Source organism: Ureibacillus endophyticus (assembly GCF_024159215.1).
In the GTDB taxonomy this organism is placed as follows: Bacteria; Bacillota; Bacilli; order Bacillales_A; family Planococcaceae; genus Ureibacillus; species Ureibacillus endophyticus.
Genome location: NZ_JAMYWW010000001.1, coordinates 2,165,146 through 2,222,262 on the forward strand (window position 1 = coordinate 2,165,146; position 57,117 = coordinate 2,222,262).

Below are 57,117 nucleotides of genomic sequence, written 5' to 3' on the forward strand. Positions count from 1 at the left end.
ATTTTAACATTACTCAGTTCACCTTTAACATAAACTTCTCTTAGATGAGGATCTGCGTCAAATTTTCTTTTTATATATTTAGTTAGTGCTTTTACAGTTAAATATGAAGATGATGTCATAGGAACGACTCCTTCATCTTGAATTGCCGTGTTATAGAACACATTAAAAAATTTTATCCAATATAAAAGCTGTTTCTCTATAGAAAAACAGCTCTATCTTTATATATTACATGTTTTCTTGTTATTTGTCCTGTGACAATTGCTTTTCCGCTGATTGTACTGTGTTATAAAGTAACATCGTAATAGTCATTGGACCTACTCCACCTGGAACCGGAGTAATGTGTGAAGCAATTTGCTCAACCTCAGCAAAGTTAACATCACCAGTTAACTTGTTGTTCTCATCACGATTGATTCCTACATCGATAACTACGGCACCTGGTTTAACATGTTCTTTTGTGATAAAGTTTGGTCGACCAACTGCAGCTATTAAAATATCAGCTTGTTTCGTAATGGATGGTAAATCTGGTGTTTTTGAATGAGTATATGTAACAGTCGCATCTTTTTGAAGCAATAGTTGTCCCATTGGTTTACCTACAATATGGCTTCTTCCAACTACAACTGCATGTTTGCCTGCAATTTCAATTCCAGAGTACTCTAGTAATTTAATAACACCAAATGGAGTACATGGTAAGAATGTTTCTTGACCTAACATCATTTTTCCAACGCTTACAGGTGAGAATCCATCCACATCTTTTTCTGGAGAAATTGTTGCAATTACATTATCTTCATTAATATGTTTTGGTAAAGGTAATTGAACTAAAATACCGTGAATGTCATCACGATTGTTTAAGATGTTAATTTGTTCTAGTAGTTCCTCTTCAGTCACTTCAGCAGGTAATTTAATTAATTCAGAAAAAATTCCGATTGCTTCACATGATTTTTGTTTGTTACGTACATAAGTTTGAGAAGCAGGGTTATCACCAACTAATATAACCGCTAGACCAGGAGTTAAGCCTTGTTCTTTTAATTCCTTAACTCGATTTTCTACAGATTTTCTAATTTCCTGCCCAATTTCTTTCCCATTAATAATACTAGTCATTTTTGCTACGTCCTTTCATTCAACTATTGTTGTGTAAATTTAGATAGAACCCCGTTTACAAACTTGCTAGATTTTTCATCACCAAACGTTTTGCAAAGCTCAATTGCTTCATTTAATACAACGCGACTTGGTGCATCTTCCATATATAGTAATTCAAAGACCGCTAAACGCAGTACTGTTCTCTCAATTTTAGGTAGACGGTTTAAAGACCAATTCTCTAAGTTCTTTTCAAGTGCTTCGTCAATCTCTTGTAGATGTTCTGTCACACCGTGAACTAATTGTTCAAAGAATGTATCAGATTCTTCTTCATTTAAAATGTGTCCAATTGCTTCTTGTAAAGTAAGATCTGTGTTATCTAACTGAAACAAAACTTGCACCGCTTTTTCTCGCGCGTCATGTCGCTTCATTGTGTAAAACTCCTTCATTTTTAACATTAAGTTCTATTATACCTATTGTTAGCAAAAATTACATTAATAAATCAATTATTCCCTATTCTCGTTACGAAAACGATTATTACTCGATAAATTTGAGAAGTACTTGTGGTTTATGTAGTACGATAAGTCATTATATCTTCATCATACAATTGGTCCTCAAAATTAAGAAGGCTTCCCCACTTCCTGGTAGAAGCCATCTTGTTACTTAAAGACTTGAGCAGCACTCACTGCCTTTTTCCAACCTTCATATAATTTTTCTCGTTTTTGTTGTTCCATACTAGGTTCAAATTTTTGTTCAAGGTTCCACTGTTTAGAGATGGTTTCTTTATCTTTCCAAAATCCAACCGCTAACCCTGCTAAGTATGCGGCACCTAGAGCAGTTGTTTCATTGATGGCCGGACGCTCTACAGGAACATCTAAGAGATCTGCTTGAAATTGCATTAATAAATTATTTTTAACAACTCCCCCGTCCACTCGTAAACCTTTAAGGGTGATGTTTGAATCTGCTTCCATTGCACTAAGAACATCTTTTGTTTGATAAGCTAAAGATTCTAATGTAGCTCGAATAAAATGTTCTTTAGTTGTACCTCGCGTTAATCCAAAGACAGCACCACGCACGTCACTATCCCAATATGGCGTCCCTAGTCCTACAAAGGCAGGAACCACATAGACACCTTCAGAACTAGTTACTTTTGCTGCATAACGTTCACTTTCGGAAGAATTTCTAAACATTCGAAGTCCATCACGTAACCATTGAATGGCTGAACCTGCTACGAAAATACTTCCTTCCAAAGCATATTCAACTTTTCCATCAATCCCCCATGCAATCGTTGTTAAAAGACCTTGATTGGAATGAATTGCTTTCTCTCCTGTATTCATTAACATAAAGCAACCAGTGCCGTATGTATTTTTCACCATTCCTTCTTCAAAACATGCTTGGCCAAATAGTGCAGCTTGTTGGTCTCCAGCTATTCCCGAAATCGGCACTTCTACTCCAAAGAAATGTTTCTTTGATACATTTCCATAAACTTCTGATGAGGGTCGAACTTCTGGAAGCATTGATTTTGGGATATTTAAAATATTCAATAGTTCTTCATCCCATTTTAATTCGAAAATATTGTACATTAAAGTTCTCGACGCGTTTGAATAATCGGTTACATGCACCTTACCCTCCGTTAGCTTCCAAATAATCCATGTATCGATCGTACCGAATAACAACTCGCCTCGCTCAGCTTTTTCTCTTGCACCTTCAACATTATCAAGAATCCATTTTACTTTCGTTCCGGAAAAATATGCATCAATAATTAATCCCGTTTTTTCTTTAAATAAATCACTATGTCCTTCATCTATAAGTTGATTACAAATATCCGCAGTTTGTCTAGATTGCCATACGATGGCATTATATATTGGTTCACCTGTTGTTTTATCCCATACAACTGTTGTTTCCCGTTGATTTGTAATACCGATTCCTGCAATCTGTTCAGGATGGATATTTTTTTCCGTCAGCACAGTCGCAATCACTGATAAAATTGAACTCCAAATTTCATTGGCATTATGTTCAACCCAACCAGACCGAGGAAAATATTGTTTAAATTCTCTTTGCGATACATGTTCAATCGTTCCTTCTTTATTGAATAAAATCGCCCGTGAACTTGTCGTACCTTGATCTAAAGACAAAATATATTTTTCCATACCCTAACCCCCTCCTTCAAATCCGTATTGTCAAAACTTATATATATAAATCGCTAATAATCGTTGGTTTTATAGTCTTTTACGCAAAAAAACTTGCCACCCCCTGGATTTTGGTGTTAGTTGAGGTTACCACACACAAAACTACCCAAAAAGGAAGTGACAAGTTTGTACCCTCAATTATTAGCGTATTTAATTGAATTTATCAAGTACCAAGAAAAAATAATTAAAATATTAATGGTGATAATATTTGGTAAGGCTGTTGGAAGTGTGCGTCCTGAACAGCCAATTAATAAAGAATACCGCAAGTTACAAGTTGATAAGTTACCCATTCTGTATCAACCTGAAAAAGCATCCTTTCAGGATTTACTAATCGCCTACTTCCATGAACATGGCAAAGAATTAAAGCCTGTAAGACGACACGCCAAGTCCAAATCAAAAGTACCTGAAAACCTCTGTTGTCCTAAGTGTGGTGCACCTTCCTCGTATTTGTATGCGAATAATGGTGCAAAAGGACAATATCAATGTAAGGTATGTGATTGCTTATTTAATCAAAAAAGTCGCTATCAGAAAGAGGCTATTCTTCGTTGCCCCCACTGTATGAAGACCTTAGAGAAAATTAAAGAGCGAAAAGATTTTCACATTTGGAAGTGTAAAAGTAATCAGTGTTCCTATTATTTATCCAATATAGGTCGAATGAGTAAGGAAGAAAAGACCCGATTTAAACAAGATCCACAGGCGTTTAAAGTGCGTTATATTTATCGTGAATTTTTGTTTGATTATCAACCTTTATCTCCAGCATCACCAGTAAAACCACGTGTAGATTTATCACGGATTCATACGTCATCCCATACACTTGGATTGATTTTGACATACCATGTGAATTACGGTATTTCAGCACGGAAAACAGCAGCGATTATGCAAGACATACATAATGTTTCCATTTCACATCAAACGATATTAAATTACGTGAACAGTGTCTCCATCTTGATGAAGCCCTTCGTTGATGGTTATCCTTATGAACTGTCCGATCAATTTTGTGGCGACGAAACGTATATTCGGGTTAATGGGAAATGGCATTACTTATTCTTTTTCTTTGATGCGGCGAAAAAAGTTATTCTCTCTTACCGTGTTTCGCCTAATCGCGATACATTGTCTGCCATTAAAGCAATCGATGATGTTTTACAAAAGTTCAAGGAGATTCCCGAAAACCTGAATTTAATCGTGGATGGCAACCCCATTTACTTATTAGCACAACACTTTTTCGCACAACATGACATTTGGTTTGATGTGACACAAGTGATAGGCTTAACGAACGAAGATCCAGTGTCAGCCGAATATCGTTGGTTGAAACAAATTATCGAACGTCTAAACCGGACATTTAAAGGGCATTACCGTGCGACAACAGGCTTTGGTTCCGAAGCTGGCTCGGTATCGTTTGTGACGATGTTTGTGGCCTATTTTAATTTCCTTCGACCGCATGCAAAGCTGGAAAAGCGTGTGCCGGTCATGATTCCAGAGTTGGACCAGATGCCACATATGCCAGCACGTTGGACAAAACTGATTGAACTGGCCCAATTGGAGTTAACGAAATAACCGCAGCCTACTTTTTTTAGCAGAGCCCTCAAATAACTACATACGAATGACAATCGGCGTAGCGAACTCTTGACAAACCGAATGGAGAAAAGGTTAAAATTGGTATTTGGCGAGGGTTATTTGGTGTGCCTACTTTTTCCCCTTCGCCCTCAAAAATATGGGCGCAACCTTTTCGGAATGTTTGTCAAGAGCGATTGTCCCCTCGTTCGGAGAGTACTTATCGCCCAATACCTTGTGTTTTTCAATTTTTCATAGAAGTTTTGACACTACCTCAAATCTTTCCTTTTTATATTTTATGATGTTATGTATTTTATTAACAGTGTAAAGTGGCCGTCTAAAAAAAGAGAGTTACTTTTTGCGACGGGGATGGTGGGATATTGGTGCGACCACCGCAAGTAAAATTAATCCAGAATAAAAAAGTGCCCAAAAAGTTTAACTTTTTGGACACCTCATAAAAAAGAGAATAAACTCCTTTAGCATTCTCCTCGTTCGCGAGCAGCTGCTTCATCTTTAATTTCTTCACGTAAACCTCTAACAGCTTCTTTACGTCTTTTATTTTTCGCTTCTATTTTTGCTCTCTCTTCAGGTCCCGCAAAAGCGGCAGTTTCTTCTGCGGCTTCAATATTTTCTAATGTATTTTGAACCATACTTTGTAATTTTTCTACGTTATCTGAACGATCATCTGGTTTTGCATTTCTGCGACGAGCCATAATAACATCCTCCCCTAAAGATATAATTATTACGGTCTTTAGTGTGGATGGTACAACTAATAATATACTAAAAAAAGCCCTTCCATTAAAAGGTAGGGCTTTTTTACGAGGGTTATTCTTCTTCTTTAATTTGTTCAAATTGAATTGCTGTAATATGAACATTTACTTCGTTTGTATTAATGGACGTCATATTATAAATTGCTTGACGAATTGAACTTTGAATATCTTTTGCTACTTTCGGAATAGAAAAACCGTATTTTACAGAACAATAAACATCTATCGCAATTTGTCCATCTTCAGAAATTGTTGCTTTCACACCTTTTGAATGAACCTTTTTACCAAAGCGTTCAGCTACGCCAGATGCAAAATTTCCCCGTGTCGCCGCAACGCCATCTACTTCTGTTGTTGCGATACCTGCAATTACTTCAATTACTTCAGGGGCTACTTCTATTTGACCAAGTTCTTCTTTTCCAGAAGGAGTTGGTTGTACGAAAGCTTTTGTTACTTTCTCAGCCATCTTCTTCATCCTCTCCCACTTTGTAAAACTTTTAGTAGTGACACATTTTACAAAGACTTCTATTTGTTTTCATTATACCATTTTTCATATTATCGTTGTTATCAAAGCTATAATATTATTTACTTTTTTACTCTATTTCCAAACATCAGCCAACAATTGATATGAACGTCTTCTTTTTTCTTGATCATAAATTGCACTATTTATGATAATTTCATCTACTTCACGTTCACTTATTAACTGTTCAAGTTTTTTCTTAACCGTTTGCGGTGAGCCAAAGAAAGTATATTTTAATTGTTGAAGTACTGTTTGTTTTTCGTGTGTTGTCCAAAGACTTTCCATTTCACGAGGAGGTTTTGTTTTCCCTTTTTTTCCTTGAATCATTCCTAAAAATTGTTGGAAAAGTGTACTTGCTAAAAATTCACCTTCTTCATCTGTCTCCCCCACCATTGCATTGATGGCAATCATGACATAAGGTTTCTCTAATACATCAGATGGTACGAAATTTCGTTTATATGTATTTATCGCATCATCTAATAACTCTGGAGAAAAATGACTTGCATATGAATAAGGTAAGCCTAATTTCCCTGCTAATTGAGCACTATATAAACTAGAGCCTAACAACCATATAGGAATATTTAATCCTCTCCCAGGTACTGCAATAACTGGTCGATCAACATCTTCAAAATACTCCATAAGCTCTTCTACTAAACGATCAAATTCGTAGGCGCCACGTTCATCACGTCTTAAAGCTCTTGCAGTTAACATATCAGATCCTGGTGCTCTTCCTAGACCTAAATCAATTCGCCCAGGATACATTGACTCTAACGTACCGAATTGTTCGGCTATCACTAACGGAGAATGGTTAGGTAACATGATTCCACCTGCACCAACACGAATTGTTGATGTTGCTGCCGCTAAATATCCAATTAAAACAGAAGTCGCTGAGCTAGCAATCCCTTGCATATTATGATGTTCCGCTACCCAATAACGATGATAGCCGAGTTGTTCGACATGTTGAATTAAATCCCTACTATTTTGAAAAGATTGTTCAATTGTTTGTCCTTCTAAAACAGGAGCTAAATCTAATACTGATAATTTTGGTAACAAAGTTTGTCCACTCCCTTCTATTTTTAAGTATAAGACGATTTCTCATTTCATTCATTTATTTGCACTTATATATTCGAAAAATCGCATTTTGATAAAAAAAAGAGATTTTCTCAAAAGTATGAGAAAATCTCTTAAAAAGTTTTATTTTGTTACTGCTTCTTTTTTCACGTTTAAAATATCGTTTTCTTCAAGGAATTTCGTATTGAATTTACCTGATTGGAAAACTTCATTATTCATTAAAGCTTGGTGGAATGGAATTGTTGTGTTAATTCCAGGTCCTGAAACTTCGAATTCACTTAATGCACGGTTCATTCTTGCAATTGCTTCCTCACGAGTATCAGCGTGAACAATTAGTTTTGCAACCATTGAATCGTAGAATGGAGGAATTGTATAGCCAGCATATACTGCTGAGTCAATACGTACACCATAACCACCTGGAGTCACATAAGTGTCTACAGTACCAGCTGAAGGCATGAAGTTTTTGTATGCATTTTCTGCATTAATACGACATTCAATTGCCCAACCGTTAATTTTAATATCTTCTTGTGCGAATGGTAATTTCTCACCTGAAGCAATTTTTAATTGTTGTTGAACTAAGTCAACACCAGTAATCATTTCTGTAACTGGGTGTTCTACTTGGATACGAGTGTTCATTTCCATGAAGTAGAATTTGTCAGCTTGGTAGTCGTAAATAAACTCAATTGTACCTGCACCTTCGTAGTTACATGCTTGAGCAGCTTTAACTGCTGCAGCACCCATTTCAGCACGACGTTCAGGAGATAATGCTGGAGATGGAGCTTCTTCAACAAGTTTTTGCATACGACGCTGTACCGTACAATCACGTTCACCTAAATGAACTACATTGCCATGGCTATCTGCTAGTACTTGAATTTCACAGTGACGGAAGAATTCAATGAATTTTTCTAAATATACGCCTGGGTTACCAAATGCTGCAGCAGCCTCTTTTTGCGTAATTTCGATACCTTTCACTAACTCTTCTTCTGTACGAGCAACACGGATACCTTTACCGCCACCGCCTGCAGTAGCTTTAATAATTACTGGGTAACCAATTTCGCTTGCCCATTTTTTACCTGTTTCAATATCTGGAACAATGCCTGTCCCTGGAACAAGTGGTACACCAGCTTCTTCCATTGTAGAACGTGCAACGTCTTTAATCCCCATGATTTTAATTGAATCAGAAGAAGGACCGATAAATTTAATACCAGCATTTTCACAAGCTTCAGCGAAGTCTGCGTTTTCAGCTAAGAAACCGTAACCTGGGTGAATACCATCAACACCAGTTTTTTGTGCTACACCTAATACTGCTGGGAAACTTAAATAAGAATCCTTTGATAATTTTGGTCCGATGCAGTAAGCTTCATCTGCTAATTTTACATGAAGTGCTTCCGCGTCAGCTTCAGAATATACTGCTACAGTTTGGATACCTAGTTCTTTACATGCACGAATGATACGTACTGCAATTTCACCACGGTTTGCGATTAATACTTTTTTCATGATAGAAGCTCCCCTTACTCAGGTTTCACTAAGAATAGTGGTTGACCGTATTCTACTAGTTGACCGTCTTTCACTAGTACTTCTACAATTTCACCTTTAATTTCTGCTTCGATTTCGTTGAATAATTTCATTGCTTCTACGATACATACAATTGTTTCTTCTCCAACTTTATCTCCAACTTTTACATAAGCAGGAGCATCTGGTGATGGAGCTTGATAGAAAGTTCCTACCATTGGAGAAGTAATTTTATGTAAAGATGCATCATCAGCAACTGGTGCAGCAGCTTTAGGCTCTTCTACTTTTTCTTCAGCTTTTGGAGCTACTGGAGCTGGTGCTGGAGCCGCTGCCACTGTACCTTGTTGTACAACAGGAGCTGCTTCTTTCTTAGGAGCAACAACTTCAGTTACTACACCATTACTTTTTTTCAATTTAATTTTAGCACCATCGTTTTCATAAACGAATTCATCGATTGATGAGCCATCCACTAATTTGATAATTTCTCTTAATTCTTGTACTTTAAACATTTGTGTGTACACCCCTTAGGTTTTTAAATTAATTACAAAACCTATTTTATAATTTTTTTTGAACTTTTGAAACAAATAATTTTAATTTTATAAATTTTACGTAAAAAACAGTGCTTTCGTTGCGTAAACGAAAGCACTGCGTAATTTCTGTTATATAACATTATTATATCAATAAACTATTAATTGTAATAATTTGATGAAACACTTACTGATACATCACTTATATCTTCCAACTCAGAGCGTACGATAAAGATAATTTCATTCGCCTGTTGTTTTGAAATTTCATCTGATAATACAGTAACAGCTACTTTCTCATCTTCAACTCGTACTAACGCATCAGAATAACCAAGCGACTCAATTAACATTTCAAGCATTGCTTCAGACGATTCTTGTTCAATTAATGCATTCATTTCATTAAATGCTTCATTTTTCTCCTCAGGTGTGTACTGATCTGAAGCAATTTTTTGAGTAAGCTGCTCTCTTATTTTACTACGTTCGTTACTTTTTTCCATACGCATTTCATCAAATAAATAACTTTCTGAAGTCGTTGTTGTAATTTCTTTGTCATCTACACTTGTTAAAGTTGTTTCTTGTAATGTGTCATCTGTAAAGATTGTTAACAGATCCACATCACGATTAGGTTCAAATACATAGTAAACTGAAATCACAGCCGCTAAACTCAAAAGCGTTAATAACCATACTGTTCTTCTTTTTACTTTCATTGTTCATCTCCTTTACTCTCCATCGGTACAATCATAATTCTGTGAGTAGGCATTTGCATTACTCGACTGATAGTTTCTAAAAGTTTCTGTTGAATGCTTGGGTCAGACGCCCCTTCGGATACAACGAGCAATCCTGATACACTTGGCTTTTTACTTGTTGAACTAAAATCTAGTAAACTATCTCCAGATGTTTTTGTCGTATTTTCATCATAATGGAAGTAAACCTTAACTTGTCCAACACCTTGAATTTGGCTTAATGTTTGTTCAAGTTTTCCTTCAGCTGTTGATGTATCATACTGCTCTCCCTTTGGATCATTAAACGTTACAGAAATGTACGCAATGAACACTATTAATGCAATCGGAATAAAGATTAATTTTTGCTTTGTCCATTTCTTTTCCACCTCACCTCTAACGAGCGCCCCCCTTCCATTCAAGACGCCTAATCAATAGGCGTTTATATAATTAAATGTTTTGTTCAGTAAGTTAAGTAATACAGTCTGTATGGGGTTGCACTGAACAAAGTTTCATGTTTCAACACATTGTATGAAGCTAGTCCCAACAGTATGAATTAAAGTTTAAGAAAATCTAACATTGTTGTAATAAAAATTAGCAGTGTTGCTAGTTTTACATAGACAAGAACATCTTTTTCATCAGCTAAGAGCAATAAACATTTTCCTATTAGAATAATCGCAATTAGTTTGATCAAAAACTTTTCCCCACCCCTAGTTGCATAATGACCATTAGAATTAACCAGATAAATACAAAGGCAATGCCTAGAAGAATTGCAACTGCACAAAGTAGTAATAATGATTTTCCAACATCGTCTAATAGCCCGCTAATGGTTCCACCCGTAAACGGTTCAACAATTGCAGCTAAAAACTTAAAAGTCAATGCATGAATTAATAGTTTTCCTGCTGGGAAAAAAGCGGCAATCCAAAAAGCGGTCATAGCACTAAAGCCTGCTACAGTTGTCGCAGTGGATTGATATTTCTGAAAGATTGAAAATCCTTCAACAATCAGTGAACCAACAATTGGTATTGTTTGTTCAATTACTTTTTTCGCTGGACTTGCAATTGCTTGGTCAATTGTGAAGAAAGCTACACCAGTAAATGATAGAACCGTTACCATAGCAATTAATAAAGCCGTAATCATTGTCATGACGGAGCCGCGAATTAGATCCGATGCTTTCGAAAAACTAATATCTTGAATAAACCTTGTACAAAAATCAAGCACCAGCGCCACAGTGACAGCAGGGATTAAAATATTTTTACAAAGTAACATTAGCATTTCGAATATAAAGAGGATTACCGGACTCCATGCAATAAATGAAAACACCGAATTTAAAACTACTAATAAAGACGTTAATATTGGTGTAACTCCTAAAAAGAAATCTGAAGCAACGTTGACCAATTGTCCCATTAATGAAAATGAATCCATCACCGTTTGTCCGAGTGTTAGTATGAGTACAATAATAAATAACGTGTCAGCCCATTTTTTAAATTTGGGGATAAACGCTTCGAGTACTAAAAATAGTATGGTGTAAGTCATTACTAGAATGATAGATTGTCCAGCTAATTTTAGTGGATCGATAAAAACATTAAGTAGATCATTCATTGTCAAAGCCCCTTACTGAAGCTTTTCTAAAATTGACGAGAAATTCGAAAGTACTTTTGCAAATTCGCTAGTCCAATAAAATAGTAGTACAATTCGTACCGAAAACATCACGAGTTCACCAAATGTTTCGTATTCCTCTTCATCAAATAATGATTGAAAAAACAATCCTATCTGATAAAAAAGTGCAGAGTACACAAGCTGGGTTACATAGGGCACTGATGAAACATATGAAAGAAGCTGCTCTACGAATGGAATGGCGAGCACCGACAGTAAGAAATATAGTAGTACGAAAAAGAAAATGATAACAAATAGTCCGTGTAGTTTATGGATCGTTTCCTTAATGAATATTAGAAGTAAAATTAGGATTACGGCATACATTAAATAGTTCATAGGGTACCTAGCTTAAATTGAGCCATTGGAAGAATGTCAAGATATCGTCAAAGAAAAGCCGTAAAAATCTTATTAGTTCTGCAGTTATATATAGGTATGCAATAAAAAATAGAAAAAATGAAAATTCCTTTTTGCCGATTTGCTCAAAGAAAACATGAAGTAAAGCAATGATGAGCCCTACCCCAGCTACTCGCAAAACGTCCGATAACTCCATTACGACGCCTCCTTGTGTAAGGCAATATATGAGCTTGTTCAACTAAATAGACCTGTCCAAACTAAAAAAGCCATCTATTTTTTTAGATGACTGGTTAATAGTTAAATTCTAGAATACGAGCGCTTCATAGTTATTAACTTTTAAAATAATATTTTCTAAATACGCAAAAAATAAAAACAGTAATAAACAAAATTTGTTTATCACTGTTTTTAATAGTATTATGCACGAGATACGTATGATCCGTCAGTTGTATTGATAATAAGTTTATCCCCTTCATTAACGAAGAATGGAACTTGAACAACTAGTCCTGTTTCCATTGTAGCTGGTTTAGAACCACCTGAAGCAGTATCACCTTTAATACCAGGTTCAGTTTCTTTAACTTCAAGAACTACTGTATTTGGTAATTCTACACCTAGCATTTCACCTTGGAATGATTGAATATAAACTTCCATATTTTCAAGAAGATATTTTAATTCATCTTCAATTTGAGCACTTGCTAATTCTGTTTGTTCGTAAGATTCCATGTCCATGAACACGTGAGAATCACCTTGTGCATATAAATATTGCATTTTACGGTTATCAATTTGAGCCTTTTCTACTTTCTCACCAGCACGGAATGTTTTTTCTGTTACGTTACCGTTGCGTAAGTTACGTAATTTTGAGCGTACAAATGCCGCACCTTTACCTGGTTTAACGTGTTGGAAATCTAAAACACGATATAACTGGCCGTCAATCATAATTGTTAAACCAGTACGAAAATCGTTTACTGAAATCATGAGTTTTCCTCCATTACAAAATAATTAATTCCTTTTTCGAATGCGTTAATTTTTCATTACCTGTTTCTGTGATTAAAACATCGTCTTCAATACGTACTCCACCGATTCCTGGTAAATAAATGCCTGGTTCGATTGTCACAACCATATTTGGTTCTAAAACCGTTTCAGAACGCGATGAAAGTGCTGGTCCTTCATGTACTTCTAAACCGATACCGTGACCAGTAGAATGTCCAAATGCTTCGCCATAACCTTTGGAAGTTAGGTAATCACGAGCAATGGCATCCGCTTCGATTCCAGTCATACCAGGTCCAACTTTTTCTAAAGCAAGCAGTTGAGACTGTAATACAGTATTGTACATTTCAATCAATTGGTCAGACGGTTGCCCAACTGCAATTGTACGAGTTATATCAGAGACATAGCCATTGTATAATGCACCGAAATCAAGGGTTACAAAATCACCTTTTTCTATCGTCTTGTTTGTTGCAACACCATGTGGAAGAGCGCTACGCACACCACTTGCAACGATAGTGTCAAAAGATGACGCCTGTGCACCTTGTTTACGCATGAAAAATTCCAATTCATTCGACACTTCAAGCTCAGTTTTTCCTGGCTTAATAAACTCTAAAATGTGAGTAAATGCTTGATCTGCAATTTCACATGCAACCTTAATAATATTAATCTCTTGTTCGTTCTTTATCAAGCGAATTTTTTCAATTAACCCAGAAAGAGGTACTAAGTTAGCTTTTAATAAGGACTTATAATTTTCATAAACCCCGTATGTCATAGTATCTTTCTCAAAACCTAACGTTTTAATCCCCATTTTTTCAACTTGATTTGCTACTTCTTTAAACAGAATACCTTCGTGTTGGACAATTCGGTAATTTTGTACTTGTTTTTTTGCCTGCTCTGTATAGCGGAAATCTGTAATAAAAACTGCATCATTTTGAGAAACAATTGCTACTCCTGCTGTTCCTGTAAAACCTGTCATATAGCGGCGGTTATATTGATTTGTAATTAAAATCGCATCAACATTTTCGTCAATCAACGCTTTACGTAATTTTTCAAGTTTAATCATAAAAAACATCCCCTTTTTATTGTTGTAAAAACTTTCTTAGGGCTAATTCATACCCGAATGTCCCCAACCCTGTAATTTGACCAACACATTCTGCTGCAAGTTTCGATTCATGTCGAAATTCTTCACGTTTATGTATATTGGATATATGTACTTCTATAACTGGGACATTTATAGCAGCAATGGCATCACGTAAGGCGATACTAGTGTGAGTATAGGCACCGGGATTAAAAACGATGCCATCCACCCCACTATCCTCCGCTTCATGAAGCCAGTCGATCAACTCGCCTTCATGATTTGATTGTTTAAATTCTAGATTTGCGTTAAATTGTGCAGCTAGAGTAACACATTTATTTTTTACATCTTCTAACGTTTCACTGCCGTAAATTTCAGGCTCCCTTTTGCCTAATCTATTTAAATTTGGACCGTTTAATACTAATAGATTCATAGCGTGATTCTCCTTTTTTAACGAAAATTACCACCTTTTTTTATTTTATCACAGAGTCTTTATACGGCAACTTATTTCGTTCACCATGCGCTCTGTAATGATACGCAGCAGTTTCGAAAACAAATCGTGCTGTAATAACAACTACTACCATAAACGGAATCGATAATTTTTTAAATGATGATAGTTCTGCAGGTAAATCAAAAATTACCCATTCAACAATAAGAGCTAATACTGCACCGATTACGAGAGACGTGAAAAAATGCGGTACAAGGGCTACATATTGCATGATAAAATATAAAATGAGGGTAATAAGGAAAATCATAATGATTAAAAATAGCCATTTAATCGACCAATGATTGTGAACTAATATCCCCCATTCCTTTGTGTAACCGACAGGACTCCATTTAATAAAATGAAATAGTGATAAAAGTTTTAATGACAATGTCAGAAAAAGAGCAGCAAAAATACTCGTGGTTACTGCTAAGTAAATCATTTTACAACACCTCTTTTTCCATAAGTTTCGCCATTAACAAAATTCATTATACGCTTGGGTAGAGGTTTTGGAGAAAATTTAGTACAATAGTATAGTTACAAGTTTTATATTTTGAGAGAGTGGTGTACATAAATTGAGTAATCAAGCACCTGTTTATGGTGGACAAGCACTTTTAGAAGGTGTAATGTTCGGAGGAAAAGACCATACAGTTACAGCTGTACGTAGAAATGATCAATCGATCGAATATTATTATGCTAAAAAACCCAAAAAACCGATTTTTCAAAAGTTAAAGAAAATCCCATTCATTCGCGGTGTAGTTGCGTTAATCGAATCATCTGGTTTAGGTGCAAAACATTTACAATTTGCAAGTGAACGTTATGACATGGATCCCGGTGAAGAAGAGGAATCTGAAGGTGAAATGTCAAAACTTCAAATGATATTAGGTGTAGCAGTAGTTGGGGTTATTTCATTTTTATTTGGAAAATTCGTCTTTACATTGGTACCTGTATTTTTAGCTGAATTATTTTCTCCATGGGTAACAGGTAAATATCCACAAATATTTTTAGAAACTGGCTTCAAACTAATTTTACTACTTGTTTATTTATATATTATCTCCATGACACCACTAATAAAAAGGGTTTTTCAATATCATGGAGCTGAACATAAAGTTATTAATTGCTACGAAAACGGGCTGGAACTAACAGTCGAAAATGTTCAAAAACAATCTCGTTTACATTATCGTTGCGGATCAAGTTTTATTTTATTCACTGTAATCATTGGTATGTTTGTGTACTTCTTCTTTCCAACAGATCCATTATGGTTACGTTTAGTCATTCGAATATTATTAATTCCTGTTGTACTTGGTATTTCCTTTGAAGTACTTCAGATTACAAATGCATTTAGAGAAATTCCAGTATTAAAGTATCTTGGTTATCCAGGTTTATGGCTTCAATTATTAACTACAAAAGAACCAAAAGATGAAATGGTAGAAGTAGCTATTGCCTCATTCAACAAATTGCATGAAGTTGAAAAAAATCCAGAAGTGGCAATGGAATTACATCACGACTAAAAATAAAGTAACAGGGACTCATGAATGACGATGAGTTCCTGTTTTTTATTGATGCTAAATGCTAAGTTGATTTTGGCACGGTAAAACACTATTCCCTTATAAATCATAAAATACCTAACACTGAACAAATGCAATAAAAATGGGGTGATCCAAAAGTCAAAACTTTTTGGCCACCCCGTTTTTCCTTACTCAATATCTCTTATTTAGATAAATAAATTGCTTTTCCTATATAAATAAATTGCTAGATTTAGATCTAATTTATTTTTACTTTTAGTTAAATCCACGTTTAATAAATTTTCTATTTTCTTTAATCTATATATCAGCGTGTTTTTATGAATATGAAGGTCATTAGCAATTTCTTGTAATGAGCTATTACTATTTAGCCACTTTTCAAGATTTAATAGCAATTCTTCATCTTTTATTATTGGTTTAATTGTGCGCTCAATAAAAGTTTGAATTTTATATTCATCAATATCGGACAACAATAATTCAATCGTTAAGTCTTCTTCAAAGATTAGCTCTGCACCCTCTGAAATAGCAGTTGACAAGGCGATAAGTGATTTTTTATAGGACTCATGTAAATTATAAAAATCTTCGCAATTTCCAACACCAATATGAAGTTCTGTCTTATATCTTGTTTCTATATTTTTTATTAAGGTTAACAGCCCATTTTTCAATTGTTCTCTAGAAACTTTAGGAATGAGCATTATTAATTTATCAAAACTCCATTGCGCAATTCGTAGCTTTGGATGAATGGTTTGAACACTTAATAAATAATCTATTTCATGATATTCAAACCTACGATCAACCTTTACGATTACAATTCGGTTATAAACTTCAGGGTCAATACCCATAACTTCAATTCTCTGGGCCAATATGTCCTTTTCGACTCTACCATTCAATAAATCTAACAGTAAAAACTCAAACATTCTTGCATCGCGTTCTTTTTCTTGTCGGGCAAGAAAATCTTCAACGAACAATTCCGTGATTCTTTGAACAAGTTTCCCATATTTTTCAATTTCTGATGGTTCCCCAGTAACACCAATTACCCCGATTGGTGTGTCTTCAATGATTAAGGGCATTACCATTCCTTCTCGAACACCTTTTAGCGTTTTCGACAATTCATATGTCATGATTGTGACTTCTTTATTTTTCATTGCAAGAAGAGAACCTTCATGAAACTGATTAATTCGGGCAATTTCAGTACTAGCAATGATAAACCCATTATGATCAATTATTACGACATCCTGATCAATTAATTTCTTTAATTCTTCTACAATTTTTGTACCAATCTTCTGTAAATCAAACATCATTTTCCCCTTAAAAATAGTAGTAATCATCATTGCTAGTTCTTCTATTAGACAACCCTATGAACTTGTTCATAAATTAACTCTACTATGTGCAATGCTCTCATTTTACTAGATAAACCTTCTTTGGCAATGCCAGCTTTCATCTGCATTAAACACCCTGGGTTAGAAGTAACAAGTATGGATGGGTTCACTTCTTTGACGTAGCCCATCTTCGTATTTAAAATATTGCTTGCCATCTCAGGCTGTAATAGATTGTAAATACCTGCAGAACCACAACAACTATCTGCTTTTTTCATTTCTCTATATTGTATACCAGGTAAGTTTTCCAAAATCCTTCTTGGTTGCTCGAAAACTTTGTTCACATTTCGTAAGTGGCATGAATCTTGATACGTTGCAATCACTTTTGACTCTGATAAAGGTAGCGACTTTAAATAATCAATTATTCCCAAGTTAATTAGTAAGGAAGAAATATCAATTAGTTTGTTACTGAAACGTCTCGCTTTTTCAGCAAAGTCAGGATTGTCATGTAAATGTTTTTCATATTCTGACAAAAACGCACCACAACCACCAGCATTATTTACAATATAGTCAAATTCATCACTATCAAAGGCTTGTACATTAATCTTTACATTATTTAAACCTTTTTCTAGCTCTCCACTATGGCCATGTAAAGCACCACAACATTGTTGCTCTTTTGGAATCACTACTTCTGCCCCAAGTAATTTTAATAATTGAACGGTTTTATCATTAATTTCTTGAAAAAGTGATTCCATTAAACAACCAGTAAAAAATGCCACTTTTATTGTTGATGGCTTCACAGGAGTAAGTTCTTCTACTTTTCTCGGTACTTCCGGCAGTGCTTTTTCCATCTCATTTAAAAATGGTGGGAATAACTTGAGGAAGCCTATTTTTCTAGTAACCTTTTGTAAACCTGACTTTTGATAGAAGTGAACTAATTTTACTACCTTATTTAAATCTTTCTTTTCTGCAAATAAGTGATTAAAGGTAATATTTCGAACAGTTTTCTCTAATCGCTTTTGTGGTTTTACTTCTTGAATCGCTTCTTTTGTTTGCTCAATTAACGCACCATACTGTACTCCAGCAGGACATGCAGGTTCACACGCACGACACCCTAAACAAAGGTTGAAAGATTCTTCTATGGATGTATCCCATTCCACTTTCCCTTCTCTAATTGCCTTCATTAATGCAATTCTTCCCCGTGGTGATTGGGCTTCATCTTGTTCTGTATGAAGATACGTAGGGCAAGAAGATAAGCAAAAACCACATCTCATACAATCAAGTAATAACGCTTCATCTACATGTTGTTCAAATGATTCTTTCATAAGTAATTTAACGGACACTTTGTAACACCACTCTCTTTTTTGTTTCCTTTGCAAATACTTTACCTGGATTCATGATGTTGTTCGGATCAAAAGCTTTTTTAATTCCTTTCATAATATTTAATCCTGCTTCTCCAATCTTCCATTCGAGATATGGTGCTTTCATTTCCCCAACTCCATGCTCTCCAGTTATTGTGCCTCCAAGCAATAAAGCTTCTTCAAAGATTTCACTAAATGCTAACTCAACTCGATTTAATTCATCTTGGTCACGAACATCTGTTACACATGTAGGATGCAAATTCCCATCCCCCGCGTGACCAAAAGAAGCAATCGAAAGGTTATATTTTTTTGCGATTTCGTCAATTTTATTTACCATTTTTGCAATTTCAGATCGAGGTACAGTTGCATCCTCTAAAATCGTTGTTGGTCTCAATCTCGATAATGCAGATAAAGCGACACGACGAGCTGTTTTTAACTTATCCGCTTCCGCTTCGTCATTTGCTATCTTTGTGAAAATTGCTCCATTCTCATTAGCAATTCTTGTCATTTCATTTACGTCATGTTCTACTGCAGCAAGGTCTCCATCTTGCTCAAAAATGAGCATCGCCTCAACTTCAGTAGATAAACCTATCTTCATAAATTGCTCAACTGCTTCGATTGTTTTTTTATCAAGAAATTCTAGGGTAACAGGAATAATTTTATTGGCTATAATGCTTGATACTGTTTTGGCACTAGCCTCTAAAGAATTGAAATAGGCAATTCCAGTCATTTTCGTCTTTGGTAATGGTACAAGCTTTAAAATGATTTCTGTGATGACAGCTAGTGTACCTTCTGAACCTACTAATAAAGCAGTTAAATCATACCCTGCTACATCCTTTGCTAATTTTCCTCCCGTTTTTAGTATCTCTCCGTTCGGCAATACTGCTGTAAGCCCTTTCACATAATCCTTTGTGACACCATATTTGAGCCCGCGCAATCCCCCAGAATTCTCACAAATATTCCCACCAATCGTTGAAATTTTCATCGAACTAGGATCTGGCGGATAAAAAAGATTTTCTTTTTCCACAAAGCTACAAATATCAGCAGTAATGACACCAGGTTGAACGGTGATCGTTAGATTTTCTTTATCGAAATCTACTATTTTATTCATATGATTAAATAGCAGTACGACACCACCACTATTCGGAACAGTACCAGCTGCTAAATTCGAACCCGATCCTCTTGGAACAATCGGAATCTTATGCTCATTACAAATTTTCACAATTTCAGATACTTCCTCAGTGTTTCTAGGAGACAGAACACAGTCAGGTAAAGCTTGATAGTTTGCAGTTGCATCATATGAATACGCTAGTAACTGCGCAGTTGTCATTTTCACATTTTTCTCACCAACTATATTTATAAATTCTTGTATGATGTGTTGATCCATTACATTCACCTCAATTGAATATCATTTTAATAATTTTATAATTTAGAAAACTCAAATTATATGTACGGTTATGCTAAAAAATAAGAATTTAACATAAAATTTTTGTACTATATGCACAAAAAGGGACTCTTGATATTCTCACCCTTCTCTAACCCATGTTCTTCTTTAGACATTACATAAAAAAACACCCTTTTAGACGAATTTAATCTAAAAGGATGTTTTAAATGAGATTATTTTAAGTTTTCACTAATTTTTTATAAACCACATTTTAGTTGTGCTCCACAACCTGTACATGTGTTACAGCCACCTAATTCTTCAACAGTACCTTGTCGGCAAACCGGACAAGTATTCCCTACTTCTGAACCGATTGTCACATTCGTAGATGTTAGTGGCGCAATCGTATCAACCAATACAACTGGCTTTTCCTTCACTTTTTCTTCCAATACTTCTTCAAATGCTAATTGCTCATCATGTGAAGATTCAGCTTTTAATGTCAGTACTTGTGAATCACGACTTCCATCAACGTAAACCGTACCGCCCTTCGCACCACCTTTGTATAAGCGTTCATATACTTTTTGAACTTGCTCAACAGTATAACCCTTTGGAGCGTTCACAGTTTTAGAAATTGACGAGTCTACCCAACGTTGAATTACACATTGTACATCCGCATGAGCTTCAGGCGTTAATTCCATAGAAGAAATGAACCAGTGTGGTAAATTGTTTTCATCTGCATCTGGATGCGCTTTTAAGTATTCTTGTACAATTTCAGCTTTCACTTCAATAAACTTACCTAATCGACCTGAACGGTAATATACGAAGGAGAAATAAGGTTCTAAACCAGTAGCAACACCCACCATTGTACCAGTTGATCCAGTAGGTGCAACCGTTAATAAATGAGAGTTACGAATACCGTTTTCTAGTACTCCTTGGCGAACATGTTCAGGCATTTGTTGCATATATCCTGTATTCACAAAGGCTTGTCTTAAACGATTAGTTTCTTCCTCTGTTTCACCTTGTAAGAATGGGAAGCTTCCGCGTTCTTTTCCAAGTTCAATAGAAGATTCATACGCTGTGACAGCAATTGTTTCAAAGATTTTATCAACTAACTCATTACCTTCTTGTGAACCATATTCTTTTTCACAATAAATAAGCAAATCTGCTAAGCCCATAACGCCAAGACCAACACGACGTTCTCCTAAGGCTTGCTTACGATTTTCCTCTAAGAAATAAGGTGTTGCATTAATAACGTTATCTTGCATACGTACACCAATTCTTACAGTTTCTTTCAATGATTCGAAATCAACAGTTTTTGACTCTTTTTGAGCAAATTGAGCTAAGTTAACAGCTGCTAAATTACATACTGAAAACGGCGCAAGTGGCTGTTCTCCACATGGATTTGTTGCTACAACCTTTTGCCCGTAAGCACGTGCATTTGTCATGTCATTCGCATTATCAATGAAGAAAATACCAGGTTCTGCGGCATAAGTTGCACAAATATTAATTAAATTCCAAAGTTCTCGAGCTTTAATTTTACGATATGTGCGTACTCTGTAACCTAGAGCTTCCCATTCACGAACATCCCCTACTTCATGCCACTTTTCGTTATAAATGGCCATTTCTTCAGGAGTATAGTTTGCAACATCTGGGAAACGTAGTTCGTACTCCTCATCATTTTCGACTGCTGCCATAAATTCTTTTGTTAAAGTAACTGAAATATTTGCACCAGTTAAAAATTCTGGATTGTGAACACTATATGTTCCACCATCTCGAAGTTTCGATTCGGCATCCTTAATAATTGCTTCACTGAAACCACCAAGGCCAGGTATATTTTTATAATTTACAATACCTTGGTACATCGCTTCTTCTTGCTGTGTTAATGGCTTAAATTTCAGCTTTTCTTGAGCTAAGCGGGTAATAAGCTCATCTTCTGTATTTTCAATTAAATAGCGAAGAATACGTGGATTTTGCATTTTTGAAATAATAAATTCAACGATATCTGGGTGCCAATCTGCCAACATAATCATTTGTGCTCCACGTCTTGAACCACCTTGCTCTACAAGATGTGTTAACTTAGCAATATCGTCAAGCCATGATACTGAACCACTAGATTTTCCATTTACACCGCGTGCAAGTGTGTTACGAGGGCGTAATGTAGAACCATTTGTACCTACTCCGCCACCACGACTCATAATTTCCATAACTTGTTTACGATGATCACTTATCCCTTCACGGCTATCAGGGACAAAAGGCATAACATAACAGTTAAAGAATGTTACATCTGTTTGTGAACCAGCTCCGTACAACACTCGTCCAGCAGGGATAAATTTCAATGAAACAAGTTGCTCATAGAATTTATTAAACCATTTTTCTCTATTTTCATCTGTTTCTTCAACAGAAGCTAACCCTGTTGCATTACGTTTTGCGATTTGTTCATAAAAAACTTCTAGAGGCTTTTCAATAACGTCTAAGGACCTTACAATAATGCCTGTATTTTGTTCTTTAGAATCATCTAGTACGTGACGGTATTCTTCCTCGATTAAAATTTCAGCTTTCTTTGCTTCAAAATCAATTGAGCGAATAAACCCTAATCCACGTGCAGGAAATTTTGGATCTTCCTTAATAGTTAATACTACAAAATCTCCAGGCTTTAATGTCTTCTTTTCTGTATCCTTAAACGAATAGCGGTCAATCATCACCAATCTTGACACGCCTTTATGAGTTATATGCATGTCCTTTGTAATTGGATGAACTTGGGGGAAATTCTCGATGTCATTATTAAGTTGCTCTATGAGGATGGTTGTTTGTGTTTCATTTACCATTACCATCTGCCAGCCTCCTTGCTATTAATACATCTAGTATGATTTACACTCAATAACCACACAATATATTGTGCTTCTATCAAAATAATCACACTAGATGTTGTATTATTTATATTCACTAGAAAAGATTACCGCATAAAAATTATCAATGCAAGGGGTTGATTTTTTTAAATTTGTATAAAACGTTGAGAATACATGACTTTCAATGAAAAAATATTTTTTCAGCTTAAACAAAACGTATGTTCTATATACTATTTTCTATAATTCCACTCATCAGTCAAGTATTTTTTTTCTTCTAAATTTCTAACATACTCTAATTGCTCAGAAGTTAATTCATAAGGAACTAATTCAATATCAAGTGCCTTTTCAAAACCATCTCTGAAAGCATCAATACATTGTGAAATCGTAATTTTTTTAGATGTTAATTGATTAATTGCAACTGCTTTTTCAGGTAATTTTTTTCGCATTCTTTCCTTAACTTTGTCAGAAGAAAACTTAAATACAGATAATAGTTTTTCTTCATCTAGTTCTAATAAAATGGCACCGTGCTGTAAAATGACACCTTTTTGTCTTGTTTGCGCACTTCCAGCTACTTTTTTACCCTCAACAACAAGTTCATACCAACTTGGAGCATCAAAACAAACTGCGCTTTTTGGACTTTTTAAATCAGCACGTTTTTCTTCTGTATCTGGAACGCTAAAATAAGCTTCTAAGCCAAGGTTTTGGAAACCAACTAGTAAACCTTCACTTAACACTCGATAAGCTTCTGTAACGGTTGCAGGCATATTAGGATATTGTTCTGTGACGATTATGCTATAAGTTAATTCATGTTCATGTAAAACAGCCCGTCCACCAGTTGGTCGTCTAACAAAACCAAGATTTTGAGCTTTTACTGCATCTAAATCGATATCCTTTTCTGCACTTTGGAAATAGCCAATCGATAAAGTTGCTGGATTCCATTCATAAAATCTAATTACAGGTGGAATTTCCCCCTTACTATGGAAGTCTAGTAATGCTTCATCTAAAGCCATGTTATATGAAGGACGACATGGTCCAGAATTTATAAAATACCATTTTGCTTTCATCATTTCATCTCCTCACAATAAATATCATTTTATCAAACCCATTGGACTATCGCTACTTTCTCTTTTATAATGGTAAATGGAGAAAGAAAGGAGAAATTTAGTAGTGGAAGTACTTTATACAATCGCTATCATACTTGGTTTAATAATCGTGTATGTCTTAGTAAACATGTTAAGATTAAAAAAAGCAGTAACAAATCTAACTCAAGAAGAATTCATTCAAGGCTATCGCAAGGCGCAATTAATCGATGTACGAGAGACAAAAGAATTTGATGCTGGACATATTTTAGGTGCACGTAATGTTCCATCTACACAATTACGCCAACGATACAAAGAAATTAGACCAGATCTACCTGTTTATTTGTATTGTCAGAATTCAGGTCGAAGTGCACGTGCTGCATTATTCCTAAAGAAAAAAGGTTACAATCAGCTTTACCAACTTCAAGGTGGATTTAAAACTTGGACTGGTAAAGTGAAAACAAAAGCATAACTAATTTTTCACTAAACTGTAAAAATTTCAGTTACAATACTATCTTAAAATAATTGGGATGCCATTCTTTAGGGGCATCCCATTTTTAATATATTTTTAGACTTTTTCCCTATTATCTTTTAGAAAAAAATAGTTTCTTCCTATATAAATAGTCACTATTAAATTAAAATAATTTTTTGATTTCCACTAATATAATCATTTCAACCATCCACGCACACCATAAAAAACGTCTCACTATAGTGAGACGCTTCAAAATATTAAGCTTCTACTTTTGTATAACGAAGCACTGGTGTACGTGCAGCACGTGTTTCATCTAATCTGCTTACGACAGTTGTGTGAGGTGCTTCTTGTACAATTGCAGGGTTTTCTTCTGTTTCTTTTGCGATTTGAATCATAACATCACAAAATGCATCTAACGTTTCTTTTGACTCTGTTTCTGTAGGTTCAATCATCATTCCTTCTTCCACGTTTAATGGGAAGTAAATTGTAGGTGGATGATAACCGAAGTCAAGTAATCGTTTTGCAATATCTAATGTACGAACCCCTAATTTCTTTTGACGGCGTCCAGATAACACAAATTCATGTTTACAATGACGGTTATATGGAAGATCGAAATAAGGTTCTAAACGACGCATCATGTAGTTTGCGTTTAATACAGCATATTCTGTTACTGCTTTTAACCCTTCTGGACCCATTGTGCGAATATAAGTATAAGCACGAACGTTAATTCCAAAGTTACCGTAATAAGGTTTTACACGGCCAATTGATTGTGGACGATCGTAATCGAAATGGAATGTTCCATCTTCTTTTTTCACTAATACTGGTTTTGGTAAGAATGGAATTAAATCCGCTTTAACCCCTACAGGACCAGAACCAGGACCTCCACCACCGTGAGGACCAGTAAATGTTTTGTGTAAGTTTAAGTGAACACAATCGAAGCCCATGTCTCCAGGACGAGCCTTTGACATAACCGCATTTAAGTTTGCTCCATCATAGTATACTTTCCCACCTACACTATGAATAATTTCAGCCATTTCAAGAATGTTTTCTTCAAATAAACCTAATGTATTTGGGTTTGTTAACATTAATGCAGCAGTATCTTCTCCAACTACACGACGTAAATCCTCTAAGTCTACTAATCCGTCTTCATTTGACTTAACTGTAATTGTTTCAAAACCAGCTACAGCTGCAGAAGCAGGGTTTGTTCCGTGAGCAGAGTCTGGTACGATTACTTTGTTTCGATGTCCTTCACCATTTGCTTCATGGAACGCACGAATCATCATCAATGCTGTCCATTCACCATGAGCACCCGCTGCTGGTTGTAAAGTTACTTCATCCATACCTGTAATTTCAACTAAAGAGGTTTGTAACTCATATAGTAATTCCATAGCACCTTGTACAGTTGATTCATCTTGTAGTGGATGTATATTAGCAAATCCAGAAAGTCTAGCAACGTTTTCATTAATTTTTGGATTATATTTCATTGTACACGAACCAAGTGGATAGAAACCTGAATCTACACCATGGTTACGGCGTGAAAGTGCAGTATAGTGACGCATAATATCAAGCTCTGAAACTTCTGGAAGTTCGGCAGCTTCTTCACGAACATATCCTTCTGGTAAAAGTTCAGCAAGATCGAAATCAGGTACATCGATTTCAGGTAAACTATAACCTACACGTCCCTCTTTCGATAATTCAAAAATAAGAGATTGGTTTTCGTTAAGCATTGTAAGCCCCCATTTCTGCAACTAATGTTTCGATTTCCTCTTTTGTACGTAATTCTGTCACAGCAATTAACGCATGATTTTCTAATTCCGGATAAACGCGACCTAAATCGAAACCACCGATAATACCTTTTTCTAGTAATTTGTTATTAATTTCACTAACAGGTTTATTTGTTCTCACAACGATCTCGTTAAAGTGAGAACCTTGGAAAGGAACAACAAATCCAGCATTTTCAAAGGCATTTTTTGCAAATCTTGTTTTTACAATATTTTGCTTCGCCATTTCTTGTACGCCTTGTTTACCAAGAGCTGTCATAGCAACAGATGCTGCAAGTGCAAGTAATGCTTGGTTTGAACAAATATTAGAAGTAGCTTTCTCACGACGAATATGTTGCTCACGAGCTTGTAATGTTAATACATATCCACGGCGTCCTTCGTGGTCAACTGTTTCACCAACTAAGCGACCAGGCACTTTACGCATTAATTTTGAAGTTGTTGCAAAATATCCACAGTACGGACCTCCGAAACTTTCAGGAATACCAAACGGTTGTGCATCCCCAGTTACGATATCTGCGCCTAATTTGCCAGGTGGTGTTAATACGCCAAGAGCAAGAGGATTTGCCGAAACGATGAATAATCCTTTCACATCATGAGTTAATTCACCAATCGTCTTAATATCTTCAATTTGACCGAAGAAGTTAGGATATTGAACTAATACTGCTGCAGTCTGGTCGTCTAGTAGACCTTTCAACGCTTCGATATCCGTTACACCATCTTTTGATGGAACTGTAACGACTTCAATTGATTGACCATATGCATATGTAGCAACAACGTCTCTATATTCTGGGTGAATTGCATCAGATACTAAGAGTTTTTTACGGCGTGTATGACCAGCAGCAAGCATACCTGCTTCTGCTAAAGATGTACCACCATCGTACATAGAAGAGTTCGCTAAATCCATTCCAGTAAGCTCTGCAATCATAGTTTGGAATTCAAAGATAGCTTGTAGCTCACCTTGTGAAATTTCTGGTTGATATGGTGTATAAGCTGTATAAAATTCTGAACGAGAAATTACATGATCTACGATAATCGGTTTGTAATGGTTATAGATACCAGCACCTAAGAACGATACATGAGATTCTGTATCACTATTTTTTGATGCTAATTGCTTTAACTCTTTAAGAAGAGCAGATTCTGACTTTGCCTCTGGAATATTATATAACCCTTTAAAGCGAACACTTTCTGGAATATCCGAAAATAGTTCATCTACACTTTGTACACCAATTGTCTCTAACATTTCTTTTTGATCTGTTTCCGTCATTGGAAGATAACGATGTGCCATGGAATTACCCTCTTTTCCTATTTTTTTGAACGTTTATAAAAAGGTGTAGCAACCGTTTTAGCTTTTACCTTTTTATTACGAATTTCGATTTCTAACTCTGTATCTAATTCTGTGAATTTTGAGTCAATTAAAGCTAAACCGATATTGCGTTTCGTTAAAGGAGATTGAGTACCAGTTGTTACCTCTCCAATTTCTACGCCGTCTTTAAATACTTTATAACCATGTCGAGGAATACCTTTATCAATCATTTCAACCCCAACAATCTTGCGTTTTAATCCAGCTTCTTTTTGAGCAATAAGAGCTTCTTTCCCGATAAAGTCACTTTCTTTTTGTAGTTTCACAACGAAACCAATTCCTGCTTCAAGTGGTGAAATATCTTGAGATAACTCTTGACCATATAGTGGTAGACAAGCCTCAAATCGTAATGTATCTCGTGCACCTAACCCAGCTGGAACAACACCTTTATCTTTTCCAACTTCTAAGATTTTTGTCCAAAGTTTTACAATGGCAGCTGGTTCCCCATATAGTTCGAAACCATCTTCACCTGTGTAACCTGTGCGAGAAACTAAAACTTTCTGACCTGCTACATCAACATCATTAATAAATTTGAAAGATTTAATTTCAGATAAATTTGTTTCTGTTAATTGTTGTAATACTTCTTCAGCAAGTGGTCCTTGAAGTGCAATTTGAGCATATTCGTTGGATTTGTTTGTTACTGTTACATCACCTTCAATGTGACGCTTCATCCATTCAAAATCTTTTTCAATATTTGCTGCATTTACGCATAATAAATATTTATTTTCTTGCAAGTAATAAACAAGAAGGTCGTCAACTACACCACCATTTTCATAGCACATTGCATTGTACTGAGCTCCACCAAACGGTATTTTTGAAATATCATTGGATAATAATTTTTGTAAGTAAGTAGTAGCATCTTTACCTTCAACAAAAATTTCACCCATATGTGAAACATCAAATAATCCAGCACGGTTTCTTACAGCATCATGCTCTTCTTTAATAGATGAAAATTGTACAGGTAACTCCCATCCACCAAAATCAATCGTTTTACCGCCATATTTTGCATACTCTTCAAAAAGCGGAGTTCTTTTTAACTGGTTTGACATGCGATTTCCTCCTCATTACATTACATAAAAACAAGCAAATTCATTTATACAATACATTAACATTAAGATTCGGGATTTTCTGCAATAATTATAGGAATATAACTAAAAAAGGACAGAAGAATCCCTTTAATCTTTTAGGATTCCTCTGTCCTTGCACCTGAAAGTTACACCAGAACAATCGACTATAGATCATGTCTGATTATTCGGCTTTCCCCTTTGGTGGCTATTTTTACGCTACTCGATATTACGTACATTCCAAAAAAGTTTTAGCAACTTTTTAGACGAGTACACATTCAAAAAATGTATTTGATAAAATAGCACTCTCCAGAGATGCGTCCTGTACGAGTCTTTTTGCCTGAGAGATTCATAGTTAACACTACTTGCTCCTTCGGCGACGCTCTTCACGTTCTCTCCCCGTACAATCATCCGCGCAATATTCATAATTTAATGTACAATATACTGCTCTTAGCCATATCCTAACATTAAATTAAATAGAAAGGCAATCTTTTTTTAAAATAGTCATAAAAACGAACAATTTTATTATTTTTTTATCTATTATTCGCCTTTTAATCTTCTAACTTGGAAGCCAATATATTCAACAATTTGTCTTAATGTACGTCCTCCAGTTAAAACGCGGATATGACCTGCTTCACGGTAAAATTTTCTTCTGGAATAATATAATTGTTCTAACTCAGTTTTTGTAGAACGTTGTACAATAGGGCGATTTTTGTCATTTTTTATCCGTACATATATATCTTCGAAGGTTGCATCTAAAAAAAACACTAGACCACTTCGTCTCATCAGTCTACGGTTTTCTTCTTTCATCGCGACTCCACCACCAGTTGCGATAATACACGCCTCGTCCCGAAAATTTCGTAAAAATTCTGTCTCTAAATTTCTGAAATAAGCCTCCCCATATTTTTCAAATATTTCTGGAATTGTCATTCCTTGTTGCCGAACTATTTCGTGATCCATGTCGTAATATGGCATCTTTAAAAAATAGCTTAATCTTCTACCGATAGCACTTTTGCCACACCCCATGAAGCCAACCAAATATATTTTCCGCATGATATCACCTTCTTTACTACGCAAACTGTTACTACTTACTACCAATTTCCTCTAGTAGGTTTATCGTAGCACGAACATTGGCGAATTCCAATGAATTATATATTTTTATTTGTGATTCGTAAGAAAAAACAAAATATGTCGCAAAAAATGTCGTTAAAAGTAGTAATGATATTGCAAGTAAATAGCTTCCTCCTCTATTATTCATTACGTATTTGTACAAAAAATTCTCGCTCCTTTACTGCTCCACTTTGAAATTCAACATAAACGGTAATATAGTTGCCATTTAAACGAAAAGAAGAATTCTTTATCCCCATTAATAGAGGAATATAACCTAGATAATTTTTTTGCATTCGAATGATATCCTGATATTGATCAACTACAACTATTTCGTTGGAGTTAACATAACTAATTTGAATAGTCTTTGCACGCGTATTTGACTGTTCAATATGCTTAACGTTCGATAAATATTGTTCAAAGTCATTTACGAATAACTCCCATGCAACATGATCATTATTTGTTATTGAATCGTTCATCTGATTTAGCCAACTGTAAATGAAAATAAGAAGGTGAATAAACAATGCGAACACAATAAAACTAAATAATGCTTCAATCAAAGTAAACCCACTAGAATTTAATCGATTTCTCCAATTTCGTTGATACATTTCGTCCTTTCTCCATGTAAATTGGTAAAATGCACGCATATTTTAGAATCTTCATAATTCCATCGATAAACATTACTTTCTATATTCATTACTCCACTATTACTTCCTTCATTTAATATCTTCTTAGCTGCTTCGTATGCAGTGATAGATGCATGTAATTCCATTTTTTTATTAATTAGGGTGCTATACATCTGATAAGAAAGCGGTATTAGTGTACCTGTGATTATTAAAATAATAACGATTGTCAGAAGACTTTCGACAAGTGTTATCCCCTTACAGTTCAGCAAGCTTCATCCGCCCTTTATGAATATTTATAATGATTTGTTTTTCTCCTAAAGGCGTTATAAACTTTAATTTTCCAAAGTCATTTATCTCTCCATTGAAAATCCGAATCAATTTTACGGTACTAAAGGGAGAAAATTCGATATTTGCTGGATAAGGTCTATCTATAATACGCTGTCCACTTCTATCGTAATATGCATAATACGATTGTTTATCATTAAATTCGATTGTAATTACCCTGCCTTGTTCTATGGTAAGTGCTTGTATCGTTTGGATATCAAATTGTACTTGTTGAATAAAACTCTCTACTTTTTGCTTTTCTGCAAATTTATTTGAGAATTGCAGTACGATTGAACTAATAATCGTTAAAATAAATAAAACTAGTAACATTTCTAATAGCGTATATCCTCTGCTATCCAATGTTATCCTTTTCACGAGCCATCACTAACATTTGAAGCACTATTAACTACTACACTACCATCCTCTTGAATATTTACAGGATCACCATTAGGACATGTCGTTTCGTTTTCTTTTAAATATTTTTCATCTACAAGTTGTTCTATGGTTGTGGGAAATGTTTTATGGTCAATTTTGTAAGCTTCAACTTGGCCTTGTACCATGTTGACATAGGCATCACAACCCTTTTCATCGATGGTTGCAAAATGTTTTGTAACATTTGGTATGGTTACTAAAATTAGTACAGAAATAATCAGCAATACTATTAACATTTCGATGAGGGTAAAACCTTTTGAATTTTTCATCATGAATTGTCACCTCAATTAAAGTATTTCAATGATTTCATACATTGGTAGTAACACACTTAAATATGCTGCGATAATACAGATTGCAATGATGATAAATAACAATGGCTGTACAACAGCTATACCTGTTTTAATAATATTTTGAAGTTTCTCATCTAGTAAATCACAATAAATAAGCAATTCTCTTCCAAGATGTCCGTTTTTTTCTCCGTGTTTAATAAACTCCTCGAATTTCGGAAAAAACCAAGCAATAACGGAAACACAGTGAGAGAGAGAATCACCATAAATAATATGTTTCTCAATTTCCGATGAAACGTAAGCTAATAACTTATTAAATTGTTGCTGTTGTAATATATTTAATGCTTGTTGTAAAGAAAAACCGCTGACCAATAGACTTCCTAAACCTCTACATAATTCTCTAGTCAGAAGTAATTTATAAAAATAGTTTACAACTGGGATTTTTAAAAACAGTATTAATCTTTGTTGAACAGTTTGTCTTTTAAAATACAATGAACATATAAACAACCCAAAAGTTATTAAAAGTATAGATAAAAATAAAACATCAGGTAAACGAAGTAATATATTTGATAACCCAATATTTGATGTTTGTTCATCTGTTCTTGAGTGAATAATCCCCTGAATATTCGGTAGAAAGTACGTCCTAAATGAAATAAAAACACACGTTAAAACGACGAATAATAATAAGGGATAACTTAAAAGTTTTATTAACTTCTTTTGCATTTTCTCATTGAATTCCATTTGAATAGCGATATTCTTTAGTGCCCTCGCCATATCCCCATTTTCTTCTGCAATTTTTATTGCAATTAAATAGTATTGGGGAATTGAAAAACATCTTAAAATACTAGCTACGTCTTCCCCACTTCGTAGTCTTTCATGAATAGTAGTATTCCAGTAATCAATTTTCTCTGTATGAAATGGGAGTAGCATTGTAATAGAATCCGAAAATGTGTAACCTTCCTCTAAAAGAGTACTTAATCTTAATAAAAACGTAGGAATTTGTTTTATTTTCCCTTTGTTTTTCATAGACATATATCTATCTTTGATATCAAGATATTGTTGTAGGAACATGATTTTGATTCACCTCTAACTTAGAGAGTTGATAGCTTATAGTTTCATTTTTCGGTAGACGATATTCGTCCCCGCGCATGGTTGAATATATTGCCTCAACTAAGTTAAACTCACTTAATATCTCGTAAATTGCTTTTCTTTCATCGGTATCAACCTGAACTAAACATTGCGCAACGATTCCAATTATCGCTTGTCTCATTTCTTCAAGGGAAATATCTAAATCCATCAGACGATATAAACAATTCACCGTATCTTTAGAATGAACAGTTGATAACACAAGATGACCTGTAAGTGCGGCTTCAATTGCAACCTTTGCAGTTTCTTTATCGCGTATTTCACCAATCATAATGACATCAGGGGAATGACGAAGAATTGCTTTTAAACCAGAAGCATATGTTACCCCAGCTCTCTCATTTACTTGAATTTGTAATAATTGAGTTTGATTACTTTCAACAGGATCTTCTAAAGAAATAACCTGTCTAGCAAGTGTTTCACTACAATAATTAATTAGCGAGTAAAGTGATGTAGTTTTTCCAGATCCAGTAGCCCCGCAAAACAGAAGGAGTCCTTGTCTATTTGAAACAAGTTGAATGAGTTTATCAGCAGCATTTGGAAATAAACAAAGTGAAGTAATAGGATGACGAGAGTTTTGAAGCAAAAGACGTATAACAAGACTTTCTTTACGATAAACAGAGGGTAATGTCGATACTCGGAACGAATAAATATTTTCTTCTATATTTTTTTGGAAAGATCCACTTTGGGGTTTTCGCTTTTCACTAATATCGAGTGATGATAAAAATTTAAAAAATGATATCATTCGATCCCCAAGCTCAAACGGTATATTCCCTGCCGGAAATAGCTTTCCGTATTTTCTAAAATGGATTTTGTAATATTCAGTTGTGGGTAATATATGTAAATCAGAAGCTCCAAAATGGATTGCTCTTACCAATAACTGAATACTTTTGTTTTCTACTACCGATTCAATGTCCATCGTTAACACCTCTTCAAAGTAGAATTTTTATCGACCGCAAATTGTTAAAGACAGTATATAATGGCTAAAAATAATAGAAAAGGGATTTTCTCAACAAAAAAATTTGATAGTATTTTCAACTACCAAATGTAATTTTTCATTTAAATTTAATCCATTCTATTAATTAAATAAGGTAAAAGAATATTTTGAAAAATTTACAAGTATTGAAAAATAATTTCATTCCCTCTATCATTTCCACTATATAAAAGATAAAATTGTAATATAAATAAAAAATTTCGTAGAGAGGTGATTTGATGATTCATCCTTTAAAAGTAACGAGCACTTTAGCAGACGAAACTCGATATCAAATATATGAATACATGCTACAAGAGAAAAAGCCGTTTACAGTTCAGGATATCGCAGACCAATTTAAAATTCATCCAAACGTTGCTCGACTCCATTTAACAAAGTTATCTGAAATAAATGTTATTACAGCAGATTTTGTTAAATCAGGCAAAGGTGGACGTCCAGGAAGAGTTTATAAGGCAAATGAGGAAGGTATCGTCTTAAGCTTCCCAAAACGGGATGAAAGCCAATTATTAAAATGGTCTCTTCAATTAATCGATAAATTGGGTCCAAGTGCTTTAGAAACAGCCCAAGAAATTAGTTATCAAGATGGATTTGAGTATATTAGTAAAAAACTTCAAACGGAACAAAAAATAAAACAAATTATCGGTTTCGATGAAAAGGTAAATATACTAACTCAAGCTGCAGCTATGATTGGTTATGTGCCAGAAATAGTAGAAACAAGTACTGGAAAAATAATAAAATTCTCAGTTTATAATTGTCCGTTTAATAATCAATTATCTACAAATAATAATATTGTATGTAAACTACATGAATCCTATTTAAGAGGACAAGTAGATGCTTTATTCTCACAAAACGAATTTGTCCAATTTAAAAATATGGTTAGCGATTGTGATTTTTGCCAGTATTCAATAAATGTTCCTGATACGGTAAAAATATAATAATCCATCTGTTTGTCACAAACTAAATAGAAGTAGCGGTTTACATTAAGCTTTCTAATCATTTATAATAAGAAATGAGATTATTGTGTCGTATGGCAAAAGGAGGGATTCTTCATGAGTAATATGTATAAAGTGTTAGCTTTCTGGACAGGTATATTTGCCGTAATGTTCTATTTAGGTGATATGTACGAGGTTTCGCTATTATTCGTTGGTAATACGGTATTATTCTTATTATTAGGCTTTTTAAACCTAACAGAGCGCATGTACATGTACATTTTCGGAGCTTATTTAACAATTTTCTTCGCTGGATTCACGTACTATACTACATTTATCCACGTACCTGGTGCAGGTCATTAATAAATGACATCGGCTGATATTTTCAGTCGGTGTTTTTTTAATATATAAAAGAAAAAATGAGTACCAAAAACTAGGCACTCATTTTTAATCAGAATCCATTTAAAAAAGGATTCATATCCATTTCAGCTCCAGGAGTTGTATAAGATCCATGACCAGGGTAAATAATAAAATCCTCGGGTAATACAAGAAGCTTTTCATGAATCGATTTTAGTAAAACTTCTAAGGAACCACCAATTAGATCTGTTCTTCCAATACTACGTTCAAATAATGTATCGCCTACAATTGCAAAACCAGCATCTTCAAAAATGTATGAAACACTTCCCGGCGAATGACCTGGAGTAAAGACAGCTTTAAATGTAAAATCCTCAATTGTAAAGGTTTGTTCTTTTTTGATAATATGCTCTTCATTTGGTGGAGCAACAATATAATTCGGTAATTCAGCATATTTGCCAGAGCCATTTTTCATAGGATCTGCAAGCCAACTTACCTCATTCGCATGTATATATAGAGGAAGATCATAGGCTTCTCTTAGCGCATCTACTGCTCCAATATGGTCAAAATGTGCATGTGTTAGAAATATTGCTTTTGGTTTTAATTGGTTGGACCGGATTGTTTTAATAATTTTTGAAGCTTCTTCACCCGGATCAAAAATCAAACAATCTTTCTGTTTATTACTAACTATATAGCAGTTTGTTTGTACAGGGCCTAAACTAAAAACTTTTACATTCAACATTGTTTTCACCTCTTCAATATTATACATGTGTAAGAAGAAAATTACATTGTTTGTTCATATTTATCTTGGATTAGTTCTCGACAAAATAGAGCCTGTGATTTACAATAAAGAAGGAATATTGTTTATCGACATTCATTTTCTAATGTCGAAAGGAGTGTCTTATTAATGAACTTATTAATGGTTATTTTCGCTTTAGTAGCAATCTTTGCAGTAGTAAATATATTCCAAGGTATTAAAGAGAAAAATGTATTGGCTATCATTTTCAGCCTAGCTACTGCAGCAATTTTTGGTTGGTTTGTAATCATGACTGTTTTAAATCAAGGTTATCCACCAAAATTACACTAATACTTATGAAAAAACGAGATATCATCATGATATCTCGTTTTTTCAATTTATTAAATCAAAAAACTGGTGTAGCGATAGTTGCTACACCGTTTTTATTAATTGACAACATCTTGTTTTAAATTACCTGTCTCCGAATCATAGAAGCGAAGTAAATCGCCATTTATAATCGCATCCGAATATTCTAATTCTGTCGTTGCGCGATCGATATATGGTTGACATGCTTCAATACCAATATCAGTTCCCGTATTACGATCGTAACAAACTTCACCAGCATATACTAACTCATTTGTAACAAAACGTCCGTCACGGAAAATAACAAAGTCTTCATGTTCTTCTGAGAAAATATCAGCACCTAACTGCATGTCATTTGAAGTTTCAATACCTAACAAGTGTAAAATTGTAGGTCTTAAATCAATTTGACCGGCTGTTTTATTAATCTCGCCCCCATCTCCAGAGCCTGGAATATGGATATATAGTGGCACCGACTGAAGTAAGGCGCTATCATATGCTGTAATTTCTTCTTTATCTAAGTACATTGCCATTGCTTTGTTATGATTTTCTGAAATACCATAATGGTCTCCATACATTACAATAATTGAGTTTTCATATAGACCTTTTTCTTTTAGTTCTTCAAAGAAAACTTTAACAGCTTCATCTAAATAGCGTACTGTTTGGAAATAACGATTTAAAGTGCCTGAATTAGAATCATATTCAGGAATCATTATATCTTCTGGATCTAAATAGAACGGATAGTGGTTCGTTAATGTAATTAAACGAGAATAAAATGGCTGTTGCATCTGAGTCATTAGTTCTGTCGATTGTTCAAAGAATGGAATATCTTTTAATCCCCAGTTTACAGAATTTTCATCCGTTACCTCATAGGAGTTGATATCATAAAATTTATCAATATTTAATGATTTATAAATCATATCACGATTCCAGAACGATGAATTATTTGAGTGCATTACATTAGTAAAGTAGCCATTTTCACCCAATTTTTCTGCCATTGAGTTATACGTATTTCCGCCGTGTGTAAAGAATACTGCACCGCGACCTAGACCGAATAAAGAATTCTCAACGATAAATTCCGAATCCGATGTCTTACCTAATCCAGTTTGATGATAAAAATCATTGAAATAATAAGTATCTTTATCATTTGTTAAAGAATTTAAAAACGGTGTTACCACTTCACCATTCATTTCATTATTAATAACAAAACTTTGTAATGATTCTAGCGAAACAAGAATTAAGTTTCGACCAGCATACTTGCCAAACATTTCATCATTAACAGCAGCTTGGTTTGCTTGCACATAGTTATCCACTTCAACAAGTTCACTACCGTCTGCTAATGCGCGTTGGGCACTCGACTTTGATTGTACATAAATATCGTATAAATGGTAGTTATACGTACCGATGTTTTTCACAAGTAATTCACGGTCAAAAGCACGTGTTAATAATTGTGGACGTTCTGTTTCAGCTAATCCTAAATTTAAGAATAATACTGCCATTGCTAGCACAAAATAAGCACGTCGGAATTCTTTACGAATTGTTAATTGACCTTGTAATTTCGGAACAAACTTAATAGCTATAATTAAAATAATAACATCGATGAAATAAAGTATATCCAGCCAATTTATAATCGCGCCAACTGATGTACCTAGTTCACCGAAATTGCTAGTTTGGAACAGTACAGGTAGTGTTATAAAATCGTTATAGAATCGATAAAATCCTACGTTTGTATATAAAACGATGGATAAAATGATACTCATCGCTATAATATAACGATTCCGCGCTTTCGTTGATTTTAAAAATAAGGATAATCCATAAATAAATAATAAGAAGCTTAATGGGTTAATAAACAGGATAAACTCTTGCATTAAGTTTTCAATGTCCATTTCAAAACTTGTATGGTATACAATTACAGTTTTTATCCAAGTCGCAAGTACCGCAATAGCTAAAATCGAATGTTTAGGCCATTTTATTGACTTCATCCCTAACATCCTTTCTACATAATTGATATAGTAAAGAACTAAATTTTTCAACATACACATTAGATTTTAAGAAACAAAGTTTATCTTAATGTTTTTACCAACAAGAAGCAATAAAAATTGTCGGCTTAAAAAATATGCAGAAAAATTAATATAACAATTACTATACATTTTTAAATCGTATCTCATAATATTTACGATTTAGTTACAAAAAGGTTCCAAAATTAAAACAGAGGATAATTATTCCACTGTAATATCCTCTGTAAGTTCTGATAAAGATTTTAAATTAAAAGGAAAATTTTTTCAACGTATAATAAACATTTTTCTTTTTTCTACAAATTCTCCTAATATCCATCAATTAATTATCTAATTCTCGTTCTAATTTTGATATTTCACTTCGAATAATTAACATTGCTGATTGAAAATCTTTCGGATCTAATACACGTGCTTTGTATAATTCTCGTACCTCATCTTCCATTAAAATTAAATCACCAATACGATCTCTTGTATAAATATATATTCCGTATTGCTTTAGTAAATCATAAATGTCTTTCATTGTCTTCATACTATACTTCCTACCTCTTTCGATAAATGTTGCAATCAATTCTGTCTTGATCAGTAATAATTACATTAACTGGAATATCATGCGAATCTTTCGGTACTGATTCAACCACTTGAAAATGAAAAGCAAGGGAAATAAGTTGCCCTTCAAATCTTTCTAAATAACGGTCATAATATCCTCCACCATATCCGATTCTGTATCCACTTTTGTCAAAGACGATTCCTGGCACGATCATACAATTTATTTGTTCCGCAGAGACAAGCTCCGTTAAATCCGGGATTGGCTCTCGCAAATCCATATATACGATTTCAAGTTGATTAAAATTCTCGATTTTATAAAATTGCATCGTTCTATTTTTTGAATTACATTTAGGAACCACTACGTTTTTATCTGCTTTCCATAGAGATTCAATGATACCAATCGTATCAACCTCTCTATTATTTGAGATCGTAATAGCAATCGTATTTCCTTCTATTATAGATGGCTCTTTTAATAATTTTTCTCTAATTACTAAAGAGGACCGCATATACAAATCATTCGACATGTTTTCGAGTTTTTCTTTTATTTTTCGACGCCATTCACTTTTATTCAAGGTTATTCACCATTCCCTCTTTAATAAGTAAAAAGCCAAAACCACGAGTGGTTTTGGCAAAAATGCTTATTACTTTGTTTCACGGTGAAGAGTGTATTTCTTCTCGCGAGAGCAATATTTTTTAAGTTCTAAACGCTCAGGATTGTTACGTTTGTTCTTTTTAGAAATGTAGTTACGTTCGCCACAATCTGTGCAAGCTAATGTAATGTTTACGCGCATTATTAACCCTCCCACTCTATATCTGTACTTTTATTCTTGAGCATGATTTATACGACTAAATCATTATAACATATATCGAAAAAAAATCTAGCATGATTTATTAATAACTTTCCATATGTTAAAATAAGTTAAAATGTTTATTTTAGAAAGGACCGACAAAGTGGAACTATCAACTATTATCATGATAATCGGAATAATATGTATTGTTCTCTCCTTTTTCCTAAAAGATTCTTCAAAAAAAGTGGAACAGGAACTAGAAGAGCTTTCTATTAGCATATACCAAGAAACAAACTCCTTAAAGAAACGACTAAAAATAGTAGAAGAAGAATTGCTATTAGAACCTAATTTTAACGTAAAATCCCCTGTTTCGACAAAAAAACAGATGGACGCCTATAAACAACAACAGGTCTCTAATAAATCATTTAATCCTACACCCAAAAAACAAACTCAAATAAATGAAATACTTGTTGCCCAAGTAATTTCACTTAATAAACAAGGCTATCCGATTGATGAAATTAGTAAAATGTCAACATTATCAAAAGAACAAATTAAAAGCATTTTAAACAATGGAGGCGCCCGATGAAAAGATCTTCCGTTCGAGCATTCGGTGTAGCCTGTTTTTTAATAGGTGCTATTTTAACAATTGCAAATCAATACAATATTCCTATTATCACTTCAAAAGAAGAAAATGTTCAACAATATAAAGAGCAAATTGCTGAACTTGAACTTCAATTAAAAAAGGCGAATGAAAAATTAGAACAGACTGAACAAACAAAACAAAATTCAAAAGCTGTTCAATCAAAAGAAACAACACAAGAGACCCAAGAAGTGGAATCATCACAAGAGAATACAATTCCTGATAAAAGCGACAAAATCGTATCAGGCACCCTATATATATACTCAGGTCTTACATCTGCTGAAGTTGCTCAAAAGTTAAAAGATTTAGGCGTTATTAAAAACAGTGTAGAAATGGAACTTTTTTTAGCTCAACCTGAATATGCGAAATCCATTCAAAAGGGGCAATTCGAATTAGATTCCTCAATGTCAGTAGAGGAAATTGCAAATATCATTACAGGGAAACCCCAAGAGTAATAATTTTTCGCGCAAGAATGTTTTTCTCAAGCATTCTTGCGTTTTTATTTATTTCTAAAATAATCCCTAATGAACATTGCAAACTGCCTAGTAGCTGAACTTTTAAAACCATTTTTCTTATACGCTAAACCAATTTCTCTTTTACAATTTTCCAAATCTACCTTGATTATTTGAAGATTATACTGCTCAAGCCCTTTAATATGTGGGATTAATGACACGCCTAATCCACTTTCAACTAATCCAGCAACTGTATGTATTTCTTCCCCTTCAAACGCAATATTTAATTGAAAGCCTTCCCTCCTAAATAGCTCATCAACGGTTCTACGCAAGGAATTTCCTTTTTTAATTGAAATAAAAGGATCATGGGCAAAGTCTTTAATTTTCACGTGTTTTTTTACAGCTAACGGGTGGTTTCTAGCAACAATTAAAAATAACTCCTCATCCCATAATTTTTCCCAAACAACTTCACTATTCCTATCAATAGAAGATATTAAACATAAGTCTAATTCACCTGTTTCGAGTTTTTCCATTATGACGCTAGAATTGCTTTGAGTGAGTTGAAATTTCATGTTTGGATAAAGATTTTTCACATCCATCAATAACGAAGGAATCACTTCGAGCCCTAACGTATGCATAAAACCTAGAGAAACTTCACCTTGACCAGGAGAAACAATATTCGCTAAATCTTCTTTTGCCCTTTCATATTCCTTTATAATACGCTCTGCTCTTTCAAGAAAAAATTTCCCATAGCGATTTAACTTTATTGAACGTCCATTACGATCAAATAATTCTACCCCGACACTACTTTCTAAAACAGCAATCGATTTACTCAACGCGGGTTGAGAAATATGTAATTCCTCTGCTGCCCGGGACATATTTTCATACTTTGCAACTTTAATAAAGTAGTACAGCGAATTAAACTCCATACCCAATCCCCTTATCCCTTATAACTTTTTTTTATAAGATACATAAAAACAATGAATTTCTATTATATAACACCTTTCATTATAATGAATTTACAGTTTTAGTTCAAAAAAATGTCACAACTATAAAGAGGCGGCTACTATGAGTTATTTACAAAAAGGAACGAAACAATTTACGTTGGCTAATTTAGCACTATTTGCTGCAGGATTTATTACTTTTGCAAATTTATATTTAACACAACCTCTGCTTCCACAGTTTTCAGAGGAATATCATGTTTCACCAGCAGTCGCTAGTTTATCCTTATCAGTATCTACAGCAGTCTTATCTGTTAGTTTAATTTTATTTGGTTCTTTTTCAGAGGCATGGGGACGAAAAAAATTGATGACGTTTTCAATTTTTGCTGCAGCGATATTAACAATTGCTCTTACCTTCTCTCCTAATTTCGAAATACTTTTGTTATTACGAATACTTCAAGGTTTTGTCTTTGCAGGTGTTCCCGCAATTGCAATGGCCTATTTAGGAGAAGAAGTGGATCCATCTAGCTTAGGAACTGCGATGGGGCTTTACATTAGTGGGAATTCTGTTGGGGGTCTTGCTGGTCGTGTCATTATGGGGACAATGACACATTATTTTAACTGGCAAATAGGGATGATTTTTATAGGACTTTTAAGTTTAATAGTCAGCGCTTATTTCGTTTGGGCATTACCTACTTCAAAGCACTTCACACCAAGACCATTACAATTTAAAGCCTTAACGAAATCATTATTCACTCATCTAAAAGATCCAGGATTAATTTGTTTGTTTGGAATTGCTTTTACCTTAATGGGCGGATTCGTCACATTATATAATTACATTGGCTATAAATTAATCGGCCCTCCCTATAATTTAAGTGCAGGTATTGTTGGTTCAATTTTCATTGTCTATTTAGTTGGGACGTTTAGTTCAGCATGGTTTGGAAGTTTATCCGATAAATTTGGAAGACAAAAAGTTCTTATGATTGGAATACTCATCATGTTTTCTGGTGCCATTCTTACACTACCCGGAAGTTTATATGTAAAAATTATTGGGATTGTTTTATTTACTTTTGGTTTTTTTGGTGCCCATTCGATTGCTAGTGGATGGGTTAGTTTCCGAGCGAAAAAAGATAAAGCACAAGCGTCATCACTCTACTTATTTGGTTACTATTTTGGTTCTAGTATTGGTGGTACAACAGGGGGAATTTTTTGGGTAAGCTGGGGCTGGAATGGTGTTATCGCATTTATCAGTGCTTTTTTAATTACTTCTTTCACATTGTCGATTATACTTTTAGTACTAGGAAGAAAAACAAAAACCCTAAATGATCAACTTCAATACTAAAAGTAAAGAGGTGTATACATGAATATTTACGAATTTAAAGTAAAAACAGAAAAAGGCGAACCCTATTCTTTAGAACAATACAAAGGCAAAGTGTTATTAATTGTAAATACGGCAACAAAATGCGGTTTAACAGGTCAATTTGAAGAGTTAGAAGTACTATATAAAAAATATAAAGATCAAGGATTTGAAATACTCGGCTTCCCATCAAATCAATTTAAACAAGAGCTCCCAAATGCCACAGATGCAGCAGAAGCATGTCGTTTAAGCTATGGTGTCACATTCCCTATGCACGAACTTGTAAAAGTTAATGGAGAAGATGCACACCCTCTTTTCAAATACTTAACAGAGCAAACAAAAGGTTTATTAGGTAAAAATGTAAAATGGAACTTTACAAAGTTTTTAATCGATCGCGAAGGTAATGTTGTAAAACGCTTTGCTCCAACAGATAAACCTTCAAAATTTGAAAATGAAATTGTTAAATACTTATAAAATAGGGCTAACCCAAATAACGATTAATTTGGGTTAGCCTTTCTTTACCATAATGGTTCATCATCTTTCGAAAAGGACATTGTAAATTTACTAATATATAAATTGAAAACTAAACCGTTTAAAAGAAATGACATCAAAATAAATGGGAACGGAAATTGAAAGAAGCCCAAAATAAAATAAGTTAAAAACAGAACAGGGAACATAGATGAGTTTTTCTTTTTACTAGATGTACTATGAAAAATTCTTTCATTACATTTATCACATTTCGTCTGATAAGCATTCCAAGACATTGAGAAGATTTTTCTACTTGAAAATTGGCATCCGCAGTGAGGACAAGCCGCCTGTTCGCTATTTCGAATACACCATAATAAGTAAATACAATTTAATGCAGAAACAATTAAGACCAACCATAATTGTAAAAATAAAATTTGAAGAATGTTCACAACTAGAAAAATAGGTATGGCTAGTAGAAGATAAAAGAATATTAACAAAGGTACATATTTTCTTTCTGCATATATTTTAATATATTGAATCCATTTTTTATTTTCCCAACGAGTAGTTTTTATAATCGTAAAAATAAGAGCTGTAATTGTAAAAACAGTTAAAATATAAATCATTAAAAACCAGTAGAAATTTGAAGTAAATTCAATTTCATCTAGGTGTCTGGATCCTAAAGTCATTGTATTTAAAGTAAATGAACGATCACTTAACGTAATCATTATAAAAAATAGCCCAAGAATTGTAAAACCGGCTAATACAGTATTATAAGCCCAGTTCCCCTTATGTATTTTATTATTTTGACTTGATACAATTTTATTTATTATTTGAGTCTTCTCTTGTTGTGTAAATTGAAGATTTGTATCGAGTTCCTTTTTCCATTTTTCTTTAAAATCATTCATTTCCATTTATCAACACCTCCAAATCACTTTGTTGTAATATCTCTTTCAACATGTTCCTCGCCCTTTGAATTCGTGACTTTATTGTTGAATTTGGTGTATGTAATAATTGCGCAATTTCTTCTATTGAATAGTCACCAAAATAGTACAGCAGAATTACTTCTCGATACTTTATTTTTAATTGTAGAACCGCTTTTGTTAATTCCATTTTTTCTTCCGATTCCATTAGCAACCTTTCCGAGTCTTTTGAATTCCCTTTAAACCCAACTCGTTCAAAAAGTAATTCTTTTTTACTTTTCCAGCTACGTAAATAATCATAACTACGATTGACAGTCATTTTTGTTAAATATGTCTTTAAACTTGATTGTTCTCGAAACTGGTCTTGTTTTTTATAAAAATTAATAAAGACATCTTGTACAATTTCTTCAGCATAACGTTTATCCTTCACATAGATATAAGCAATTCGAAGTAAGTAATCACTATATCCTTCAACGATTTGTTCTATTGATAATCTCACAGTAAACCTCCTTTCAATCCATTTCATTCTATAGACGGATACTTTTCAATTTAGGACGCAAAAAAAGGAACATCTTAAAAAAATTTTTTAAGACGCTCCCCTTATACTTATACTATACTCTTTCTAAAAAGGCTTCTACCATTTTTGTTCCAGTTTCAGTACCGATCGATTCTGGATGAAACTGCAATCCAAATACTGGGTATTGCTTATGTTGAATCGCCATAATTTCCCCATCATCTGCTGAAGTCGCAACAATTTCAAAATCTCCATGGATTGTTGAAGGTTCGATGACTAATGAATGGTAACGCATTACTTCTATCTCACCGTTTAATTGTTCAAATAACCCTTTTTGCTCATAGTTTAGAGTTGAAAGTTTGCCATGCATGATGTTTTCTGCACGAATAATTGTTCCTCCAAAGGCTTCACCAATGGATTGATGACCTAAACAAATTCCTAGAATCGGATATTCATTATATAATTCTTTAACAACATCAACTGTGATTCCCGCTTCCCTAGGAGTCCCTGGTCCTGGTGATAACACAATCGCTTCCGGATGTAGATTGCGAATATCTTCTATTGATAAAGCATCATTTCTAACGACTTTTACTTCTTTTCCTAATGCAGCGATTTGTTGATATAAGTTATACGTAAATGAATCATAATTATCGATTAGTAAAATCATCTTTGTACCTCCAATAGAGCTTTTGCTTTGTTTAATGTTTCTTCGTATTCTGATTGTGGAATGGAATCATATACTACTCCTGCTCCTGCCTGCACATAAGCATGTTGATCCTTTACAATCATCGTACGAATCGCTAGGGCCAAGTCCATATTTCCATTACTCGAAATATATCCAATTGCACCTGCATAAACACCACGTTTTGTTTGTTCCAAATTATTAATGATTTGCATAGCTCTTATTTTGGGAGCACCAGATACCGTTCCTGCAGGTAAGCATGATGTTAAAACATCTAATACATGAACATCATCATGAAGCTCACCAGTAACTTCTGAAACAATATGCATCACGTGTTTATAACGTTCGATCGTCATATATTTACTCACTTGTACAGATCCAATTTTACTCACTCGACCGATATCATTACGTCCTAAGTCTACTAACATTCGATGTTCTGCAATTTCTTTTTCATCATTTAATAGGAGTTGTTCGATTTGATTATCTTCTTCTTTTGTTTTTCCACGAGGTTTTGTACCTGCTATTGGATTTGTCGTAACGATACGATTTTGAACCTTCACTAAGCTTTCCGGTGAAGTTCCTAAAATTGTATATTCATCAAACTCTACATAAAACATATAAGGTGATGGATTGGACGTTCTCAATTTACGATATAAGCTAAATGGATTTCCTTCAAATGGAGCTTTAAATCGTTGAGATAACACAACTTGGAAAATGTCACCTTTTTCAATATGCTCCTTTGCTGTTTCTACCATTTCAATAAATTGTTGCTTTTCAATTGTTGGTTGAAATTTTACTGCAACTGCTTCTTCATCAGTAAAAGGAATACTTTGTGTAATCTCTTTTTCAATCTGTTTCACGATATTTTGCATCTCTTCTTCAGAGCGCCCATTATTAAATAAATCAATTGCTACAATTGTTACTTTTTGTAGTAAGTGATCAAACACAATAAAGTTATCATAGAAGAATACATGAACTTCCGGCATATTTAAATCATCTTTTAATGATTCACCAATCTTTTCATTATAAAAAGCTGTATCATAGCCAAAATACCCAATTGCACCACCAAAGAAAGAAAATGGATAATCTCCATTTTGAATTGGCATCATTTCCTTCAACTTTAGTAAAACTGATCCTTTTTCTTTTTGTGGTTCTTCGTTAACATATTGAGCTGTGTACTCTTCATTGTTCCCTTTTAATTCTGCAATAGGATTTACAGCAATAAATGAATATCTACCGCTTTCTTCATGTTTCGCTGAGGATTCAAATAACACCTTATGTTTGCCTTTTAAGCTACTAAAAATAGAAATTGGTGTCATCATATCCCCTTGTACTTCGTGAATGACATATTGCTTTACTTCAACAACCATCTCATCTCTCTCCTTCTCTACTCTACTCATCTATGCACTTGCTGATGTTTGAAATCAACAAAAAAGGCCCTTCCATCACAAAAAGGACGGAAAGAGCCGTGGTGCCACCTTTATTGACTATCCATGAAAAAATCGATAGTCCACTCAACTGTTGTAACGCAAGTCATGCGCTAGTACCTACTAAAAGTTCAGTACTAGAAGCTAGAAAGCCCATTCATATTATTTCCTGCACTAGCTTTCACCCACCGCTAGCTCTCTAAAGCAGTCCATAATACTACTATTTTTCATCATCGCTCATTATTATACTACAAATAGTTTATTATAAATTTTCCGATTATTCAAATATAATTATGAAAAATTTTAATTGTTTAAATCAATATGTTGCCCCTTTTTCAAATATAAAAGATGTTCTGCAATATTTGTTGCATGGTCAGCACAACGTTCAATATAACGGCAAATAAAAGATAAATACGTAATTTGTGAAATGTTTTCAGGTGTTACTGCACTTAATTTCATTAAATGTTGTATCATATTACCGTACATCTCATCAATTTGGTCATCTAATTCCGCCACTTCTTTTGCTTTTGTAATATTTTCTTCAACAAATGCATCAACTATTTGACGTAACATTAATGTTGTTTTGAAGTACATGTCTTCAAGTAATTCAACGGATGTAATAAAGCGACTATTCCCAATATGCAAAGTTTCTTTTGCAATATTCACTGCATAATCGCCAATCCGTTCCATATCATTAGCAGCTTTTAATAATACAATTAATCGTCGTAAATCAGTGGCTACCGGTTGTTGCCTAGTTATCAGTTTAATAACTCGATCATTAATTGCTTCTTCTAATTGATTAATATCTACATCTTTATCTATTATCTCTTGTGCTTTTATTAAATCTTTTTCAATAAATGCAGTAAAAGAAGCTTCAAAAGATAAAATACTTCGATTACATAAAACTAATAAATCTTGTTGCACTTCATTTATTTCGTTATCATATCGTCCACGAACACTACTCATTCCTATAACATCTCCTTATTATCCGAAGCGGCCTGAAATATAATCTTCTGTACGTCCGTCTCGAGGCGTTGAGAAAATTTTATCTGTGTAATCAAACTCTACAACTTCCCCATTTAAGAAAAATGCCGTTTTATCAGAAATACGAGCAGCTTGTTGCATGTTATGAGTTACGATGACAATAGAATAGTTATCTTTTAATTCTTGTACTAGCTCTTCTACTTTTAATGTAGAGATTGGGTCAAGGGCAGAAGTTGGTTCATCCATTAAAATAACATCCGGCTCAATAGCAAGGCATCGGGCGATACAAATACGTTGCTGCTGACCACCTGATAATCCATATGCATTTTGATTTAAACGGTCTTTTACTTCATCCCAAATCGCTGCTCCACGTAGAGATTTTTCAACTATTTCATCAAGAATTTTTTTATTTTTTATTCCGTGAATTCGTGGACCATACGCGATATTATCATAGATTGATTTTGGAAATGGATTTGGTTTTTGAAAAACCATGCCTACTTTTGTGCGCAGTTCTTCAACTTCATAAGAAGAATCAAAAATATTCCTTCCACGGTAGTTAATTTCTCCTGATGTTTTTACAATCGGTATTAGTTCTACCATACGATTTAACGCTTTGATATATGTTGATTTACCACATCCAGAAGGACCGATAATTGCTGTTACATCATTCTCTTTAATATCTAGTTGAATATCCTTTAATGCATGGTGCTCACCATACCAAAGATTAAAATTTTTTGTACCAAAAACCGTATTTTTTTCAACTCTATTTATCATTGGACTAACTGCTTGCTTTTGAGATTTCATATTTATCTGATCACTATTTTTTATCATAAGTTCTACCATTTATCACTCATCCTTAATATCGTTTTTGGAACTTATTGCGAATAAATATCGCAATCGAGTTCATTACTACAAGCAGCCCCATTAAAACAATGATTCCTGCAGCTGCAACAAACTGAAATTCCTCTTGAGGACGTTTTGCCCAATCATAAATTTGAAGTGGTAATGTAGTAAATTCACTTAATAGGCTGTCAGGTAAAAATTGCAAAATCACTGGAATCCCTAAAACTACGAGGGGAGCAGTTTCACCTACTGCACGAGATAAAGCTAAAATACTCCCTGTTAAAATTCCTGGAATTGCTGCAGGTAATACAACTCGAGTAATCGTTTGCCATTTCGTTGCTCCCATGCCATAAGAAGCTTCCCTCTGCTCTTTTGGAACAGCTCGAATCGCTTCTTGGGCAGCTACGATAATGACAGGTAAAATTAATAAACTCATCGTTAAACCTGCAGCTAAAATACTTTTTCCTAAAAATAACATTCGAGCAAAAATTGTTAACCCCAACAATCCAAATACAATAGAAGGTACACCTGCTAAGTTTGAAATATTCATTTGAATAAAATCTGTAAACTTATTTCTCTTTGCATATTCTTCTAAATAAATAGCTGTTCCAACACCTAAAATCATTGATACAGGTGCGATGACCAGCATTAAATAAATCGATCCGATTAATGCAGCCTTAATTCCAGCTTTTTCTGCAAATCGAGAACCAAAGTTATTGAAAAAATCCCAGTTTAAATAACTCATCCCTTGTGACAAAATTCGGATTAATAGAATGACTAAAGCAAATAAAGCTAAGCTTGTCGCGATAAAAAAGATTGCTTTCCAAAACTTATTCACCTTTAATCGAGACTTCATACGCTTCATTACTACAGTATCATCGATATATCTCATATTTTTAATACTCCTCCCTGAAGCGTTTTGAAATGTATTGGGCTAGTAAATTCATTAATAGAGTAAAGATAAATAGTGTAAAACCAACTGCATAGATTGAGTAGTAAATAGTTGTACCATAACCAGCATCTCCGGATGAAACTTGTACAATATACGCAGTCATCGTTTGAATTGAACCCGTAACATTGAACTCAAAATTTGGAGTTGCTCCACCAGCAAGGGAAACAATCATCGTCTCCCCTATTGCACGAGATACAGCTAAAACGACAGATGAAATAATTCCTGACAATGCAGCTGGTAATACAACTTTTAATGCAACTTCAAGCTTCGTAGCACCTATTGCTAATGCACCTTCACGAATAGAATTTGGAACAGAACTCATAGCGTCCTCGGATAATGATGCAATCATCGGTAAAATCATGATTCCAACGACAATACCTGGACTTAATGCATTGAATATTTTCAGCGACGGTATCAATTGTTGTAATAATGGCGTTACAAATGTTAAAGCAAAGAAACCATAGACAATGGTTGGCACACCAGCTAGAACCTCTAATATTGGCTTAATGATGCGACGTGTTTTATCTGATGCGTATTCACTTAAGTAAACAGCAGCCGCAATTCCAAGGGGTACAGCTACACATGCTGCAATGACAGATACTTTTAAAGTCCCTAATATTAATGGTAATACACCATATAAAGGCTCACTACCTGAGAAGGGTAACCATTCAGTACCGAATAAGTAGTCGGTAATTGATACTCTCTGAAAAAATTCAAAGGTTTCAAAAATAAGGGTAAAAATGATTCCGATTGTTGTTAAAACAGAAATAAATGCTGTGATTATTAAAATAAGGGGCATTAATTTTTCAATTATCTTTTTGCCTTTTTTATTTCGAGATTGAGCGATTAACTCTTGAACACTCTGCTTTTTCTCGATACCTTGAGAAGACATAATGTAAACTCCCTTCACCTATGTAAAGAACTAATCTCAAACTTTTATATAGAGATTAGTAAATGTTTGAGGTATCCTACTATAACCGTAGTGGATACCCCACACTTAAGAAATTATTTTAAACTTTCTAAAGTAGATAAGCCTTCATCGTATTTTTCATCTGGTAATTTTACATAACCAACTGCCTCTGCCATTTCACCAGCATGTTCTAATGTAAATTTCATAAAATCATAAAATGCTTCATTTTCTTTTAATGCACTATTCTTTGCATATACGAATAGTGGACGTGACAGTGGAGTATATTCTCCAGATTCAATTGTTTCGTTTGTTGGTGCAACACCGTTAACAGATACTGCAGTTAATTTATCTTGGTTTTCTAAGTAGTAAGCAAATCCGAAGAATCCAATTGCATTTTTATCAGAAGCAACACCTTGTACTAATACGTTGTCATCTTCAGATAAAGTGGCAGATTTTACTAAATCAGAACCATCTAAAATTACTTCATCAAAGTAATCATAAGTACCTGAGTCAGTACCTGGTGAATAGAAGACGATTTCTTCATCCGGCCAAGATGGATCGATATCTGACCATTTTTTCGTTGAGCCATTTTCAATCCAAAGTTGTTTTAACTGATCTACTGTTAATTCAGTAGCCCAATCATTTTCTGGGTTAACAACTACTGTTAAACCGTCGAATGCAACTTGAAATTCTGTATAGTCAATTCCCGCTTTTTCTAATTCAGCTTTTTCTTCATCTTTTATTGGACGTGATGCATTTGAGAAGTCAGTTTCCCCAGCGATGAATTTTTCAAAACCACCACCCGTACCCGATACACCTACAGATACTTTGACATCTGGTTGTACTGCGCCATATTCTTCAACAAGACCTTCAGTAATTGGTGCAACAGTTGACGAGCCGTCGCCTGAAACTGAACCCGTTAATTGTGCATCGCCAGAATCTGCAGTTTCTACTGTATCATTACCAGTTGTTGTATCTTCCGTTTCTGTATCAGAACCACATGCTCCTAATAGTAATGCTGATCCTAGTACGGCAGTCACCGTTAAGTACTTCCACTTTTTCATCTCTTATTTCCTCCATCAGTTCATAGTAAGTTTGTCTTACAGGTAAAACTATAATGGTAGATTGTTGATTTCATATAAATCAATGGTAAAGAGATTGTAAATAGATGGTGAACTTTGTAAATCTTTTTAGCATAAAAAAAGGAGGTGTCCAAAAAGTAATAATTTTTTGGACACCTCTATTCTTTCTTGATAAATATCTCTTATGAATTATTGCTCCTGCGGTAGTCGAAATAAATTCCCACTATCCTCGTCGCAAAGGAGTTGTCTCAAAATGACTTTTCAGACAACTCCTTCTTACGATTAGTCAAGTATATTTAAGTTATTTCTTTTATTTTAATGAATTAGTTTTAGAAGGGAGGGGTACCCCTCCCTTCTAAAACTAATTTTTTCATGCCGAAAAAACCTAACGATTTTTATTTTTTTCGAAAGGTCTATATGATATAGTTGTATTACGTTTTATTACGATTTCTGAGCTGGTAGTGCGGACTCATAATCGTATAGGATTCCTCGTGTTAATAACTGAAAGGTCACTTTCAAAAATTTATTAACACAAGCTATCATCGCAACCTTATGAGGCTTTCTCTGAGGTTGCTTTTTTAATTTATAATAGTAATCCGCAAAATGATTGGGTTTTTCTTTTAACATAAGCATCCCTTGTATCATGAAATATAAAATTTTTCGCAAATGTTTATTCCCACGCTTATTGATTCGGTCCCGATATTGTGTGTTGCCAGATTGATAACGCATAATATCAATTCCTGCGTATGCATTTAATTGTTTCGCATTTTTAAAACGGCGAATATCACCGATTTCACCTATCAGACGACAAGCGGTTGAATCGCCCACACCAGGAATAGAACGTAATACAAGATATTCTTGACGTTCTTTTGATAACGTCTTCATCTGTTGGACAAGCGCTTCTTTTTTATCTTTCAATTCTGCAATCCGTATGGCGTAATCCTTTACTTGATCACATCGAACATCTGTCGGTTTAATGGCTGGATAACTATTTTGCGCTGCTTCGATTAGCTCAATTGCTTTTTTCTCTGCACGAGTAAGTGAAAGGTTCTTTTTTGTATTTGCCTTTAAATGATTTTTAATTACTGTTTTTGAATGGGCTAATACAAGTGCTGGATGTGGATACAGCTGCACGATATTTAAGAATAAAGCAGAACTTGGTGTAATGAGTTTTTCAAGCTCTGGGAAGCTCATATGCAAAATCGCATGCATCCGACTTTTAAGTAAAATTATTTCTTCATCCACTTCATCGTAATAACGTGTGAGAGCTCGCATCTGTTCATAATAATCCTCTTGAACGTATGTCGTTTCACGCTCCATTTTAAAGTGTGTTTTCGCTAATTCGTGTGCATCACTTACATCCGTCTTATGACGTCGCATTTTTGCCATTTGTAGGTTCGCTTCAAGCGGGTTCATCCGACTATATGTATAACCATGATTTTTTAAAAATGCTTCTACCGATTTCGAATAGACACCAGTTGCTTCAAAGACAATTTCAGGTGCTTGTCCATCAAACTTCGTTATTTCTTCAATACGATTATGTAATCGTTCAAAATCAACTCGGGTATGATTTAGTTCACCTTCATATTCACATTGTCGATATTGATTATACATAACTACCGAACTTTTCCCTTTACTCACATCTAACGCAATGACATGATTCATCATTCTATTCTCCTTTTTAGCCAATCATAGAAGTCCTCACATTGCCTTATCGATTCCACTTTCTTATACACGATCTCTTGGACCCAACATACTAAACTGATTCATATAAGGATGTGAAGTTAGCCGGTTTTTTTTACGGACTCTCATACGTCCCTGGAGCTGTTCGACTTTCCTTCACTTCTACTATAAAAAAATAGTAGCACAAACCATGGCCTTGGTTTGTACTACTAATGTTAGTATGTTTTTTTACTTTATTCATTTACTTTTTGTTCTTCTGTATCTTCATCAATTTTATCATCTGTTGTTGGTGGTAAAATTTGTTGTTTTACAGAACTTGATGTAATTCCATCTTTTTCATATTTTTGTTTAAGATTAAAATATACATCTAATATTTCTCGAGCGATTTGGTTACCTTGACCTAAGTGAACATTGAAGTTCGTTGTCGCCCATGGAATTAATACCGCATAAGCAACTTCAGGATTCTCCATCGGTGCAAAACCAACATGGGCAAGGTTTACAGTAAATGTTCCATAATCTTCACGTAATGGTCCATAGTAAACAACTTCCGCTGTTCCGGTTTTCCCTGCTGCAGTATAAGGAGTATCGTGAAATGCTGCATAGGAAGAACCTTGTGGACCTACATAAACTTGTCGAAGTCCTTTTTTTACATGGTCAATTTCATCCGTACTATTTGAAATACGATTTAAGATTTTCGGAGTCACTTCTTCTACAACAGGACCTAAAGTTTCCCCATCTTCAGAAGGATTGCGAATTTCCTTTAACAACCTTGGTTGAATACGATATCCACCATTGGCAATTGTTGAAATATACTGTGCCAATTGCATTGGTGTATACGTATCAAACTGACCAATTGCCAAGTTTAAAATTTTCCCGGTATCCGTTAATTCACCTTTTACCCCCGATGTTTCATTTGGTAAGTCAATCCCTGTATTAACACCTAGTCCAAACTGTGCATAGCCATTACGCATTGTTTGAAGTGTATCATCTTTTATTCTAAATACCATGTTCGGCGTGTAATTTGTTCCTGCAATACGCATGGCTGTTTGGAACATATAAGAGTTGGATGATCGTTCTAAAGCTTTTAGATCATTCATTGCAATTGCACCGTTACGGTTAAAGATAGAACTTTTTGGTTTCGTTCCGTACAATCGGATTGGTTGGTCAATTAATACAGTACCCGGCTCAATAGCATTTTGTGAGTAACCCATTAATACTGTAGCAGCTTTTACAGTTGAACCTACCTCGTATGCTGTTGTAAACGTTCCATAAGAATAATCCACAACATAAGATTTGCCCGTTTCCGGATCTTTTTCTATTTTCTTCCCAACCATTGAGAGGATTTCACCAGTATTCGGATTCATCATTATAAAGAAGGCACGATCCAGTAATTTTGATTGGCCCAAAGATTTTAATTCTAGTAACTTCTTCTCAACGATTTTTTCGGCTTCAGTTTGAAGTTCGATATCGAGAGTTGAAACTAAATCTTTGCCTGGCTCACCTGGGAATGTCGTTACCGTATTAATAACTTCACCTTTGTTATTCGTTATATTTTTTACAACAGATTTTTGTCCTTGTAGTAACTCTTCATATTGTGCTTCAAAATAACTTTCTCCAACTCGGTCATTCCGAGAATAGTCTCTTGCTAAATAATAATTTAATTTTGCTTTCGGAATCCCTTTACTTGGAACCGTAGTTCTTCCAAGTATAGCAACGGATGAAAGTTTTACTCGCTTCCAATCTGTAGTAGTGTTCACTCCAGGTAAATCAGGGAGTCTTTCTGAAACACGAGCGAATTCTGCATCTGTAACATTTTCATTTTTAATAATTTGAGGAGAAAGATAATAACCAGATGCCATTTCTCGGTAAATTGCTAATACTTCTAATTCAAACGGTGTGAATTCATTTAACTCTTCCTCAGTAATTCTTTCACGTACTAATCGATCAATTTCTTGTTGGACCTGTTTGTCATCTAATTCCTCATTAGCACGTAATTTTAACTCTTCTTCCTTGGATACTTTTGCATAAGCAACATCTTTATTTTTTAATATCCAAAAATCTTGTCGGTCTCGTAATGTAATACGATCAGTTGGTTGTTCAATTAACATTGCTAATTGTTCTGCAATATCAATCATTTCTTCTGTCGTAGTAGTTTGCATTTTCGTATATGTAATTGCATTTTCAGGGTCATTATCCACTAATATTCTTCCATAACGATCATAAATACGCCCACGAGGTACACTCGTATTTACTGCAATTTCTTCAGTTCTTTCAATCGCACGAACATAATCTTCACCTTTTACAATTTGCAGATAACCTAGGCGGAAAATAAGTGCAGAAAATAATAGAAAGATTGAAAAGAAAAGGATATTCATACGAAACGAAAGACTAGCTCGATATTTTGCTTTTACACTTGAAGCACGATTATTTTTAGGCTTTTTCCGCATCTATTATTCCCCTTTCTTAAAGTTTAGCATTCTTCATTTTACAAAATACATACATTCTAGTATAACATTTTAACACGTTACAAAAAAGCATCTTTCTGGAGGAAATCTATCACATCTTGTGACGAAAAAATGGAAAAAGAGTTGCTCAATTTTAAAAAAATTTATTAAGCGTTTTGAGAAAATTATTTCCTAAGAAATCACACAATAGTATAATAGAATCCCCCCAAAAAGAATATCCCGTAACACTATTTAACTAATATTTCAATTTCATTTGTATCTAAAGATAATCGTTCACGCAGTTCTTCGGAAATTTTTAATGATATTTTTGAGCCACTTTGCATGTTTGTAAATTTATATCCTTGAGCAGTAACATTTGCTCCATCTGCATAAATGACTTCCCCATTATCTGGTTCAACTTTTTCAATATGAGAGAAATAATCTCCACTAATCATCCCTTTTTGATACCATTCATCGGATAAAACGTTGTAATGTGGTGTCATCCAAAATGTTAACATTACATCAACTTCTCCAGGCTCTACTTCCATTTTCCCATTTGAGGTGAGGGGAGTTTGATTAACAGAAAGTTCATATCTGAAATGACTCTTTGCAAGATTTAACATTTCTTCATCAGATAAACTTGGTAATATTTGTGCAATCACTTCATGATAATATTCCCTTTCATCTTCAAAAGTACTTACCTGAAATTCTAACTCTGCAATTTTATCATTTTCACTACTAATCCCTTCTAGATTGTCATTCGTAGGAAGTTCTTCTTCAGTGTTGGCTAAATTTTGATTTTGCGATGAATTAGATAGTATAGTTGAAATCCAAACTCCTGTACCTAATAATAAGCATATTGTTACTACTATCGGCATCAATGATGTTCTTCTTTTCTTCTGAGGAGGGTTTGTAATTTTACTTAAAATTCTCTTTTTTGTTCCTTGATCATACACTTGGTTCTCTGTAAAAATATATTGGATACTTTTCTTAATCTGATTTTCACTCATCTAGTTTCCCTCCTAATCGCTCTTTTAATATATTTCTTGCACGACTAAGTCTTGTTTTTACAGTATTGATTGAGCAATCAAGGATAGTTGCAATTTCTTCTATTTTTAATTCTTTAAAATAAAATAATACGACTACCTCACGATATTTTGGTTTTAACTTTAATACTTCATTACCTATAACTGCCCGTTCATCTTCAATTACGAGAAACTCATCCATGGACTTATGCACACCAAATAAATTTGAAAATTTATTTGTTAGAAAATGATTGCGGTACGACCAACTTCTTAAATAATCATAGCTTCGATTAATCGTCATTTTATATAAATATGTTTTATAAGATGAATCTCCGCGAAATTGAGATTTCTTTTCGAATGCTTTAATAAATACATCCTGCACAATATCTTCAGCCATCTGTTTATTTTTCACATATGAATATGCCACTTGTATTAAACTTTCCGCATAAGTCTCAACAAGTTCTTCAAACAGTTCTGAAGCATTGTCCTCGTCAG

64 protein-coding genes, 1 riboswitch and 1 other annotated feature (2 of these 66 cut by a window edge) are annotated in these 57,117 nt (G+C 34.3%); of the genes, 11 read left to right on the plus strand and 53 right to left on the minus strand.

Annotated features, from left to right (window positions below; all coding sequences use genetic code 11):
* The 4 genes from xseA to glpK form a co-directional block, all read right to left on the minus strand.
* Nucleotides 1-119, minus strand: partial view of an exodeoxyribonuclease VII large subunit gene (xseA, locus tag NKR20_RS10615; RefSeq protein WP_121214849.1) — the 5' portion only. It extends 1,228 nt beyond the left edge of the window; the window shows 119 of its 1,347 coding nt (coding positions 1-119); it begins with the start codon at nt 117-119; the stop codon falls past the left edge of the window.
* Between the two features lie 121 nt (nt 120-240).
* Entirely contained in the window at nt 241-1,098 is an 858-nt protein-coding gene (folD, locus tag NKR20_RS10620) for a bifunctional methylenetetrahydrofolate dehydrogenase/methenyltetrahydrofolate cyclohydrolase FolD (RefSeq protein WP_253426439.1), read from the minus strand.
* Nucleotides 1,099-1,121: 23 nt separating this feature from the next.
* On the minus strand, nt 1,122-1,505 hold the full coding sequence (gene nusB, locus NKR20_RS10625) for a transcription antitermination factor NusB (RefSeq protein ID WP_121214851.1): 384 nt from the start codon (nt 1,503-1,505) through the stop codon (nt 1,122-1,124).
* A 228-nt stretch (nt 1,506-1,733) separates the two neighbouring features.
* Nucleotides 1,734-3,224, minus strand: coding sequence for a glycerol kinase GlpK (gene glpK, locus NKR20_RS10630; RefSeq protein ID WP_121214852.1), 1,491 nt, complete (start codon nt 3,222-3,224; stop codon nt 1,734-1,736).
* Nucleotides 3,225-3,389: 165 nt separating this feature from the next.
* Here glpK and NKR20_RS10635 point away from each other — a divergent pair, with 165 nt between their 5' ends.
* Entirely contained in the window at nt 3,390-4,817 is a 1,428-nt protein-coding gene (locus NKR20_RS10635; protein ID WP_253428046.1) for a DDE-type integrase/transposase/recombinase, read from the plus strand.
* A 473-nt stretch (nt 4,818-5,290) separates the two neighbouring features.
* On the opposite strand, the gene tlp is transcribed toward NKR20_RS10635, so the two are convergent.
* The 9 genes from tlp to NKR20_RS10680 all read right to left on the minus strand — a co-directional run bounded on the left by tlp (nt 5,291) and on the right by NKR20_RS10680 (nt 11,526).
* A complete protein-coding gene (tlp, locus tag NKR20_RS10640) occupies nt 5,291-5,527 on the minus strand; it encodes a small acid-soluble spore protein Tlp (protein ID WP_121214901.1) in 237 nt (78 codons plus the stop codon).
* 112 nt (nt 5,528-5,639) lie between these two features.
* Nucleotides 5,640-6,044, minus strand: coding sequence for an Asp23/Gls24 family envelope stress response protein (locus NKR20_RS10645; RefSeq protein ID WP_121214900.1), 405 nt, complete (start codon nt 6,042-6,044; stop codon nt 5,640-5,642).
* A gap of 132 nt (nt 6,045-6,176) precedes the next feature.
* Nucleotides 6,177-7,151 (minus strand): LLM class flavin-dependent oxidoreductase, encoded by a 975-nt coding sequence (locus tag NKR20_RS10650; RefSeq protein ID WP_121214899.1) that lies wholly within the window; start codon nt 7,149-7,151, stop codon nt 6,177-6,179.
* A gap of 141 nt (nt 7,152-7,292) precedes the next feature.
* Nucleotides 7,293-8,666: an acetyl-CoA carboxylase biotin carboxylase subunit gene (gene accC, locus NKR20_RS10655; protein WP_253426442.1), complete on the minus strand. Its 1,374-nt coding sequence runs from the start codon at nt 8,664-8,666 to the stop codon at nt 7,293-7,295.
* Between the two features lie 14 nt (nt 8,667-8,680).
* Nucleotides 8,681-9,190, minus strand: coding sequence for an acetyl-CoA carboxylase biotin carboxyl carrier protein (accB, locus tag NKR20_RS10660; protein ID WP_253426445.1), 510 nt, complete (start codon nt 9,188-9,190; stop codon nt 8,681-8,683).
* A 179-nt stretch (nt 9,191-9,369) separates the two neighbouring features.
* Nucleotides 9,370-9,912: a SpoIIIAH-like family protein gene (locus NKR20_RS10665; protein WP_253426448.1), complete on the minus strand. Its 543-nt coding sequence runs from the start codon at nt 9,910-9,912 to the stop codon at nt 9,370-9,372.
* Nucleotides 9,909-10,313 carry a hypothetical protein gene (locus NKR20_RS10670; protein ID WP_121214895.1) on the minus strand — a complete coding sequence of 135 codons (405 nt, stop codon included), beginning with the start codon at nt 10,311-10,313 and terminating at the stop codon, nt 9,909-9,911. The genes NKR20_RS10665 and NKR20_RS10670 overlap by 4 nt, the downstream gene beginning before the upstream one ends.
* A gap of 167 nt (nt 10,314-10,480) precedes the next feature.
* On the minus strand, nt 10,481-10,618 hold the full coding sequence (locus NKR20_RS10675; RefSeq protein WP_161946751.1) for a hypothetical protein: 138 nt from the start codon (nt 10,616-10,618) through the stop codon (nt 10,481-10,483).
* Nucleotides 10,615-11,526, minus strand: coding sequence for a stage III sporulation protein AE (locus NKR20_RS10680; RefSeq protein WP_121214894.1), 912 nt, complete (start codon nt 11,524-11,526; stop codon nt 10,615-10,617). The genes NKR20_RS10675 and NKR20_RS10680 overlap by 4 nt, the downstream gene beginning before the upstream one ends.
* A 122-nt stretch (nt 11,527-11,648) precedes the next feature.
* Between NKR20_RS10680 and NKR20_RS10685 the strand changes: the two genes are divergently transcribed.
* Nucleotides 11,649-11,828, plus strand: coding sequence for a hypothetical protein (locus NKR20_RS10685; protein WP_121214893.1), 180 nt, complete (start codon nt 11,649-11,651; stop codon nt 11,826-11,828).
* Between the two features lie 95 nt (nt 11,829-11,923).
* Here NKR20_RS10685 and NKR20_RS10690 read toward each other — a convergent pair whose 3' ends face one another.
* From NKR20_RS10690 to NKR20_RS10710, 5 genes are all read right to left on the minus strand, one after another.
* Nucleotides 11,924-12,130, minus strand: a complete 207-nt coding sequence (locus NKR20_RS10690) for a stage III sporulation protein AC (RefSeq protein WP_121214892.1) — start codon at nt 12,128-12,130, stop codon at nt 11,924-11,926.
* 218 nt (nt 12,131-12,348) lie between these two features.
* A complete protein-coding gene (gene efp, locus NKR20_RS10695) occupies nt 12,349-12,906 on the minus strand; it encodes an elongation factor P (RefSeq protein WP_121214891.1) in 558 nt (185 codons plus the stop codon).
* 13 nt (nt 12,907-12,919) lie between these two features.
* Entirely contained in the window at nt 12,920-13,981 is a 1,062-nt protein-coding gene (locus NKR20_RS10700) for a M24 family metallopeptidase (protein WP_121214890.1), read from the minus strand.
* Between the two features lie 16 nt (nt 13,982-13,997).
* Nucleotides 13,998-14,426, minus strand: coding sequence for a type II 3-dehydroquinate dehydratase (gene aroQ / locus NKR20_RS10705; RefSeq protein ID WP_121214889.1), 429 nt, complete (start codon nt 14,424-14,426; stop codon nt 13,998-14,000).
* A gap of 40 nt (nt 14,427-14,466) precedes the next feature.
* A complete protein-coding gene (locus NKR20_RS10710) occupies nt 14,467-14,919 on the minus strand; it encodes a hypothetical protein (protein ID WP_253426451.1) in 453 nt (150 codons plus the stop codon).
* Nucleotides 14,920-15,052: 133 nt separating this feature from the next.
* On the opposite strand from NKR20_RS10710, the gene NKR20_RS10715 reads away from it, so the two are divergent.
* A complete protein-coding gene (locus NKR20_RS10715) occupies nt 15,053-15,988 on the plus strand; it encodes a DUF1385 domain-containing protein (protein WP_253426454.1) in 936 nt (311 codons plus the stop codon).
* A 203-nt stretch (nt 15,989-16,191) separates the two neighbouring features.
* Here the strand turns inward: NKR20_RS10715 and NKR20_RS10720 are convergent, their stop codons facing one another.
* From NKR20_RS10720 to NKR20_RS10740, 5 genes are all read right to left on the minus strand, one after another.
* Complete coding sequence (locus NKR20_RS10720) at nt 16,192-17,331, minus strand: CdaR family transcriptional regulator (protein WP_253426456.1); 1,140 nt, start codon at nt 17,329-17,331, stop codon at nt 16,192-16,194.
* 14 nt (nt 17,332-17,345) lie between these two features.
* Nucleotides 17,346-18,659 (minus strand): (Fe-S)-binding protein, encoded by a 1,314-nt coding sequence (locus tag NKR20_RS10725; RefSeq protein WP_366519720.1) that lies wholly within the window; start codon nt 18,657-18,659, stop codon nt 17,346-17,348.
* Nucleotides 18,649-20,064, minus strand: coding sequence for an FAD-binding oxidoreductase (locus tag NKR20_RS10730; protein WP_253426469.1), 1,416 nt, complete (start codon nt 20,062-20,064; stop codon nt 18,649-18,651). Before NKR20_RS10730 ends, NKR20_RS10725 begins: the two co-directional genes overlap by 11 nt.
* Nucleotides 20,065-20,318: 254 nt before the next feature.
* The gene (locus tag NKR20_RS10735) at nt 20,319-22,889 is read right to left on the minus strand and encodes a vitamin B12-dependent ribonucleotide reductase (RefSeq protein WP_253426472.1); all 2,571 of its coding nucleotides are present in this window, start codon (nt 22,887-22,889) and stop codon (nt 20,319-20,321) included.
* Nucleotides 22,890-23,134: 245 nt separating this feature from the next.
* Nucleotides 23,135-23,971, minus strand: coding sequence for a lipoate--protein ligase family protein (locus NKR20_RS10740; protein ID WP_253426475.1), 837 nt, complete (start codon nt 23,969-23,971; stop codon nt 23,135-23,137).
* Nucleotides 23,972-24,071: 100 nt separating this feature from the next.
* On the opposite strand from NKR20_RS10740, the gene NKR20_RS10745 reads away from it, so the two are divergent.
* Nucleotides 24,072-24,455: a rhodanese-like domain-containing protein gene (locus NKR20_RS10745; RefSeq protein WP_121214882.1), complete on the plus strand. Its 384-nt coding sequence runs from the start codon at nt 24,072-24,074 to the stop codon at nt 24,453-24,455.
* A 257-nt stretch (nt 24,456-24,712) separates the two neighbouring features.
* On the opposite strand, the gene gcvPB is transcribed toward NKR20_RS10745, so the two are convergent.
* The 11 genes from gcvPB to comGA all read right to left on the minus strand — a co-directional run bounded on the left by gcvPB (nt 24,713) and on the right by comGA (nt 33,498).
* Nucleotides 24,713-26,182 carry an aminomethyl-transferring glycine dehydrogenase subunit GcvPB gene (gene gcvPB / locus NKR20_RS10750; protein WP_253426478.1) on the minus strand — a complete coding sequence of 490 codons (1,470 nt, stop codon included), beginning with the start codon at nt 26,180-26,182 and terminating at the stop codon, nt 24,713-24,715.
* On the minus strand, nt 26,175-27,521 hold the full coding sequence (gene gcvPA, locus NKR20_RS10755; protein ID WP_253426482.1) for an aminomethyl-transferring glycine dehydrogenase subunit GcvPA: 1,347 nt from the start codon (nt 27,519-27,521) through the stop codon (nt 26,175-26,177). Before gcvPA ends, gcvPB begins: the two co-directional genes overlap by 8 nt.
* A gap of 17 nt (nt 27,522-27,538) precedes the next feature.
* Complete coding sequence (gene gcvT / locus NKR20_RS10760; RefSeq protein ID WP_121214879.1) at nt 27,539-28,645, minus strand: glycine cleavage system aminomethyltransferase GcvT; 1,107 nt, start codon at nt 28,643-28,645, stop codon at nt 27,539-27,541.
* A 333-nt stretch (nt 28,646-28,978) separates the two neighbouring features.
* A riboswitch (glycine riboswitch) is annotated at nt 28,979-29,071 on the minus strand.
* Nucleotides 29,072-29,200: 129 nt separating this feature from the next.
* Nucleotides 29,201-29,713: a shikimate kinase gene (locus NKR20_RS10765; protein ID WP_121214878.1), complete on the minus strand. Its 513-nt coding sequence runs from the start codon at nt 29,711-29,713 to the stop codon at nt 29,201-29,203.
* 31 nt (nt 29,714-29,744) lie between these two features.
* A complete protein-coding gene (locus tag NKR20_RS10770) occupies nt 29,745-29,918 on the minus strand; it encodes a hypothetical protein (RefSeq protein ID WP_253426485.1) in 174 nt (57 codons plus the stop codon).
* On the minus strand, nt 29,911-30,375 hold the full coding sequence (gene comGF / locus NKR20_RS10775; RefSeq protein WP_170148434.1) for a competence type IV pilus minor pilin ComGF: 465 nt from the start codon (nt 30,373-30,375) through the stop codon (nt 29,911-29,913). The genes NKR20_RS10770 and comGF overlap by 8 nt, the downstream gene beginning before the upstream one ends.
* Nucleotides 30,345-30,662 carry a hypothetical protein gene (locus NKR20_RS10780; protein WP_147404819.1) on the minus strand — a complete coding sequence of 106 codons (318 nt, stop codon included), beginning with the start codon at nt 30,660-30,662 and terminating at the stop codon, nt 30,345-30,347. Before NKR20_RS10780 ends, comGF begins: the two co-directional genes overlap by 31 nt.
* Nucleotides 30,649-31,077: a type II secretion system protein gene (locus NKR20_RS10785; protein WP_170148433.1), complete on the minus strand. Its 429-nt coding sequence runs from the start codon at nt 31,075-31,077 to the stop codon at nt 30,649-30,651. The genes NKR20_RS10780 and NKR20_RS10785 overlap by 14 nt, the downstream gene beginning before the upstream one ends.
* 11 nt (nt 31,078-31,088) lie before the next feature.
* On the minus strand, nt 31,089-31,418 hold the full coding sequence (comGC, locus tag NKR20_RS10790; RefSeq protein WP_121214903.1) for a competence type IV pilus major pilin ComGC: 330 nt from the start codon (nt 31,416-31,418) through the stop codon (nt 31,089-31,091).
* A gap of 18 nt (nt 31,419-31,436) precedes the next feature.
* Nucleotides 31,437-32,507: a competence type IV pilus assembly protein ComGB gene (gene comGB, locus NKR20_RS10795; RefSeq protein ID WP_253426503.1), complete on the minus strand. Its 1,071-nt coding sequence runs from the start codon at nt 32,505-32,507 to the stop codon at nt 31,437-31,439.
* A complete protein-coding gene (comGA, locus tag NKR20_RS10800; RefSeq protein WP_253426506.1) occupies nt 32,485-33,498 on the minus strand; it encodes a competence type IV pilus ATPase ComGA in 1,014 nt (337 codons plus the stop codon). Before comGA ends, comGB begins: the two co-directional genes overlap by 23 nt.
* 293 nt (nt 33,499-33,791) lie before the next feature.
* Here comGA and NKR20_RS10805 point away from each other — a divergent pair, with 293 nt between their 5' ends.
* Complete coding sequence (locus NKR20_RS10805) at nt 33,792-34,505, plus strand: helix-turn-helix transcriptional regulator (protein WP_121214872.1); 714 nt, start codon at nt 33,792-33,794, stop codon at nt 34,503-34,505.
* 114 nt (nt 34,506-34,619) lie between these two features.
* Nucleotides 34,620-34,862 carry a DUF2626 family protein gene (locus NKR20_RS10810; RefSeq protein ID WP_097075345.1) on the plus strand — a complete coding sequence of 81 codons (243 nt, stop codon included), beginning with the start codon at nt 34,620-34,622 and terminating at the stop codon, nt 34,860-34,862.
* Nucleotides 34,863-34,950: 88 nt separating this feature from the next.
* Here the strand turns inward: NKR20_RS10810 and NKR20_RS10815 are convergent, their stop codons facing one another.
* Nucleotides 34,951-35,595 carry an MBL fold metallo-hydrolase gene (locus NKR20_RS10815; RefSeq protein WP_253426509.1) on the minus strand — a complete coding sequence of 215 codons (645 nt, stop codon included), beginning with the start codon at nt 35,593-35,595 and terminating at the stop codon, nt 34,951-34,953.
* A gap of 165 nt (nt 35,596-35,760) precedes the next feature.
* Between NKR20_RS10815 and NKR20_RS10820 the strand changes: the two genes are divergently transcribed.
* A complete protein-coding gene (locus NKR20_RS10820; protein WP_121214870.1) occupies nt 35,761-35,940 on the plus strand; it encodes a DUF2759 domain-containing protein in 180 nt (59 codons plus the stop codon).
* A gap of 95 nt (nt 35,941-36,035) precedes the next feature.
* On the opposite strand, the gene NKR20_RS10825 is transcribed toward NKR20_RS10820, so the two are convergent.
* The 4 genes from NKR20_RS10825 to rpmG all read right to left on the minus strand — a co-directional run bounded on the left by NKR20_RS10825 (nt 36,036) and on the right by rpmG (nt 39,301).
* The gene (locus NKR20_RS10825) at nt 36,036-37,931 is read right to left on the minus strand and encodes an LTA synthase family protein (protein ID WP_253426512.1); all 1,896 of its coding nucleotides are present in this window, start codon (nt 37,929-37,931) and stop codon (nt 36,036-36,038) included.
* 355 nt (nt 37,932-38,286) lie between these two features.
* Complete coding sequence (locus NKR20_RS10830; RefSeq protein ID WP_121214868.1) at nt 38,287-38,493, minus strand: YqgQ family protein; 207 nt, start codon at nt 38,491-38,493, stop codon at nt 38,287-38,289.
* Between the two features lie 10 nt (nt 38,494-38,503).
* The gene (locus tag NKR20_RS10835; protein WP_253426515.1) at nt 38,504-39,034 is read right to left on the minus strand and encodes a 5-formyltetrahydrofolate cyclo-ligase; all 531 of its coding nucleotides are present in this window, start codon (nt 39,032-39,034) and stop codon (nt 38,504-38,506) included.
* Nucleotides 39,035-39,151: 117 nt separating this feature from the next.
* Nucleotides 39,152-39,301 carry a 50S ribosomal protein L33 gene (gene rpmG, locus NKR20_RS10840; protein WP_008408521.1) on the minus strand — a complete coding sequence of 50 codons (150 nt, stop codon included), beginning with the start codon at nt 39,299-39,301 and terminating at the stop codon, nt 39,152-39,154.
* Nucleotides 39,302-39,482: 181 nt separating this feature from the next.
* Between rpmG and NKR20_RS10845 the strand changes: the two genes are divergently transcribed.
* Together NKR20_RS10845 and NKR20_RS10850 are read left to right on the plus strand one after the other, a co-directional pair.
* Nucleotides 39,483-39,884: a hypothetical protein gene (locus tag NKR20_RS10845; RefSeq protein WP_253426518.1), complete on the plus strand. Its 402-nt coding sequence runs from the start codon at nt 39,483-39,485 to the stop codon at nt 39,882-39,884.
* Nucleotides 39,881-40,393 (plus strand): hypothetical protein, encoded by a 513-nt coding sequence (locus NKR20_RS10850; protein WP_253426521.1) that lies wholly within the window; start codon nt 39,881-39,883, stop codon nt 40,391-40,393. Before NKR20_RS10845 ends, NKR20_RS10850 begins: the two co-directional genes overlap by 4 nt.
* A gap of 44 nt (nt 40,394-40,437) precedes the next feature.
* Here NKR20_RS10850 and NKR20_RS10855 read toward each other — a convergent pair whose 3' ends face one another.
* Nucleotides 40,438-41,319 (minus strand): LysR family transcriptional regulator, encoded by an 882-nt coding sequence (locus tag NKR20_RS10855; RefSeq protein ID WP_253426524.1) that lies wholly within the window; start codon nt 41,317-41,319, stop codon nt 40,438-40,440.
* A 139-nt stretch (nt 41,320-41,458) separates the two neighbouring features.
* On the opposite strand from NKR20_RS10855, the gene NKR20_RS10860 reads away from it, so the two are divergent.
* Together NKR20_RS10860 and NKR20_RS10865 are read left to right on the plus strand one after the other, a co-directional pair.
* Complete coding sequence (locus NKR20_RS10860) at nt 41,459-42,673, plus strand: MFS transporter (protein ID WP_253426527.1); 1,215 nt, start codon at nt 41,459-41,461, stop codon at nt 42,671-42,673.
* Between the two features lie 18 nt (nt 42,674-42,691).
* Nucleotides 42,692-43,162 (plus strand): glutathione peroxidase, encoded by a 471-nt coding sequence (locus NKR20_RS10865; protein ID WP_253426530.1) that lies wholly within the window; start codon nt 42,692-42,694, stop codon nt 43,160-43,162.
* 44 nt (nt 43,163-43,206) lie between these two features.
* Here NKR20_RS10865 and NKR20_RS10870 read toward each other — a convergent pair whose 3' ends face one another.
* The 13 genes from NKR20_RS10870 to NKR20_RS10930 all read right to left on the minus strand — a co-directional run.
* Nucleotides 43,207-44,067: a hypothetical protein gene (locus tag NKR20_RS10870; protein WP_253426533.1), complete on the minus strand. Its 861-nt coding sequence runs from the start codon at nt 44,065-44,067 to the stop codon at nt 43,207-43,209.
* Entirely contained in the window at nt 44,054-44,575 is a 522-nt protein-coding gene (locus tag NKR20_RS10875; protein WP_245987555.1) for an RNA polymerase sigma factor, read from the minus strand. Before NKR20_RS10875 ends, NKR20_RS10870 begins: the two co-directional genes overlap by 14 nt.
* Nucleotides 44,576-44,687: 112 nt before the next feature.
* Complete coding sequence (locus tag NKR20_RS10880; protein ID WP_121214859.1) at nt 44,688-45,257, minus strand: anthranilate synthase component II; 570 nt, start codon at nt 45,255-45,257, stop codon at nt 44,688-44,690.
* Nucleotides 45,254-46,642, minus strand: coding sequence for an anthranilate synthase component I (gene trpE / locus NKR20_RS10885; RefSeq protein ID WP_253426536.1), 1,389 nt, complete (start codon nt 46,640-46,642; stop codon nt 45,254-45,256). The genes NKR20_RS10880 and trpE overlap by 4 nt, the downstream gene beginning before the upstream one ends.
* Before the next feature lie 79 nt (nt 46,643-46,721).
* Nucleotides 46,722-46,942, minus strand: a binding site (T-box leader).
* Between the two features lie 60 nt (nt 46,943-47,002).
* Complete coding sequence (gene phoU / locus NKR20_RS10890; protein WP_253426539.1) at nt 47,003-47,665, minus strand: phosphate signaling complex protein PhoU; 663 nt, start codon at nt 47,663-47,665, stop codon at nt 47,003-47,005.
* Between the two features lie 18 nt (nt 47,666-47,683).
* A complete protein-coding gene (gene pstB / locus NKR20_RS10895; protein WP_253428117.1) occupies nt 47,684-48,457 on the minus strand; it encodes a phosphate ABC transporter ATP-binding protein PstB in 774 nt (257 codons plus the stop codon).
* Nucleotides 48,458-48,539: 82 nt separating this feature from the next.
* Nucleotides 48,540-49,418, minus strand: a complete 879-nt coding sequence (pstA, locus tag NKR20_RS10900; protein ID WP_253426542.1) for a phosphate ABC transporter permease PstA — start codon at nt 49,416-49,418, stop codon at nt 48,540-48,542.
* 4 nt (nt 49,419-49,422) lie between these two features.
* Nucleotides 49,423-50,370: a phosphate ABC transporter permease subunit PstC gene (gene pstC / locus NKR20_RS10905; RefSeq protein WP_253426545.1), complete on the minus strand. Its 948-nt coding sequence runs from the start codon at nt 50,368-50,370 to the stop codon at nt 49,423-49,425.
* 113 nt (nt 50,371-50,483) lie between these two features.
* Nucleotides 50,484-51,452, minus strand: coding sequence for a PstS family phosphate ABC transporter substrate-binding protein (locus tag NKR20_RS10910; RefSeq protein ID WP_253426548.1), 969 nt, complete (start codon nt 51,450-51,452; stop codon nt 50,484-50,486).
* 459 nt (nt 51,453-51,911) lie between these two features.
* Nucleotides 51,912-53,135, minus strand: a complete 1,224-nt coding sequence (locus NKR20_RS10915; RefSeq protein ID WP_121216054.1) for an IS110 family RNA-guided transposase — start codon at nt 53,133-53,135, stop codon at nt 51,912-51,914.
* Nucleotides 53,136-53,386: 251 nt separating this feature from the next.
* A complete protein-coding gene (locus tag NKR20_RS10920) occupies nt 53,387-55,600 on the minus strand; it encodes a penicillin-binding transpeptidase domain-containing protein (RefSeq protein WP_253426551.1) in 2,214 nt (737 codons plus the stop codon).
* A gap of 245 nt (nt 55,601-55,845) precedes the next feature.
* A complete protein-coding gene (locus NKR20_RS10925) occupies nt 55,846-56,607 on the minus strand; it encodes a hypothetical protein (RefSeq protein ID WP_253426554.1) in 762 nt (253 codons plus the stop codon).
* Nucleotides 56,600-57,117, minus strand: partial view of an RNA polymerase sigma factor gene (locus NKR20_RS10930; RefSeq protein ID WP_253426557.1) — the 3' portion only. It continues 22 nt past the right edge of the window; the window shows 518 of its 540 coding nt (coding positions 23-540); its start codon lies off the right edge, out of view — the gene reads right to left on this strand; it ends in the stop codon at nt 56,600-56,602. The genes NKR20_RS10925 and NKR20_RS10930 overlap by 8 nt, the downstream gene beginning before the upstream one ends.

What these genes read in the sequence shown, in the direction of transcription:
- NKR20_RS10665 (WP_253426448.1), bottom strand. Translation starts at nt 9,912, where the DNA reads ATGAAAGTAAAAAGAAGAACAGTATGGTTATTAACGCTTTTGAGTTTA.
- pstB (WP_253428117.1), bottom strand. Translation starts at nt 48,457, where the DNA reads ATGATAAATAGAGTTGAAAAAAATACGGTTTTTGGTACAAAAAATTTT.
- folD (WP_253426439.1), bottom strand. Translation starts at nt 1,098, where the DNA reads ATGACTAGTATTATTAATGGGAAAGAAATTGGGCAGGAAATTAGAAAA.
- comGB (WP_253426503.1), bottom strand. Translation starts at nt 32,507, where the DNA reads ATGTTCCTACAACAATATCTTGATATCAAAGATAGATATATGTCTATG.
- gcvPA (WP_253426482.1), bottom strand. Translation starts at nt 27,521, where the DNA reads ATGGCACATCGTTATCTTCCAATGACGGAAACAGATCAAAAAGAAATG.
- NKR20_RS10685 (WP_121214893.1), top strand. Translation starts at nt 11,649, where the DNA reads ATGTTTCGTATTCCTCTTCATCAAATAATGATTGAAAAAACAATCCTA.
- NKR20_RS10735 (WP_253426472.1), bottom strand. Translation starts at nt 22,889, where the DNA reads ATGGTAATGGTAAATGAAACACAAACAACCATCCTCATAGAGCAACTT.
- NKR20_RS10810 (WP_097075345.1), top strand. Translation starts at nt 34,620, where the DNA reads ATGAGTAATATGTATAAAGTGTTAGCTTTCTGGACAGGTATATTTGCC.
- NKR20_RS10680 (WP_121214894.1), bottom strand. Translation starts at nt 11,526, where the DNA reads ATGAATGATCTACTTAATGTTTTTATCGATCCACTAAAATTAGCTGGA.
- NKR20_RS10865 (WP_253426530.1), top strand. Translation starts at nt 42,692, where the DNA reads ATGAATATTTACGAATTTAAAGTAAAAACAGAAAAAGGCGAACCCTAT.
- NKR20_RS10855 (WP_253426524.1), bottom strand. Translation starts at nt 41,319, where the DNA reads ATGGAGTTTAATTCGCTGTACTACTTTATTAAAGTTGCAAAGTATGAA.
- phoU (WP_253426539.1), bottom strand. Translation starts at nt 47,665, where the DNA reads ATGAGTAGTGTTCGTGGACGATATGATAACGAAATAAATGAAGTGCAA.
- glpK (WP_121214852.1), bottom strand. Translation starts at nt 3,224, where the DNA reads ATGGAAAAATATATTTTGTCTTTAGATCAAGGTACGACAAGTTCACGG.
- NKR20_RS10700 (WP_121214890.1), bottom strand. Translation starts at nt 13,981, where the DNA reads ATGATTAAACTTGAAAAATTACGTAAAGCGTTGATTGACGAAAATGTT.
- NKR20_RS10835 (WP_253426515.1), bottom strand. Translation starts at nt 39,034, where the DNA reads ATGTCGAATGATTTGTATATGCGGTCCTCTTTAGTAATTAGAGAAAAA.
- NKR20_RS10770 (WP_253426485.1), bottom strand. Translation starts at nt 29,918, where the DNA reads ATGAATAATAGAGGAGGAAGCTATTTACTTGCAATATCATTACTACTT.
- accB (WP_253426445.1), bottom strand. Translation starts at nt 9,190, where the DNA reads ATGTTTAAAGTACAAGAATTAAGAGAAATTATCAAATTAGTGGATGGC.
- NKR20_RS10730 (WP_253426469.1), bottom strand. Translation starts at nt 20,064, where the DNA reads ATGGATCAACACATCATACAAGAATTTATAAATATAGTTGGTGAGAAA.
- NKR20_RS10765 (WP_121214878.1), bottom strand. Translation starts at nt 29,713, where the DNA reads ATGCGGAAAATATATTTGGTTGGCTTCATGGGGTGTGGCAAAAGTGCT.
- NKR20_RS10925 (WP_253426554.1), bottom strand. Translation starts at nt 56,607, where the DNA reads ATGAGTGAAAATCAGATTAAGAAAAGTATCCAATATATTTTTACAGAG.
- aroQ (WP_121214889.1), bottom strand. Translation starts at nt 14,426, where the DNA reads ATGAATCTATTAGTATTAAACGGTCCAAATTTAAATAGATTAGGCAAA.
- gcvT (WP_121214879.1), bottom strand. Translation starts at nt 28,645, where the DNA reads ATGTCAAACCAGTTAAAAAGAACTCCGCTTTTTGAAGAGTATGCAAAA.
- tlp (WP_121214901.1), bottom strand. Translation starts at nt 5,527, where the DNA reads ATGGCTCGTCGCAGAAATGCAAAACCAGATGATCGTTCAGATAACGTA.
- NKR20_RS10915 (WP_121216054.1), bottom strand. Translation starts at nt 53,135, where the DNA reads ATGAATCATGTCATTGCGTTAGATGTGAGTAAAGGGAAAAGTTCGGTA.
- NKR20_RS10860 (WP_253426527.1), top strand. Translation starts at nt 41,459, where the DNA reads ATGAGTTATTTACAAAAAGGAACGAAACAATTTACGTTGGCTAATTTA.
- efp (WP_121214891.1), bottom strand. Translation starts at nt 12,906, where the DNA reads ATGATTTCAGTAAACGATTTTCGTACTGGTTTAACAATTATGATTGAC.
- NKR20_RS10845 (WP_253426518.1), top strand. Translation starts at nt 39,483, where the DNA reads ATGATAATCGGAATAATATGTATTGTTCTCTCCTTTTTCCTAAAAGAT.
- accC (WP_253426442.1), bottom strand. Translation starts at nt 8,666, where the DNA reads ATGAAAAAAGTATTAATCGCAAACCGTGGTGAAATTGCAGTACGTATC.
- NKR20_RS10805 (WP_121214872.1), top strand. Translation starts at nt 33,792, where the DNA reads ATGATTCATCCTTTAAAAGTAACGAGCACTTTAGCAGACGAAACTCGA.
- pstC (WP_253426545.1), bottom strand. Translation starts at nt 50,370, where the DNA reads ATGTCTTCTCAAGGTATCGAGAAAAAGCAGAGTGTTCAAGAGTTAATC.
- NKR20_RS10870 (WP_253426533.1), bottom strand. Translation starts at nt 44,067, where the DNA reads ATGGAAATGAATGATTTTAAAGAAAAATGGAAAAAGGAACTCGATACA.
- comGA (WP_253426506.1), bottom strand. Translation starts at nt 33,498, where the DNA reads ATGGACATTGAATCGGTAGTAGAAAACAAAAGTATTCAGTTATTGGTA.
- gcvPB (WP_253426478.1), bottom strand. Translation starts at nt 26,182, where the DNA reads ATGCTTAACGAAAACCAATCTCTTATTTTTGAATTATCGAAAGAGGGA.
- NKR20_RS10920 (WP_253426551.1), bottom strand. Translation starts at nt 55,600, where the DNA reads ATGCGGAAAAAGCCTAAAAATAATCGTGCTTCAAGTGTAAAAGCAAAA.
- NKR20_RS10880 (WP_121214859.1), bottom strand. Translation starts at nt 45,257, where the DNA reads ATGATTTTACTAATCGATAATTATGATTCATTTACGTATAACTTATAT.
- NKR20_RS10645 (WP_121214900.1), bottom strand. Translation starts at nt 6,044, where the DNA reads ATGGCTGAGAAAGTAACAAAAGCTTTCGTACAACCAACTCCTTCTGGA.
- pstA (WP_253426542.1), bottom strand. Translation starts at nt 49,418, where the DNA reads ATGAGATATATCGATGATACTGTAGTAATGAAGCGTATGAAGTCTCGA.
- NKR20_RS10850 (WP_253426521.1), top strand. Translation starts at nt 39,881, where the DNA reads ATGAAAAGATCTTCCGTTCGAGCATTCGGTGTAGCCTGTTTTTTAATA.
- NKR20_RS10825 (WP_253426512.1), bottom strand. Translation starts at nt 37,931, where the DNA reads ATGAAGTCAATAAAATGGCCTAAACATTCGATTTTAGCTATTGCGGTA.
- comGC (WP_121214903.1), bottom strand. Translation starts at nt 31,418, where the DNA reads ATGAAAAATTCAAAAGGTTTTACCCTCATCGAAATGTTAATAGTATTG.
- NKR20_RS10690 (WP_121214892.1), bottom strand. Translation starts at nt 12,130, where the DNA reads ATGGAGTTATCGGACGTTTTGCGAGTAGCTGGGGTAGGGCTCATCATT.
- NKR20_RS10910 (WP_253426548.1), bottom strand. Translation starts at nt 51,452, where the DNA reads ATGAAAAAGTGGAAGTACTTAACGGTGACTGCCGTACTAGGATCAGCA.
- NKR20_RS10815 (WP_253426509.1), bottom strand. Translation starts at nt 35,595, where the DNA reads ATGTTGAATGTAAAAGTTTTTAGTTTAGGCCCTGTACAAACAAACTGC.
- rpmG (WP_008408521.1), bottom strand. Translation starts at nt 39,301, where the DNA reads ATGCGCGTAAACATTACATTAGCTTGCACAGATTGTGGCGAACGTAAC.
- NKR20_RS10740 (WP_253426475.1), bottom strand. Translation starts at nt 23,971, where the DNA reads ATGATGAAAGCAAAATGGTATTTTATAAATTCTGGACCATGTCGTCCT.
- NKR20_RS10710 (WP_253426451.1), bottom strand. Translation starts at nt 14,919, where the DNA reads ATGATTTACTTAGCAGTAACCACGAGTATTTTTGCTGCTCTTTTTCTG.
- comGF (WP_170148434.1), bottom strand. Translation starts at nt 30,375, where the DNA reads ATGTATCAACGAAATTGGAGAAATCGATTAAATTCTAGTGGGTTTACT.
- NKR20_RS10720 (WP_253426456.1), bottom strand. Translation starts at nt 17,331, where the DNA reads ATGATGATTACTACTATTTTTAAGGGGAAAATGATGTTTGATTTACAG.
- nusB (WP_121214851.1), bottom strand. Translation starts at nt 1,505, where the DNA reads ATGAAGCGACATGACGCGCGAGAAAAAGCGGTGCAAGTTTTGTTTCAG.
- NKR20_RS10820 (WP_121214870.1), top strand. Translation starts at nt 35,761, where the DNA reads ATGAACTTATTAATGGTTATTTTCGCTTTAGTAGCAATCTTTGCAGTA.
- NKR20_RS10830 (WP_121214868.1), bottom strand. Translation starts at nt 38,493, where the DNA reads ATGAAGACAATGAAAGACATTTATGATTTACTAAAGCAATACGGAATA.
- trpE (WP_253426536.1), bottom strand. Translation starts at nt 46,642, where the DNA reads ATGGTTGTTGAAGTAAAGCAATATGTCATTCACGAAGTACAAGGGGAT.